Source organism: Mordavella massiliensis (assembly GCF_016902415.1).
Lineage (GTDB): Bacteria > Bacillota > Clostridia > Lachnospirales > Lachnospiraceae > Merdimonas > Merdimonas faecigallinarum.
This window is the reverse complement of record NZ_JACJLV010000010.1, coordinates 1-57,671: the sequence shown is the minus strand read 5'-3', so window position 1 is coordinate 57,671 and position 57,671 is coordinate 1. Positions and strand designations below refer to the sequence as shown.

Genomic DNA, 57,671 nt, shown 5'->3' with positions numbered 1-57,671 from the left:
GGCAAATGGATTAGGTGTTTTATACAGTGGCTTTTTTACAGTGGCGGCAAACATTTCGCACAAGATCAGAACGGCCATCTGTGTTCCCAAAGGGAAAAAAGTGGCTATGACGCTGGTTCTGGGATATCCAAGTGTAAAATATCTACGTTCAACACCTCATAAAGAATTAGAAGTCAGATATATGTAGATTTGACTTTTTTACACAAAAAATGGATTATAATTATAACGTCAAGACCAATCCAGAATATTTCAGATTTCATATAGTGTGCAGCTGAAATTTGACAGGCAGATATTCTTTTGTTAGAATAAATATAGAAAAAAGGCACTACCGATAAGCGGTTAGTCCAAATTCATATTTAAGTTACGAAAAGTAACCGCATTCCTTTGGACGAGGGCGGTTACTTTTTCGTATGATTTATATATGCAATCAGAATCGTTACCACGATACTCAGTATCATTAGTACGAGGGAAAGCATTTCAAAATCACTCATAAGCTTACCCTCCTTTCCCAGATTTCTCCTTATGGAGATTTCTATGTAATCAGAGGGTCCAGTCCCCCTGCCGAAGGACTAACCGCCTACCGTTTTTCTGATAGTGCCTAATTTATTCTATCAAAACAACCAGCTTCTGACAAGAAACATTCTTCACATAGACTTTTCCATAATAGAGAAAAATAAGGATCATTGCTTTTGAAAAAGCAGTGATCCTTTTCTTCATATGATTATAACCTATATTTTTGCATGAAAAAATCGGAGTGACAGGATTTGAACCTGCGACCTCTACGTCCCGAACGTAGCGCTCTACCAAGCTGAGCCACACTCCGATAAATGACCAGATACCTCTTTTGCTCTGCTTTCAAGGTATCCGGTGCCCCTGCCAAGGAACTACGGATAGAGGACTCGAACCTCTACTAACAGAGTCAGAGTCTGCTGTGCTGCCATTACACCAATCCGCAATGTTTCCAGCGAACATGTTTTATTATACCAATTTTTTAACAAAAATCAACCCCTTTTTTTCATTTTTTTTATTTTTTTCCTCAACCCGGAAAATCCTTTGCAAAAACGCCTGTCCAGCCCCCTCTTCCTGTGGTACACTGACAGGTAGGAGGACGACTCATATGAAACATTATTACCGTATCGGAGAAATATCCCGCCTGTACGGCGTTGGCCCTGATTCCCTGCGCTACTACGAGGAACTTGGCATTTTGAAACCTCACCGGGGTGAAAATAATTACCGGATGTACCACATCCATGACCTGTGGCGGCTGAATGTGATCCGCGACCTGCGGGAGCTTGGATTTTCCATGGCGCAGATCCAGGATTATCTGCAGAACCGGACCCTTTCCTCTACCGAAGAACTTCTGACCCGGGAACTTTCCGTGATCCAGGAACGTGTCAATAAGCTGGAGGAACTGAAGGCAAATATCGAAGACCGCCTCCAGGTCCTGGAAGAGATCCAAAACCAGCCTCTTGGCGTGATCGAACAAAAAGAACTGAAGGCCCGCCGCTGTTACACCATCCCTTCCGGTTATCAGATCGACGAGGAAATGGATATGCTGATCAAACAGCTGATCAATAAGAATCCGGATAAGCTGTACATCATCGGCAATAACCGGATCGGCTCCGTGATCCCGCTTAACAAGGCCAGAAACGGAGCATATCATGATTACTCTCAGGTATTTATCATCGACAAAAGCGGGGATGAGACCATTCCTGCCGGTACTTATCTGACCGTCAGCTATAATGGAAGTTCTGATAACAACCAGATCTACATCCCCGCCATGTTTGATTATGCCAAAGCTCACGGTCTCACTCCCGCCGGTCCTGTCCTGGAACTGTTGCTGGCGGATATCCACCAGACAGAACAGGAAACGGAGCGCCGCACAGAACTGCAGATCCTCTGTCGTTAGGCTTCCAGACAGATCTCCCCGTCAAATACGACTTTGGCGGGGCCTGTCATGTAGACCTTGTCTGCCGCCCGGTCCCAGAAGATCTCCAGGTCGCCGCCCAGCAGCCTGACGGTTACCTGGTCTTCTGTATATCCGTTCAGGATGCTTGCCACGGCCACAGCGCAGGCGCCCGTGCCGCAGGCCAGGGTTTCCCCGGAGCCCCGCTCCCATACCCGCATTTCCACTGTATTTTGGTCCAGCACCTTCACAAATTCTGTGTTGACCCGGTTGGGGAATCTCTCGTGATTTTCAAAGGAAGGTCCGATCTTTTCCAGATCCAGCCCTGCCACATCGTCCATAAAGATGACTGCGTGTGGATTACCCATGGAAACACAAGTCATATGGTATACTTTTCCCTCTACTTCCAGAGGCTCGTCCACCACCCGGGTGCCGGAAGCGGCTACCGGGATCCTGGAAGGCTCCAGGATCGGTGTCCCCATGTCTACCTTTACCAGACTGACTTTCCCATGTTCTACTGTCAGATCCAGATATTTGATGCCTCCCAGTGTTTCCACCGAGATGGAGGTCTGATCTGTCAGGCCATAATCATAGACATATTTTGCTACGCAGCGGATGCCATTCCCGCACATTTCGCCTCTGGAACCGTCTGCGTTATACATCCGCATCTCAAAGTCCGCCTTATCTGACGGACAGATCAGGATCAATCCGTCAGAACCGATCCCAAAATGCCGGTCGCTGACAATCCTTGCTGTTTTTTCCGGATCAGGAAGATCTTGTCTGGTACAGTCCACGTACACATAATCATTTCCTAATCCCTGCATCTTTGTAAACTTCATTATAATCCTCCTTGATTTTCATTGAAACCTGCGCTTTACTCTGCTAAAATAATCCTTAAACCGGCCCCGGATCAGGGGCACAGGAAAGGAGCACCGCTTATGAGTTATTCCATCCCTATCGAAACCAGCGCCAGACATATCCATCTGTGCCGGGAAGATTTTGAAGCTTTGTTTGGAGAAGGGAAAGAACTAACCTTCAAAGCCAGTTTAAGCCAGCCCGGACAGTATGTGGCCGAAGAACGCCTCACTGTTACAGGCCCCAGGGGAACCTTTGAAAATGTGGCGATCCTTGGTCCGTTCCGTTCCGAAACGCAACTGGAGATCTCCATGACCGACACCCGGAAACTGGGGGTTCCTGCAGTGATCCGCCAGTCCGGCGATACCGCGGATACTCCCGGCTGTACGCTGACCGGCCCGCTTGGCTCCATTGACATCGACCACGGAGTCATTGTGGCAAAACGGCACATCCATATGACGCCTTTCCAGGCCCTGCAGATGCGGGTAAAAGATAAGGATGAGGTCTTTGTCATCATGGAAAGTTTTGAGCGCTCACTGATCTTTGCCGATGTTGTGGTGCGTGTAGACCCTAATTTTGCGCTGGCTATGCACGTAGACACCGATGAGGCCAACGCTTTTGCCAATTCCGACCATCCCACCGGCGTGATCTTAAAACTGTTCGGCGGAAGGACTTACAATCTGCAGAAATGGGCCGAAGAGCTCCAGAGCGGCATCCGCCGCATCTAGGCGGACTCTGGCGCTTCTTCGTTCTCTTATAATTTCGCAGTCAGCGTCTTTGCAGTCACGCCATGGATCATCCCCAGCTTTCCCGACAGGGAGCTGGTGGCGTCCTGGGGCGCGTCGATCACAACGCTGATGATAGAAATCCCCCGGTCCCGGTAAGGAATCCCCATGCGGCCGACCACGTATTCCCGGTATTCATGGAGCAGTTCATTGACTTTTCCCGCCGCCTCTTCATCTTTTAAAATAATACTCACTACGGATACTTTGTTTTCCATCTTTCTCTCACCTCGTCTGTCTCCAGTCCTGCTTCGCCGCGGCAAAGCACCTATCAGCATTGTATCACACTTTTCCTTTTGTGTATCTGTCTAATTTTCCGGATCCGGGATCTGCCTTCCGGTCACATCCAGATGATAGGCCTCCCGCCGAACCATCTCTGAGAGTGGCGCCCACAGGCATCCGGCCTCTTTTCCCGCCCAGATCAGCGGCTGCAGTGCGTCCGCCATATATCTGGTTCCTGCATGAGCCCGGATGATCGCCCCATTTTCAAATCCCCCTTCTTTTTTTACGGTCTCTAAAATGTGCGCTTTTCCGTAATCTTTCCAGTCCAGGGTATCCACATTCCAGGAAACAGTCTCATACCCCAGCGCTTTTGCGGTCCGTATCACCTCGTCGTCATAGTTGTCATAAGGGGCGCGGAAAAAATGCATCCGGACTCCGGCGGCTGTTTCAACCGCTTCTCCCGCCTCCAGGATCTCTTTTTTCTTCTCTTCTTCGGACAGCCCTGTCATGCTGCGGTGGGTCTGGGAATGATTGCCGATATCATGCCCGGCCTCCGCCATTTCTTTAAGCAGATCCGGGTGACTCTGTGCCCATTCCCCGGTCACAAAAAAAGAGGCCTTCACCTCTTCCTCGTCCAAAATATCCAGGATCTCCTCCAGATCCGCGCTCTCCCAGGCCACGTCAAAGGTCAGGGCAATTTTCGGCTCTTTTGTCTCCACAGAAGAAATAGGAAGCTCCCGTCCATTTACATTGGAGGAAACTTCCGCATGCTCTGCCAGATACCGGGCGCACCCGGCGGTAGCCATACACAGGATCAAGCCTGCCGCAATATTTCTGACTTTCATTCCATCCGCTCCTGATCCGTACCGCCATTTACTGGTAATATATGCTTCTTTGATGATCGGATATTCCCTCTTTGGAGATTTGATGCTATAATGGCTTTATGAAAAATGAAAAAATAAGGAAAATAGCCAACAACTGCATATATACCCTGCTTCTTCTGTTGGCGGCAACAGCGCTGGCCTTCCTGATCTTTTTTGCCAGCAGCCGCAATTCTGCGAACATCGCGCTAATCTATATCCTGGCGCTCCTGTTGATCTCGCAGCATACCGCCAGTTACGGTTACGGCATTTTTTCCGCTCTTTTCAGCGTGGTATGTATCAACTGCTTTTTTACATATCCCTATTTTGCCGTAAACTTTACACTGAATGGATATCCTATTACGTTTATCTTTATGCTGACGATCGCGCTTCTTGCAAGTGCCGCGATCATCCGGCTGAAAAAGCAGGAGCAGATGATCGCCGAGCGGGAACGGCAGATCAACGAGGCAGAAAAAGAACGGATCCGCGCCAACCTTTTACGGGCGGTTTCCCACGATCTTCGCACCCCGCTTACCAGCATCATCGGAGCTTCCGCCTCTTATATGGAAAACCCGGAAGCATTTTCCAGACAGGAATGTCTGGATATGGTATCAACGATCAATGAAGATTCCCACTGGCTTCTGAACATGGTGGAAAATCTCCTTTCTGTGACCCGCATCCAGAATGACGGCGGAAAGGTGGCCAAGGAGCCAGAGGTCATGGTAGAAGAGGTCGTATCCGAGGCCATTTCCCGGTTAAAGAAGCGGATACCGGACGCAAAGCTTACCGTAGAGGTTCCGCCTCAGGTGCTGATGGTTCCCATGGATCCTCTGCTGATCGAGCAGGTGCTGATCAATCTTCTGGAAAATGCGGTGGTGCACTCTGAAAGCACGGAGCCGATCCGGCTGTTGATCACGGAAGAGACCGATACCGTCACCTTCCACGTGATCGATCACGGAAAGGGCATCGACGTCCAGATCCTGCCCGAGATCCTAAGCGGACATTATGACCGGCCTGCGTCCACGGAAGCCCACCGGGGCATGGGCATCGGTCTTTCGATCTGCAATACGATCGTACAGGCCCACGGCGGCACGATCGAGGCCAGGAACCACGAAGCCGGCGCAGAATTTTATTTTACACTTCCCAAGGAGGATAAAGCATTATGATAGGACCCAGCTGTTCGATCCTGATCATCGAAGATGAAAAGAACATTTTAGATTTTATGACAAAGGCGTTGAAAGCCAATAATTACAAGGTTTATACCGCCACATCCGGGCAGTCCGGCCTGGCGCTCATCACTTCCCAGTGTCCGGATCTGGTGCTGCTGGATCTGGGACTGCCGGACATCGACGGAAATGAGATCATCTCTTCTGTCCGCCAGTGGACCAGCTGCCCCATCATCGTCGTTTCCGCCCGCAGCAATGAGCGGGACAAGGTTACGGCTCTGGACCTGGGCGCAGACGATTACCTTACCAAGCCTTTTGGCACGCCGGAACTTCTGGCCAGGATCCGGGCGTCTCTCAGGCACAGCAACCGCATGGAATCCAGTTCTCCTCTGTACATCCATCCCTATCAGTGCGGCGGCCTTCTCATTGATTTTGACAGGCGCATTATCACACTGGATGGAGAAGCGGTCCACCTGACTCCTGTGGAATATAAGATCGTTGCCTTCCTGGCGCGCAATTCCGGAAAAGTTATGACCTATTCCGCCATCATGTCCAACATCTGGGGACCATATGCAGACAGCAACAACCGGATCCTCCGGGTCAATATGGCGAATATCCGGCGCAAGCTGGAAAAAAATCCCGCCCAGCCGGAGTATATTTACACCGAAGTGGGCGTGGGATACCGTATGCGGGAAGATGAATTCGAAGCAAATTAACGGAACGCGCAAATGGGGACGGGGGATTTTCAAAAATCCCCCGTCCCCATTTGCGTGTAAAAAATTAATCGTTCTTATTCAGCCATTCTTTCATCAGCTCTACATAACGGTCATTGTCCTCTACAAAGCACATATGTCTGCAGGTACGGAACAGTTCCCACTCAGCGTTCGGGATCCGGTCATACATATATTTTGCAATGTACGGTGTACACAGATCGTTTCCGCCGTTGATCACCAGAGTCGGCTCCTTGATATCTTTTAACTGCTCGGTTACGTCGTAATCTTTCAGGGTTCCTTCCGGTGTGTACTCATTGGGTCCCCAGCCTACAACGTAAGCTTCTCCGCCTTTTTTCACCGGACGGCGCAGGCACTCCGGAGAGTCCTCTGTCACTGCTCCTGCCGCATGACGGAGCATGTATTCTGTCTCAGCGGCCATGTAAGCCGGATCGCTGTAATCTCCGCTTGCAGTAGCTTTCTCGATCGCGTCCTGCATCTCCTGCGGAAGTTCTTTGATCATACGGTGCTGTTCAATGCCCCACATCCAGGATGCCGGAAGTGTACTGGAAAGGATCAGGCTCTTAAGTCCCTCCGGCTTATAGTTGCATACATAGTCCAGAAGCAGCATACCGCCCCAGGACTGTCCCAGAAGATGGATCTCATCCAGCCTCAGATGTTCTCTGATGGCTTTCAGTTCTTCGATCCAGGTCTCAGCCTTCCACAGGTCCGGACGGTTGTCCACATAGGACTCGCCGCATCCGATCTGATCGTACATTACCAGTTCACGGCCGTCCTCTTCTGCCAGGCGGTCCAGCACTTCAAAATAATTGTGGGTAGATCCCGGTCCTCCGTGAAGCAGGACCAGCGGTTTTTTATTTCCTGTCTTCTTTCCTACAATCCGGTAGTACGTTTTGTACTCCTTAAATGGCATATAGCCTTCTCTGATTTCCATAATGAAAACCTCCTTTTTTCATCATTTATTCTTCAATCATCATTTTAATGATCTCTTCATTTGTTTCCCTCATACCATCTTTCCCCAGTCTTCCGATGTTATGAATGGTTGCCTCTACGCCGCGGGTAACAATGCCGTCTCCTGCATAGAACTGCTGTCCCCGGATGTACATGTTGTATCCCAGGATCCCGGCGTCCACAGACTCGGCGATCTTGGCTGCGCAGGATGCCTTGGCCCCGTCGCAGACCATGCCGGACACAATGGCCAGCGCATTTACAACAGTGTGGATCACTTCTTCATATCCGCCGCCGCACAGGTAGGCAATACCGGCTCCTGCCGCAGCTCCGGCGCTGACTGCCCCGCAGTATGCGGACAATCTTCCGATACCGGTCTTCTGATGGATCGCCACCAGGTTAGAAAGCGCAAGCGCACGGTAGGTCTTGTCCTCTCCGGAATTGAATTCTTTGGCATATTCCAGAACAGGAAGAGAACAGGTCATGCCCTGGTTGCCGCTTCCCGCGTTGATGATAACCGGCAGTTCGCAGCCGTTCATGCGGGCATCGGATCCTGCAGCCGCGCGCGCCTTTGCGCGTACCTTTACATCAGCGTCTCCATAAGTTTCCAGAAGGACTCTTCCGATATTCGCGCCGTAATCTCCCCGCAGCCCTTCGTCTGCGATCGCTGTATTATATTCAATCTGACGGCCGATCACTTCCCGGATATCATCAATCTCTACCGTATTGATAAAGTCCCAGATATCCTCCACATCCAGAAGACTTCTGTCTGTCAGTCCTTCCTCGTTCTCCCCTTCCACCGGGATGTCCAGAAGTACTTTGTGATCTTTTTCAATATGTACGATATTGGTGTGATAATTGGCGATCCTTACCATTGCATAAGAATCCCCTTTTGTCACTGTAACAATGATCTCAAATGTAATGCCGTGATCCACGTGCTCTACCGTGATCTTTCTGGTCTTCAGAAATTCCTTCATCTCTTCGATCTGTTCTTCTGTAACTTCTGCGATCACTTCCAGCTCTTTCTCGGCTTTTCCTGCAATGATCCCTGCCGTCGCCGCCGCCGGGATCCCCTTCAGGTGATTGGTATTTGGCACGATCACGCTTTTTACATTCTTGATGATACTTCCGCTGGCCTCTACCTTTACCTCATCCGGAATCTCGCCCAGCACTTCTCTGGCTTTTGCCGCCGCATAAGCAAGGGCGATCGGCTCCGTACACCCCATTGCCGGAACCAGTTCTTCCTTTAATATCTGGACATATGCCTGATATTTTTCATCCTCTCGTTTCACAACTGTTCTCCTTTCATTTTCCCCTGGTATTCTTACTTACCATTATATACATAAAGAGACAGGATTCCTACCCTTTTTCCCCATTCTGCCATTAATTTTCTGCCTGCGGGCCGCCTTTTTCGTACACCCGGTCCAGGGTAAATCCGCGGCCGCTGACCTCGTTGATCTGGCTTACGGTGATAAACGCCTTGGGATCAATGGACTGCACCAGTTCCCGCACTGCAAAAAGCTTCCGGTTCTGGAGCACGCACATCACGCCTTTTTGTTCTTTCGCGTCATACCCGGTCTCGATATAGAACATGGTCACTCCCGCGTCCACATCCTTTAAGACTTTCTCCTTGATCTCCTCATATTTCTCAGAGATGATAAATACCTGGATCTGCGCCTTTCCAAACAGCATGATCTTGTTCATGAACACAGTTTCCAGCACCAGCGTAATGATACCGTACAGCACCTGCTCCGAAGTAGAATCAAAGATCTGGCTTCCCAGCACCAGGAAATCTACCACATACAAGAGAACGGCCACCGGAATGTGGAACCATTTATTAAAGATCAAAGCAAAAATGTCGGTTCCGCCTGTGGAAGCCCCCACTCTTACGATCATCCCGATCCCGGCTCCCAGGATCACGCCGCCGTACAGAGCGGACAGCATGATATTATCGGTCAGTTTTGTGATCCCCGGGATCATCTGGATCGCCTGCAGAAATGCCGGATACAGGAAGGTGCTTGCGATGGTCGTCACAGCAAACTTCTTTCCCAACACTATGGTTCCCCAGATAAACAGCGCCGCGTTCACGGTCAGCACCAGCATGGACAACGGCAGCGGGATGATCCTGCTAAGAAGGAGTCCGATACCTGTGGCTCCGCCCATGATGATTCCCTGTGGCACAATAAACGCGGCTACCGCAAAGGCGATCAGGGCATTTCCGCCCACAACGCCGATCACGGTCCCTGCAAGTTTCCTTTTCTTCGTCCCCATATCTATAACCTCTCTTTCCTTCTTAGGAGATTCCCTTCATGGTAAGCTGGATCCGCTTCTTCTTCAGATCCACGCTCAGCACCTTCACATCCACCACATCGCCCACATGCACCACTTCCAGCGGATGTCTGATAAATTTCTTCTCGCTGATCTCGGAAATGTGGACCAGACCGTCCTGGTGCACGCCGATATCCACAAACACGCCAAAATCAATGACGTTCCGGACCGTGCCTTTTAACACCATGCCTTCTTTCAGATCCTTCATATCCAGCACGTCCGTGCGCAGAATGGGACGGGGCATCTCATCTCTTGGATCCCTTCCCGGTTTTTCCAGTTCCTTTACGATGTCCTTTAAGGTGATCTCGCCGATCTTCAGTTCTTCTGACAGTCTTCCATAATCCCGGATCGTAAGGGAAAGGCCGGTCAGATTGCCATTTCTAATGTCCTGCGGACCGTATCCCTGCTTTTTCAGAAGCTTTCTGGCGGCCTCATAGGATTCCGGATGCACACTTGTAGCGTCCAGCGGCTCGTCTCCGTCCGTGATCCTTAAGAATCCGGCGCACTGTTCAAATGCTTTGGGGCCAAGTTTGGGCACCTTCAGCAGCTGTTTTCTGTCTGTAAATTTACCGTTTTCCTCTCTCCAGGCAACGATGTTCTTCGCGATCGTCCCGGATATACCGGAAATGTATGAAAGCAGCGGAGCCGAAGCGGTATTTAAATCCACGCCCACCCGGTTGACGCAGGATTCCACCACGCCGGAGAGGGCTTCGCTTAATTTCTTCTGGTTCATATCATGCTGGTACTGTCCCACGCCGATTGCCTTGGGATCGATCTTCACCAGTTCCGCCAGCGGATCCTGCAGCCGCCTTGCGATCGAAGCAGCGCTTCTTTGTCCCACATCAAACTTGGGAAATTCTTCGCTGGCAAGCTTGCTGGCCGAATACACAGACGCCCCGGCCTCGCTTACGATCACGTACTGCACCTTCTGCGGGATCTCTTTTAACAGTTCTACAATAAACTGCTCCGATTCCCGGGAGGCCGTCCCGTTTCCAAGAGAGATCAGTGTCACATGATATTTTTCAATGATCTTTTTCAGGAGATCTTTGGATGCCTGGATCTTTTTCGGCGTCGTCGGAGCCGTTGGATAGATAACGGTTGTGCCGATCACTTTCCCGGTGGGACTTACCACCGCAAGCTTACATCCGGTCCGGAAGGCCGGATCCCATCCAAGAACCGTCTGCCCCACAATGGGCGGCTGCATCAAAAGCTGCTCCAGATTCTTCTTGAATACCTGGATCGCGCCGTCTTCCGCTTTTTCCGTCAGTTCATTCCGGATCTCCCGCTCAATAGCCGGGGCGATCAGTCTCTTATAGCTGTCCTGAACCGCTTCCTGCAAAAAAGGCGTGGTGTAGGGATTCTCCTCGCGCACCAGCTGTTTTTGCAGATAGCGCAGGATCTCTTCCTCCGGAGCTTCCACTTTTACATTCAGGAACTTTTCCTTTTCGCCCCGGTTCAAAGCCAGTATCCGGTGTCCCGCCAGTTTCCCTGCGGGCTCTTCAAATTCATAATACATCTCATAGACAGACTCTGCCTCCGGATCCTTTGCCGTGGAAACGATCTTTCCCTTTTTCATCGTGGCTTTCCGGATCCAGCTCCTAAAATCCGCCTCATCGGAAATATTTTCTGCGATAATATCCCTTGCGCCTGCCAGAGCATCTTCCGGCGTCTCCACTCCTTTTTCCGGATCCACATACTCTGCCGCCAGCTCTTCTAAGGGGCGGTCCGCTTTCTGCAGCGTGATCAGGGCAGCCAGAGGCTCCAGGCCTTTCTCCTTTGCAATGGAAGCCCTGGTCCTTCTCTTGGGCCGGTAGGGCCGGTACAGGTCTTCTACCACAACCAGGGTCTCTGCCGCCAGGATCTGCGCCTTTAACTCATCTGTCAGCTTTCCCTGCTCCTCAATGCTTCCCAGCACCTGTTCCTTTTTCTCCTCCAGCCCTCTTAAATAGGTAAGCCGTTCAAACAGGGTCCGAAGCTGCTCATCATCCAGGGTTCCGGTCGCCTCTTTGCGGTATCTTGCGATAAAGGGGATGGTATTTCCTTCATCGATCAGGCTGACTGCCGCATCCACCTGCCATTTCTTTACGCCAAGCTCTTCTGTAATCTTCTGATTTATATCCATTTTTTGTTATCCTTTCTATAATACACCGAGATTAATTATAGCGAATATTCCCCTTTTTCGCAACCTTCCGCCACATACCGAGTTCACTCTGTTTTCTTGAAAAAACAAGGCTTCCATGGTATACTGGACACAGCTTTAAAATATCGTTAAAAGGGGTTTTTTATATGGAGATCAATGCACAGGAGCTTTCCAGGCAGCAGCAAAAATCACGGGAGACAAAGGCCCGGATCTTCAATGCCGCCAAACAGATCCTGCAGGAACAGGGGTATGAAGCTCTGTCCATCAAAAATATCTGCGAGGCAGCGGGCGTATCCAATGGAAGCTTTTATCATCATTTTAAGACCAAAGACGATCTGCTGTCCTATTATATTGAAGAGCAGCCAAGCATTAATCCGGATTATCTGGATCTGCCCGGAAATGCCGAAGAGGCCAAGACAGCGATCATCCGCGTGTACTTAAATTATGTCCATTACTGCCGGGAACTGGGGGTTGCCTTTATGTCCAACTATTACACCCCCAAGAACCAGTCCCTGAACCCGCTGACCCGGACCGAGCGTCCCTACCCGATCGTTACCGTACACGATTATCTGAAACGGGCCATGGATGCCGGCGTGATCACCTTGCCGCTTCCCCTGGAAGATGTGACCAGCGACATCCGGATCATCGTCATCGGAAATGTCTTCGACTGGTGTCTGAAAAACGGGGAGGCTGATTTTGAACGAAACATGGAACGATCCTTAAAAGTCTACCTGGACGGATTGTTTTAACGCCCCGGGGGAAAGGAGCTTTTCATGTATCATTTTATCGTCAATCCGGCCGCCAGGTCCGGACTTGGAAAAGAAACCTGGCGGGAATTAAGACCGCTTCTGGATCAGAAGGAACTGCCCTATCAGGTGCATTTTACCAGATACCAGACGCATGCCACAAAGATTGCAAAGGAGATCACTTCGGACGGAGCACGCCATACTCTGATCGTCCTTGGAGGCGACGGCACGGTAAATGAAGTGCTGAACGGGATCTGCCATCTGTCGCAGACAGAACTGGGCTATCTCCCGCTTGGCTCCGGCAACGATCTGGCCAGCGGCCTGGGACTCCCCGCAGATCCAAAAGAAGCGCTGGAAAAGATCCTGACCGCGCCGGTCCGGCCGGTGGACATTGGATGCATCCGCTATAACGGACAGTCCCGCCGCTTCATCGTAAGCGCCGGACTTGGCTTTGACGCGGCCGTCTGCCATCAGGTCATGGTCTCAAAACTGAAAGCCATCTTCAATCTTTTGCACCTGGGAAAGCTGACCTATGCAGGCGTGGCGCTCCAGCTGCTTTTTTTCCTGCGTCCCGGAAAGATGACGATCCTTCTGGACGGCAGAAAAAAGCTTGCTCTGTCAAAGGTCTATTTTGCAGCCGCCATGAACCTGCCCTTTGAGGGAGGCGGATTTCGCTTCTGCCCAAAGGCAGACTGCGAAGACGGGACCTTGAATATCATAGCAGTGGCCGGACTTCCCAAACTGGTCCTCCTGCTGCTTTTACCCACCGCGTTCTTCGGTCTTCACACCCATTTCCCGGGCATCTACACGCTGACCTGCAAAAGCGCGGAATTCATCAGCCAGGAAGAACTTCCGGTCCACACCGACGGAGAACCCGTTCTTCGACAAAAACGGATCAAAGTCTGCCTGGAAAAAGAAAAACTTCTCATGAAATTTATTAACAAATAGTGAACTCGGTTGTTGATTCTTTTTTTTCATGTTATAATCCTTGAGGAATCCGGAAATACTGAATACTTAAAACATTTGCAAAGGGAGTAAGCAAGATGAATATCTGGAAAAAAACCGGAAAACTATTGAAAAAATACAGCCATGCATGGGTCTTTCTGTATGTGCTGATCTATATGCCCTGGTTTACCTGGCTGGAACACCGGACGGGTGTACGATATACCATGGTACACTCTCCTCTGGATCCTTATATCCCGTTTGTTGAATACTTTGTGGTGCCGTATCTTTTATGGTTCTTTTTTATTTCCGCCACCGGACTTTACTTTTTCTTCACAGAAAAGCAGAGTTTTTACCGGCTGGCAGCATTTACCATCACCGGCATGACTCTGTTCCTTATCATCTGTACCTTCTTCCCGAACGGTCAGAACTTACGCCCTGCGTCTTTTGACCATCAGAACCTCTTTACACAGCTGGTACAGATCATATATGCCACAGATACGCCCACCAACGTATTGCCAAGCCTGCATGTGTATAATTCACTGGGTGCGGCGATCGCCATCGCCCACAGCAGCAGACTGAAAAAACACCGGGCCGTCCGCACAGGCGCCTACATCCTGACCGCACTGATCATTTTATCTACGGTGTTCTTAAAACAGCACTCCGCCACGGACGTGTTCGCTGCTTTTGCCATCGCGCTCCTGGTTTATCCTCTGGTCTATGTGCTGCAGGAAAAGAAGGTTCCAAAGCTGATGAAGCAGCCGGTATAAATGGAATAAAAAAACACCTATTTACAGGAAGGAGAAACTACTATGTACGCAGAATTTACTGACAATCTGGTAACCGGAAATGAGATGATCGATTCCCAACACAAAGAGCTGATCGATCGGATGAACAAACTGCTGGAAAGCTGCGAGCAGAGCAATGACAAAGCGGTCGCAGTCAAGACACTGGACTATCTGGCGGATTATACAGATTTCCATTTTTCAGCAGAAGAGCAGCTGCAAAGAGAGATCGAATATCCCGGATTTGCCAAACACCGTGAACAACATGAGGCATTCCGCCAGACCATCAAAGAATTAGACGAGATGCTGGAGGAAGAGGAAGGTCCGTCCAACGCCTTTGTACAGAAGGTCCAGGAAAATATCGTAGACTGGTTCTACACCCATATTCAGGGGTTTGACCGTTCCGTTGCCGAGTATAAGAATATGCGCGAAAGCAACGAACGCCTGTAGAATACGCATAACAAAAGAAGGGCTTTGCAGTCTGTGACTGCAGAGCCCTTCTTTTGTTATACGTTTTCCTGACCGCCGATCCCTTTCTCGATTCCTGCATGTCTGACATAAACCTCAAATGCAGACGGGATGGAATATTTTTTCCCGATCTCTTCCGGCAGAGCGAATAGAAATCCTTTCTCATTCGTTTTTTCCAGTTCATCCACCAGGACCTCATATCCGGTCATATGCCACTCAATATGGCTGAAGATATGTTTTGCGTTTTCCAGAGGCCGTACCCGGACCGGCGCAAGGCCGATCTCTTTGCAGTACGCTGTCACTTCATCCATTGTCAGATGTCCCTCTACATTGGGAAATTCATAGAGCCCGGCAAGCAGCCCTCTTCCAGGACGCTTGCGGACAGCCAGTTCTTTATGATCTTTAAAGAGCAGTACGGTACGGTTCTCGATCCTTCTTGCCTTCGCTTTACTCTTCACCGGGATTTCCCCGGTCAGTCCCTGCTTCCTGGCCTCACAAATGGAAGCAAGCGGACATTCCTCACAGCGGGGACTTCCGTTTGGCACACAGACGATGGCGCCAAGTTCGATCAGCCCTTGATCAAAGTCGCTGGCCGCGTCTTTGGGGATCACTTCCTGGAGCGCATCTTCTACCTTACGCTTCACCGATTGCTTCATGATATCCGCGTGGCTTCCGGTAAGACGCATGACCACCCGCAGCACATTGCCGTCCACTGCAGGCCTTGGAAGGCCGTAGGCAAAGGCGCTGATGGCGCCCGCCGTGTAGCTTCCGATGCCTTTTAACGAGCAGATCTCCTCATACGTCTCCGGAAATTTTCCTCCGAAATCCACCATGATCTGTCTGGCCGCCTTCTGCATGTTCCGCACCCGGTTATAATATCCCAGGCCCTCCCACAGCTTCAAAAGCACGTCTTCTTCTGCATCGGCCAGATCCCGGACCGTGGGAAGTTTCTTTAAAAACCGCTCGTAGTAGGGCTTTACCGCTTCCACCCGGGTCTGCTGCAGCATGATCTCTGACACCCACACCCGGTAGGCGTCCGGATCTTTTCTCCAGGGGAGATCCCGCTTATGCTCCCTGTACCAGCCAACCAGCGGATCTGCCATCTCGTAGAGCGCCGGATTTTCCAGCGCTACCGGCACCGGATCCGCGATATGAACCTCCTCCGGAGAGACCAGGCAATCGTAAGCCAGCACCTGTACGCCGCCATCTGCCGCTTCCTTTAAGGCTCTGGCAAATTCCGGATGGGTATCGGTATTCGGGGTAAAAAAGCGGACCCCTTTCATCTGGATCACAAAGAAGACGTAAGCCTGATATCCGTTTTTGACCGCCTCTTTTAATTCTTCCATATGCTTCACCGCCCGGTCACTTGGCGCATCCGGAAACCGCACCCGGCCGTCTTCTTCCAGGGTCACGCCTTTGACTTCCATCAGGATCTTCTGCCCGTCCGCCTCCACATACAGGTCAAACCGGGAATTTCCATAGGTATATTCCGGCCGGATCCTGGCAAGATCGCAGAAGAGATTGCCCGCTTCCAGCCATTCTTTTACCAGAACATTGGGAGCCTGGGAATCCATGTTGATCATCCGCTCTCCCTTTTCTACTGCGATCAGATCCCACTTCGTCTTCCGATCCGGGTTCCCGGAGCGCTCCAGATACACCTTCGCACCCGGCACCAGAAGCTCCCTGCAGCGCCCGGTATTCTTTACATGCACCGTTTCTTCCCTGCCGCCAATCTCCACCTTTGCAATAAACCGGTTGGGCCGGGAATGAAAAATTCCCGGCTCGATATGTTCATACTTCATCTATTAGTCTCCCTTAGCTGTGTCCTTTACAAACTTCTCAATCTCCCGGTTGATCCGGTTTCTGAGGGTCAGAAGATACATGTCTGACTTCGGATATTTCCGGAAGGTCAGAGGTTCCGTCAGATCCTCCTCAATCAGTTCCATCACATGCTCCTTAGAGGTCAGGCTCTCCAGAAGCTTACATGCCCGAAGGTCTGTCAGTGCTTCATAATGTACCATCATACGGATCGACTCTTCCGGATGACGGTCCTTTCCCGGATAGACCAGGAAAGGATCCCCGGCCGGGAATGCATTGCCTGCGTCTGTCACCTCATAGGGATTGATATGTTCAATGGAAAACTGGGTGTTGTAAAAATTATAGCCCCAGTGCAGGATCCCGATGATATCGTATTTATACAGCTGTATGCCATAAATCCTGTTTCTTGCAGAAGGCATGGACATGAAGCGGTTGCTTACTTCATAGAACTGTCCGGTACAGTAATAGGTCCACATATCTGTCAGGCCGTGCTCCAGAAATTCTTCGATCTCATTGTTGCCCGGGATCGGTTTGTCCACCAGACCATGCTTATAGAATTCATAGCTGGAAAGCGCGTCAAAGGTATGGAAACCGGAAAGCAGATCTCCCAAGGATTCTTTGGCCGCCCGGTAACTTTCCAGATGCTCTTCTCTTGGCTCATCGGAGATATGGAAATACGTATGTTCCGCAATGCCCCATTCTTTCAGCTTTCCGATCAGCTGTGGAAGAAAGGCGTGCAGGAAATTGGTGTACTCGCCCACAGCCGGTGTGTGCCAGCCGAAGATCTTTTCTTCTTTTCCATCCACCTTTGCCACCACCTTGGGCGCATATTTCGCACCCCACTGGGAGAACAGATGGGACATTTCAAAATATTCGATGCCGTATTTCCGGCACAGGTCGATCCAGCGCTTCACCTTGTCAAATCCGAAGCTATACTGTCCGTCCTTTACCTCCACTTCTACCAGCTGGGTGGTGGTCCGCTCCAGACCGATCGCTGTGTCAAGAGGAGAGGTAAATAACGGCACCAGCATCATATTGCAGCCCCGATCCACATATTCCGCAAAGAAATTTTCCAGGATCTGCCAATGCTCCTCAGAAAATACCGGCACATGATAATAATCCGCCAGGCAGTCGGCATGCATCCACTCTGTATGCATGATCTCCTGCTTCGGAAGCGCGGTCCCGATCACATGAAGTTTTACAATACAGGAGCAGACCGGCTCCTCTTCTTTCAGAAGACGGATCTCAATCTCATAATCCCCTGCCGGGATCTGATCTGTGACCTTCACATCGATCCACAGGCTTCTCCACTGGCGGGAGCACACGATCACTTTCCGGTCTTCCGGAAGATCCCGAAGAAGATCCGGATAGAGTCCGGAGGTGGTCTTTAAGTAATTATCATCCACGATCCCGTTGGTGGCCCGTCCTACCGGCACCTGTTCCACAGTCCGCACCCGCACGGCGTCTGCGATCTCTGACACCACCTGCACCTGAAGTCGCTCCCGCATAAAGAAGTCGCCGGTGTAGGCTGCCTGATAAGACACCGTCTCTCCCCACAGGGCGCTTAACTTCATGCACTCCGGGCGGTAGACCGGCGTCTCGTCCTGAAATACCTTGTCCAGGGAACTTAATAATTTCATCTCGTAGTTGATTTCTGTCTGTGTTTTCACCATAAAGCCGTCTCCTTCATAGATCTCTATCCTACATCATACTGGAAGAAAAGAAAAACGCAACCCCTAAATTTATCCTTTCACTCCGCCCATGGTCATACCTTCCTTAAATTTGCTCTGCATGAAAATGTAGAACAGGAAAGGCGGCAGGAAGTTGATCACCGCACAGGCCATGGTCAGTCCCACATCGGTATTATACTGGGTCTTCATCAGGCTTAAGGCCAGCGGCAGCGTCTTCATCTCTTCCTTGGAGCAGGCAACCAGAGGCCACAGGAAATTGTTCCATGCGCCCACAAAGGTAAAGATTGCCAGCGCAAGCAGAGAAGAGCGCACCACCGGCAGCACCACCCGGATAAAAGTCTTAAAATTGCCGCATCCGTCAATCTTTGCCGCATCGATCAGATCCGAGGGCACGTCCAGAATAGCCTGCCGCATAATGAACACGCCAAACGCCGTGGGCAGCGGCAGGATCAGCGCCCGGTACATATTCAGCCACCCCAGTCCTCTCGCGATCAGGAACAACGGCACAATGATCACTTCCGAAGGCACGATCAGAGTCAGCACCAGGAAAATAAACCATTTATTATTCCCCTTAAAGTCCATCTTGGCGAAGGCAAAACCTGCCAGAGAACATACCGCCAGAGTCAGGATCACGCCTGCCACGGCCACAAATACACTATTGAAAATATAACGCTCAAAATTATCTACCTGGAATACCTTCACATACTGCTCCAGTGTCAGCTTGTCCAGGGAAAAATCAAAGTCAAACGCATTGATCGTAGATTTAAAGGACATCATGAACATATAAATGAACGGGAAAATGCTCATAATGATGATCGCGATCAGTACGATATCCGAAACACCTGCTTTTACAAATCTTTTTGCCAACTGCATTTTCACCCCTCCTTATAATTCTGACGCATCTCTTCTGAGCAGCCGCTGCTGCATCAGACCGATGATGAGCACAACTACAAACAACACGTTGGAAACCGCCATGGCATATCCGGCAGAAGCGCTGGTCCGGAAGCACAGCGTATATGCGTACATCACCAGATCGGTGGTGGCATTGTTGGGACCGCCTCCGGTCAGGTTGAAGATCAGCTCAAAATTCCTGAGTGACGTGGTCACGCAGAGGAACAGAGTCAATATGATCGTCGGTTTCAGCATCGGAAGCGTAATGGAAAAGAAGCACCGGATCTTTCCCGCTCCGTCCACCCTGGCCGCCTCATAACAGGTAGTGGGAATAGACATCAGCCCCGACAGATAAATGACAGAATAATACCCCATCCATTTCCAGATCGCCACCATCGCCACCGTGATCAGCGCCGTTTTAGAATCTCCCAGCAGCATGGAAGGCTCGATACCAAACAGACCGAAGAACCACTCCACCGGCGGGATCTTGCCGTTCAGAAGCTGTCTCCAGACCACGCCGACCACCGCATTGGAACAGAGGAAGGGAATGAAGATCACGCAGTTTGCGATCTTTCCCAGCAGCCGTTTCCTGGTCGCCAGCAGAAATACCGACATCAGGATACCGGACACCATCTGCAGCGGCACGATATAGACCAGCAGTTTCAAAGTATTTCCAAGGGCTTTTAAAAACTTTGCGTCCCCCAGAATCCTGGTATAGTTATCAATGCCCCGGAATACCGGCGGCGTAATGATATTATATTTGGTAAACGCCAGCGTGAGCGAGATCAGCACCGATCCGATCACGAACAACACCAGGATCAGTGTGATCGGCGTAATATACAGATATGGCTCGATTTTTTTGATTCCTGTTTTTTTCTTCATCTTCTCAATTCCTTATACTACAGAGAAAAGAAAAGCCCACCAACCGTGGGCCTTTCTTTTTTATCTTACTTTTTTCGTTCAATTATTCTTTATCTGCCCAGTATTCATCCAGCAGCTGGTTGGAATACTCCTCTGCCTCTGCAAGTCCTTCTTCTACCGTCAGTTCTCCGGTCATAATTCCCTGAAGATCTGCAGCAAGCTGTGTCAGGATCTCATCTCCGCAAGGTCCAACCTGGATGCCGTGCCATTTATCTGTATCCTCTGTATAGATGCGCTCCATCTTCGGATCGCCGACATAAGGCTCGCTGTTAGTCAGCGCAGCGCCCGGGCATTTTGCGTGGTACTGCTCCATAAACTCAGCGCCGGTCACATACTTGATAAATTCCATAGCCAGATCCGGATCGTCAGCGTCAGACATCAGTGTCAGGCTGTCGGTTGCTCCGAATGTGCCATAATCAACATTTTTCAGAGATGTCACATAATCCCAGTTCAGATCCGGATAAGACTCTGCATAAGTAGTCTCGTCTGTCTGTGCGGAACGGTTTACGCCAAAGGCAGCCTTTCCTTCTCCGAAAATAGTGGAGAATGCGTCAGACCAGGAGTAGGACATGAAGTCAGGATTCATGTACTGGGTCAGGTCTTTCATCCAGGTCATCGCTTCTGTTCCTGCTTCGTCCGCAAATCTTACACTCTTCATATCGTCATTGTAAATGTTGCTTCCATTCTGCCACAGTACGCTGTAGTAGTATGCGTTCAGGATCTGTGTAGGTCCGATATCTGTGGTGTTCATACCAACCGCATATCCGTACTGGTCGATCTCGCCGTCGCCATCGGTATCCTGAGTTGCCTTCTCACAGATTCTTACGAAATCATCCCAGGTTTCCGGCGGCTGCTCGCCCAGTTCATTTAAGATATCCACATTGTAATACAGCACGAAAGGAACGCCTGTTACCAGCGGCCAGCCATACTGTCCGTCCATCATATATCCGTTCTGCAGATATTTGTACTCTGCCTCGTCTTCCTCGGTAATGTAGTCGGTCATATCTACGATCGCACCGGACTCAATATAAGGAAGGATCATCTCATTGTACATATATCCTACATCCGGGCCCTCGCCGGAGCTCATTGCTGTAGAATAGGTTTCCTGATATTTATCCCACGGGATTACTGTAATGTCGACGGTACAGTCATGCTCTTTTTCCCAGTCGCCAAGCAGGTCTCCCCAGTTTTTCTCCGTATCATCATCCAGTGGAGCCAGCCACACTTCCAGTGTCTTGCCGCCTTCTTCGGATGGTTCTTCTTCTCCATTGTTGCCGCATCCTGCCGCCAGACCGGTCACCATAGCTGTAACCAGCAGGGCGCTCAGCCATTTCTTCTTCATAATATTTTCCTCCTGTCTTTTTTCGGGTATGCTGTTCTTCTTAAAAATCCGACTCGGCCTATCCGTACTCGACATAAGTTTAACATTATTGCAATGTGGCAACAAATCAATAATTCTAATATATTTTTATATTTATTGTCTTTTTCTATAAGTGGCAGTTCCGGCTATACTCCCTTGCCGCATCCATAAAAACGTCCACCTGCTCCGGCCTGGTGGTCTCCGGGATATCACAGCCGGTGGTCAGCGTATATCCTTTTTCCGCCTTTTCACCCATTCCGATACAGCGCGCAACCGCCTCCCTGATCTCGTCCGCAGTTCCGTTCAGCATCACCTCTACCGGGTCTACGTTACCGGCGATTGGTACAAATCTTCCCAGATCCTTAGCAGCCTCCTCAAGATCCACAATATTATCCAGGCTGATCTCATTTAACTCGTACTTTGCCAGATACTTCCAGATGCTGTTGGTCTTGCCGCACATGTGGAGAGAAACCTTTTTCCCGGTTTTATAAAATGCATAATCGGTCAGCTCTTTGGTGTATGGGAACACAAACTCTTCGTAGATCTTCGGCCCAACCAGCATCGGATTGGCCACCGGATCCGCCATGGCAATGCCAAGCCCGTATTCCGCAGCCATATCGATGCAGCTTTTCTGACTGTCCGTTATAAGCCGCAGGGTTTTTTGCACCTCCAGGGGACATTTCCTAAGATCTCTCAATAGAAGTTCAACGCCCCGCAAATTTGCCGCAAGCGTAAAAGGACCGCCGATACTCGCCTCCACCGGCACGATCTCTCCCGCGGCTTCCATCAGAAGCTCCGCCGCCCGGGCAAAATCCCGGATTCTGGGATTGCTTTTTGCGTCCACCGGTTCCATCCCTTCCAGCATCCCGTAATCCGACAGCTTTGGCCGGCCCGCGTAGGGCACGCCATTTTCCGGGTAAACATATTCTGCTCCCAGCGCCTCGGCAATCCCCCGGGTATTGGGACCGATCACGATCCGGTCCTGTCCGAACCTTTCAAACACCCGGAGTTCCGCCTCTGCCATCTTAACCGGATCGTGCCAGAAATCCCAGACGCCGATCCCGGTAAACAGACATTTAAACTCACTCATAAAAGGGACCGCCGGATACCGGTCAAAGTCCCTTCCTTCCTCTAGCGCTTTCTTTCGTTCCACCGGCGTCATCTGATCCGCCGGATGTGGATGTGCTCTCATATTATCCCTCTTTCTTATGCGTGATCAAATTACGGATGGTATCCGGTTCTTCCTCCAGAGCCTCCGCAATCTCCTGAACAGACAGACCCTTTTCCAGTTTCTTTGCAATCTGCTCCTGCAAAAGTTCCATCCGCCCATCTTCTTTTGCTTCTTCCCGCACCTGCCGCATGTGCTTCTCTGCATCATACTCATATAAACTCACTTTTTTCACCTCTGCCCGGTTCCTCTCCAAAAAATCTGCAAGGATCCCTTCCTGGATACACTCTGTGATCGCACGTTCCACCGCTTCCGCAAGAGCCATGTCCTTTGCATACCGGCGCACTTTTGCCACATATTCCGCATATTCTCCCAGTGACTTACACGCTTTTAATAATTCCGGGTTATTTCCTGCATTAATATTCAGCATGACCGCTTCCAGTTCCAGCGCCGGGTGCTCTTCCCTGATAAAATACGCGTCAGACAGCCGCAGCACTTCCTGCTCCGGCCGCTTCTTTTCCCCGTTATAAAAGATCACAAACCGGGGCGCCGGAATGGAAATCATCTTCTCCGAATACAGGTCGTGGTCTTTGGTCATAACCGAATACAAATCGGATACTCAAGTGTGTTAATTTCCAGAAGTTCAGGATCCTTATATTCAGTTCCATTTACCGCATTATACAACTGCAGCGCCTCTTTGGGATCGCTGTACAGCATCGTAAAAACACTGGATTTAAAAATCCTGTTTGCTGACGGCAATTCCGTGGTATACGTGTTACCCATAAAAATCTCCTCCTTTTTTGTTGTGCAGGAGATTTCCCTTACCTTTTTCAGAAATCTCTCTGCTGTTTACCTGGAATAAAAGCATTGAAATTTCTTGAAAAAAGAATATCAGACACGGATCAACTGCAAAAGAACTGTCAGAAATATAATGCTTTGGGCACATTATAGCATGGGAAAAGAAGGGAGTCCACTCCGAAGTAATTCGGAATGGACCTCCTGGTCTGTTTATACTCTGCGTACAGTAAACTGAAATTCTCTGTTTTTTCCGCTGTCCAGCACATACTTTTCATGAGCCCATGCGCCCCAGCTGTTGTCGCCGCCCACCCCGGTCTGTGCCTCCAGGAGGCGCAGCACAGTCGCATAGGACTGCGGAAGTTCATAATGATGCTTTGCATTTTCCAGCTCATGGCAGGTGTAGGGAAGCACGGAAAATTCAAATAGCTCCGGACTTTCGATGCAGATTCCATTTCCTTTTTCGTCTCTTATTTCCATCCAGCGGGTATCCGCATGATTGCCACATTCCTGCGGCCGTACATAGTCAGCCATACCGTCCTGCGGCAATACCTTCCAGACTCCCAGACGTCCGCCCCGTTTTCTGTCGCTGTACGTCTCTTCCGGCCCCAGCCCATACCAGGTAACATACCGGAAATCTTCCGGCAGTTTCCAGGACATCCCAAAACAGGGAAGTTCCGGAAGATCTTTGGCCCCCTCATAGCGCTCTGTCACAGACATCGTACCATCTGCGTCCACCTCATAACGCAGCTGCAGGAGCGCTCCCTGTCCCAGCTGGTATACCGTTTCCACTACAGCATTTTCCCCTTTTGCGGTACAGTCCACACGTTCCACTTTCGGATAAAGCGACGCGCCCTTCCACATCACACACCGCTCCGGCATCTTATTTCCTCTGTCATTATCTGTAGGCGCACGCCAGAATTCCGGATGCAGCGTATCCGCCAGGTTGTAGACCAGTTCTTTTCCGTTCAGATGATAGGAAATGAGTTTCCCCGTCATCTTCTGAAACATGATCAAGAAACCATTGCCCTTTACGGAAAAACTGCTGTCTCCGTCAATGATCCGGATCCTGCTTTCCGGTTTCTGCTGCCCTTCCCCGGCAGGCATTCCCGGTTTCTCCGGCTCATCCACTCTTTCCACGCTCTGGCCAAAGCAAAGCTCTGTCCCCGCCTTTCCATAGGCCGTGTCTTCCGCCAGCACCATAGAAGCGGTCCGCACATACTCTCCGGGTTCCTCCGGAAGTACCATATCACAGGGAACTCTGGTCACCTGGCCGGGCGCCCCCTGGAACCGGCAGCTGCCTTTCGCAAAGACCTCTCCCTCTTTTTCCAGCTGCCACACAAGGCGGAATCTGCTGCCATCCTCAAACAACTGCAGATTCTCCACCCGGATTTCTTCTGCCTCCGGATACAACCGGAAAGGCTGATAAAGATATTTAACTTCCTGCATTTTAGGAGACGGCGTCCTGTCCCCGCATATTATCCCGTTCGTGCAGAAATTTTCATTGCAGGGGCGGTCGCCAAAATCCCCGCCATAAGCCAGGTACTCCCGGCCTGTGCCATCTTTTTTATAAAGGGACTGATCGATATAGTCCCAGATAAATCCGCCGCAGTACTGAGGATACCGGTCCAAAAGCTCTGTGTATTCATCCAGATTCCCACAGGAATTTCCCATGGCATGGGAATATTCACACAAAAGATACGGCTTTTTCGGATCATTTTTCAAATACTCTTCCGCCTGCACCGGCGTAGCATACATCCGGCTTTCAAAATCCGTCGTACCCTCCCAGCGCCTGTCGTGACACACATTTTCATAGTGGACCGGGCGGCTTTGATCCCGATTCCGGAAATACATACTCATGTCATACAGATTCTGGCCGCTCCAGGATTCATTTCCCACGCTCCAGGAGAAAATACAGGGATGATTTTTGTCCCGTTCCAGCATCGCTTCCGCCCGGCTCATGACCGCTTCATGCCACTTAGGGAAATCTCCCGGCAGAGTGTGGTCGTATTTTCCCAGATGCCAGGTCCCGTGCGTTTCCAGATTCGTCTCGTCCATCACATAGATCCCGAACCGGTCGCACAGTTCGTACCAGTAGCTCTGATTGGGATAATGACTGGTACGGACAGCATTGATATTGTTCTGTTTTAAGAAACGGATGTCCCACTCCATTTCCTCTTTTCCAATGGCCCGGCCCTTTCTTGCAGAAAACTCGTGCCGGTTTACTCCGTTGATCCGAAGCCTTTTCCCGTTAAAATATAGAACCGCATCCCGGATCTCCACCTGCCGGAAGCCCACGTTCTGGGCCGCCGATTCCAGGATCCGTCCCTCTTCATCCCGGACAGCGATCACCAAACGGTAAAGCCACGGAATCTCGGCGCTCCACGGTTTCACCTCCGGTACGTTCAGGGCAAACTGCGCGGTGGCCGTGGATTCCGTCATCGAAATCCGTCCCTCCCCGGACAGGATACATTTCTCCTCTGCCGGGGCTTCCATCCGGATCCGTCCGTCATAAAGCTCCCAGGAAACTTTTGCCTTTTCTGCCCCCGTCCCGTCGAGAGAAAGCTTCACGCAGGCTGTCCCCGTAGTATACCCCTTCGCCAGCCCCGCCCGGATATCCATATCCCGGATATGAAGATCCGGCAGCGCCCGGACCGTGACATCACGCATAATACCGCCCATTCTCCAGAAATCCTGATCCTCCAGCCAGCTTCCGCTGGAAAACCGATACACTTCCAGGGCAATCTTATTTTCCCCTTCCCGCACCTTCTCTGTAATATCAAAAACCGCCGGCGTATAGCTGTCTTCGCTATATCCCACATAACAACCGTTGATCCAGCAATGAAACGCCGTCTCCACACCTTCCAGGTGCAGCTGCAGCCGTTTCCCCCTCATATGTTCCGGCAGCCGGAAACTTCTCACATAACAACCGGTAGGATTCGATTCTCCCGGGATCTGATGAGGCGCAACAGCCTCCCGCCCGTCCCATGGATAGTCCGTATCCGTATACTGAGGATAGCCATATCCGGACAACTCCATGTGGGCCGGCACCTGGATCGTGTCCCACCCCAGGCAGGAAAATCCTGGCTGTTCAAAATCTTCCGGCACAGACTCCGGATTCGGCACATATAAAAAACTCCAAGTTCCAGAAAGACTCACAGAAAGCCTCATATCCATCCCCGCCAGAGCCTCCGCCTCCGTCTCGTACCAGAAGTGATCCGAAGCCCGGGCCAGCCGATTCTCCTGGAAAAACTCCGGGTCAGTTAAATGCTGCAAAACAATTTCTCTTTTCATCACGTACTCCTCATTCTGTTGTTTGTTATTATGTTAACATAGGACGTAGACCTTTTGCAAAGGTCTACGTCCCAATTTGCATTTCAGGGTGTACCAAATTGAATTTCAGGGTGTACCCGGTACCGGTTGCTTTCCTCTCCGCCTCATGCTACGCTATACTCAAAAGTATAAAGAAAGGACGGATTTACTATGGAAATCATTACTACAGACAAAATTGCTGCCTCCAACGGGCCTTATTCACAAGGGTATACACATAACGGATTCTTTTTTACTGCCGGCCAGATTGGTGTAGAACCTTCTGACGGGGAGCTTCACGTCCACACCATCGAAGCGCAGACAGACCGGGCCTGCCGTAATATCGGCATCATGCTGGAAGCTGCCGGTACTTCTTTTGACAAAGTTATCAAAGCCAACTGCTTTATTGCTGATATGGATGATTTTGATGCTTTTAACCAGGTATATGCAAAATACTTTATTTCAAGACCGGCCAGGACCTGCGTCGCTGTAAAAACACTACCCAAGCATGCGTTGTGTGAGATTGAAGTTATTGCTGCACTATAAAATATCTTAGGATATTAAAACATTTCAAAATGTGAACAAAGTGTGAATGGGGACGTAGACTTTTTGCAAAGGTCTACGTCCCCATCTGTTCATCAGATCATTTCCAGAAACGCTGTTATTCTTGTTGCGAGCTGCCCTGCATCCGAATCTGTCACATCGGTTTCTACCGCCATGTACGGAATCCCAAGTTCTTCTCTGCACAACCGCATCATTTTATCCCGCTCCACCGTATAAGGATGGCAGGTTTGCAGCGTGACATCCAGCACCCCGTCGACCTGGTATTCGTCTGTCAGTTGCCGGATCAGATCAAACCGCACAGTATTAGGGGACATGATCGCGCAGGCCGTCTGTTGATAGCAGTCGGCAAAGGCTTCCATGATGTCCTCATTTTCTGTATCAAAATGACGGATTGCGGATTTGATCACTTCACAGTTTTCAAAGGCAACTACCACGCCGCCGTTGGATTCTATGGTACTTGCGATTTTTTCATACACGCCGCTCATAGGGCAGCCCGTGACAAGAACCCTTCTGGCGCTTTTTCCAACAGGACTTTTTTGGGCAAGCAACTCCTCTTTTGTCTTCCTGTTTGCCGCGATACGCTCTCTGATATCCGGAACTGTCCGGTGTTCTTCCAGCGCCCTGAAAATCTCCGTGCCCCATGCGGCAGCGGGCTTTGCTTTCTGGATCGCCATAAGATCCAGAATACTTTGTCTTTCTTCATTAACGAGCTTTGCAGCTTCACGTATGTCGTCTTCTGTGATGCGGACGCCAAACCGTTTTCCCAGTTCTCTGATCAGATATTTTACCTCTGACTTGATCAGAGGTCTTACGTATTCCCGGTCTGCCCCCTGTCCTACCTGATAAAAATAAATCCGCTTCTGATCGGAAAGCAGTTCATACATTTTCTTCTTTCCATCGCAGGAGGTTTCCGCAAAAATCAAATCCACGTCAGCAAGCGCAGAGTCCTCGCACACATTACATACATTTTTTACGATGGGACAGACATTGCTTACAAGTATGTGAGACGCCGCGTCATCTACTCCCCCCACATAAGGAAGCCGCAGGCTGCAGATCCCCGCTGCCTCAAGAATCTCCTGCGGAACATGGGAGCAAAAAGAAACTGCTGTTTTTTTGCCGGCGGCATGACAGTTTGAGATCAACTCCTGAAGTGTCTTCTTATTCATGTGTCAATGCCTCCTTTTTGCTTTCCCGGATCATCTCGATAAACGCTTCGATCCTGGTACGGATCTGTGCTTCGTCACCGGGAGTAAAGTCCGTCTGGATATGCAGCAGCGGGATTCCCTTGGATTCACACAAACGTCTCAGATTTTCCGTTTCAATGGCAAATGGATTGCAGGAATGAAGAGTAATGCTGACATAGCCGTCTGCCTTCCACTCGTCAATAGTATCTGCCACCTGCTCCATCCGTCTCGTATTTGGCGAAACTACTGCGCAGGGTACCTCCAGATATTTTTCCGCGATACGTACGATCGGATCGCGGCTGGTGTCCTCATCTACAGTACGCCTGAGCGAAGAAATTCCACAGCAGCCTTCGTAACAGACTATAGACGCTCCCAGTTCTTCCATAACATTAATAGTCTTCTCATTGGTTGCCACATATCCGCCCCCGGATACGATCAGCCTTGGCCGGGTCGGATCCGGTTCCACCGGATATTTCCCTTCCTTCCAATTCTTTTCACATTCCTCAATGATCGAAGATATTTTTTCATATTTTGCTTCGTCATCAAACATAAACTGCAGGCCGTCCGTCACGTCGTTCATAACCACACCGGTAACCGCCGGCGGATCATACTTGCCCAACTCGTAAAGCCGGGCCTGCTGGGTCCTGAGCTTATTATTCCAGACAATGGACGCATTCAGCATGTCATCCGTAATAGTGATATGAAAATGTTCCTCCAGCCCTTCCTTAAATTTCCGGACCTCTGACACCCACATTTCCAGGGAACGGTCATAATCCGGAACATTGGGCAGGTGAATGACCTGCATCGGTTTATATTCCCCCAGAAGCTCATACATTTTCTTCTTTCCGTCACAGGTTGTCTCTCCTACAACAATATCCGAGAAATATGCAAATGGACAGCTGTCCTCCAGCACATGCCCGAAGCTTGCCTTAATCAGCGGGCAGAGATTTGCCGGAAGCCTGGTCTCAGCAGTTTTGATCGGCAAATGGCTGCGTCCGCAAAGAGCCACCTGTTTCAGCCCGGCGGCGTGAATGATCTCTGCCGGGGTATACTGACAGAACATCCCGCATACCTGTTTCCCCTGATCCTTTACCTCTTTCATTTTCAAAAATCCCGCGCGGCGGGCATCCGCAAATTCTTCAAAATTCTTTGGTAATTCGTTTGCCACAGTCTTCCTCCTTCAGTGATACAATTTCTTTTAAAAAATCCGTGTCATTTCATATAACTATACCACCAACGCCAAAGAAGGACTAATAAATAATTTCGATACCAGGACGCATTTATTTCCTTTTTCTATTTACATCCTTTCCCGCCAGCTCCCGAACAGTCTTAGCATCCACTTCCAGGATATCCGCAATCTCTTCCACAGACAGACCTTTCTTTCTCTTCTTATCAATCAATTCTTTCAACAGTTCTGCTCTGCCCTCGCTTCTGCCTTCGCTTCTGCCTTCACTTCTGCCCTCACTTCTACCTTCTTCCACGCCATCCGCATACCATTCCTTCAACGCCTGACACATATCAACCTTTTCCCCCTTCCTTACATCTGCCATCTTTTCCAACTCCTTCTCCATATGTAGGAACTCTCCCAGCGCCTGATATGTCTCCACATCTACACTGCTGAAATATTCCTGATTCTGATGAATATATTGCTGTAATTCCTCTTTTTTATTTCTATATTTTAACATGCCAAATACCTGTTGTAAATCTGTGCGAAAGTGCTCCACTCGCTCAATCTCCCCGGCATCCACCAGATTGATCCAATAATTGGGCACAAATTTGTGTAACACATCCTTCATCTCCCCATCTTGCATTTCCGGAAACATTCCATATAAATCCACTGCTCCATCCCATTTTTTCACATCATAATAAAAGACAAGCGTAATTACCGGATAGATTTTATCCCCGCGGCGAAATCTGGAAAGGAACTCCTCTCCAGTCATTATACTTCCCTTTTTCTGCCACCGCCATGTTTCCTGGATCTGGTCTGTATATGCGAGACTATCATAAAGCATATTTCTCACCGGCATTGCATAATGGATTTTATTCTGTGATTCACACGCCAGAACTACCAGCTTCATATCCTTCTTCCATCTTTTAATGATATCCCGATATCTCTGTACCCCTCGTGTTTTCCCACTTTTATCTGTGATCAAGATATCTGCTTCCCGATCCAGATTTTCCAGATCCTCTGGCTGAATGATCTGCTTTCCATGAAACATGAAACCATTAAACAGGTCGGCAAAACGCTCGTTGTCTGCCAGCCAACGATTAACCGCTACATTTGTTTTTCCCATAGGGCATTCCTCTTTTCAATTTAAATTCATCAAAACAAGGTATCTCTGGCTGAACTGCCATAAATGAAGTCTGGATATTAGAATTTTAAGAAGATAAAAATCCAGGATTTTGATGTGAACTCATCATACCACGGAGGCGCACAAAAAACAATACGATTTTGTCCTGAAAAAGGAGTAGGGAATCCCTACTCCTTTTCCAGATTCCACCGTTCCAGTACTTTGCCAATCCGCTTTGCGATCAGCCCCACCAATACGGCCGCCGCCACCGTGCCTTCCCGCACGCCTTCCAGGTGCCCAATAAATACAAACGACAGCACGCATGCCATAACGACGAGCGTCACATCGAACCCCACCTTCATGTAGCCGAATTTGATCTTCGGAAATGCTTTGCAGATAGCGAGTACCACGCCTTCGCCGGCCAGCACCACCACGCCGGCTTTCACCTCCAGGCTGACGCCCGTGGCTACCAGCAGGATTCCGATGAAGCAGACGATCCACTGCTGCCAGTAGGCGCTGCAGCTGATCCCCTGCACAGCCCACACGCCAAAATCCGTCAGATATCCAAAGAAAAACGCCACCGGCAGCTGCATCAGCTGGATCGGGTGATACTGCCGCCTCAGGATCAGAATCTGCAGCAGGATAAACACGCAGTGCATAAGTATGGTAGCTGTCCCTACCGTCAGCGGGGCAAACAGGCTCACCACGTAGGGTACACTGGAAATCGGAGAGGTGCCAAGTTCCGCCTTAATCGAAAACGCCACTCCAAAGGCCATGATAGAAAGGCCCAAAAAAAGAAGCAGATACCGCTTCAGAATGTAAACAGATATACGATTCAAAGTTCTCATCCCTTTCTTGCTCCTCTTTATTATAACAATCCCCGTTTCCCCTGTCAAAAAACGGACCGGAGTGGCAAAAATCAGGCCGGGGTGGCATCCCCGGCCTGTATCGCATCAGTTCTTTTTATTCTTCTTCCAGCCCTCGCGGCATCTTTCCCAGCCTCGCGCCTCTGCCGTACTTCCTGGCCGCGTAGATGAACGCCTCCACGTTGGCTTTTGGCGTGCCGATAGGCAGCTGGCATCCGGTGTTCAGGATGTACCCGGCCGGATTATCAGCACATTTTTCCAGACATTCCCTGCAGGAAGCGATCACGTCGTCGATGGTTCCCTCCTTCATCACGTCCACCGGCGGCACATTTCCGGCGATCCGCATCCGGTCTCCCACTGCTTTCTTCGCCACTTCCAGATCCTCGCAGTTATCAATACTAAAAGAAAACAGCCCTGCATCCGCCAGATCCTTCCAGATGGGACTGGTCTTTCCGCAGATATGCGCGCCGGGCCGGGATCCCATGATCTTCTCCGTCCCGTCGATCAGCTTTTTGATATAGGGCAGTGAAAATTCATCAAACTGCGGCTTACTGATCACATCCATACAGGTCACAGGGTCCGAGAAATTCGTGGCCACCGGCCCGAACTCGCGGGCAAATGCCTCGAACCATTTCAGGGAACATTCCACTGTCAGATCCAGAAGCTTATGCAGCATCTCCGGATTTTTCCGGGTATCTTTCAGAACCTTTTCCACAGGGCGCACAGCGATAGCCGTTGACATCGGGCCTGCCACGCTGGTGGTCATGCTCACATCCGGGAACCTCTCCTTCAGACGCTTCGCGCTTTCCAGGATGGGCGCAAGCACCGGATTCTTATAGGGATCTGTGACTTCCAGTTTGTCAAAATCCGCATAATCCTGTAACACATGCTCTGCCACATAGTCGATGCCATGCTCCGGCGCGGCAAGCTTCGACCCCAGCGCGCCGCCGATGGTCTTTAATCCCAGCCCCACATTGAAGCTGTCCAGTCCGAATTCTTCTTTTCTTCTCCGGATCACTTCGCTCTTCACTTCAAAATCTTTCGCAAACTGTGTGGTGGTGAATCCGAAAATGTCCGCCATGGCCGGATCCGGCGCCTGCAGGGTATAGGGGATGTGATCCACTTCCTCCCCTGCGTTATAAGCCTTCATCCGTTCCTCTGCCGTCATTTCCACCTTCTGCTCGTTCATCAGTCGTTTCAGTTCTTCATATTCCATACGCATTCTCCTTAAAACGTCGGAAATATCATGCTGTCTGTAAAGATCCTCTCGTAATTTTCCGTTTCTGCAAGTTCCATATATTCCATTTCTTCTGCCAGTTTTTCCATCTCCTGCTTCGCCTTTTTTGACATCAGCGCCATGTAGGCTCCTGTCTTGGAAGAGTTGCCCACATACACCAGCTTATCTTTTACCGCATCCGGAAGGATTCCTGTTCCAATCAGAGAATCCGCCGGAAGATGGGCGCCGAACTGGCCGGCGATCATCACCTTGTCAAGATCCTCCATGTCGATCTGCGCTTCCCTGAGAAGGGCTGTGAACCCGGACAGGATCGCGCCTTTCGCCAGCTGCACCTGACGCACGTCTCCCTGGGTCACCAGGATCTGCGGCTTCTCATGAAGGATGAATTCCCGTTTGGTCCCGTTCAGCTGAAGCATCGGAAACCGGTAATCCTCCGGGGAGAGCCTGTCCTTCTTGATAAAGGCTCCAGTCTTTTTTACCAGGCCGGTACGCAACAGTTCTTTCACCACTGCCAGAATCCCGCTTCCGCAAATGCCTGCCGGCTCCTGCCTGTCGTCTTCCCGGTTGCCGATCACCTGGATCTTCACACCCTCTTCTGTAATCTTCACATCCTCGATGGCGCCCTGCGCCGCCCGCATGCCGGCGCTGATGTTCATGCCCTCCAGGGCCGGTCCTGCCGCGCAGGAACAGCACAGGATCCGCCCGTTACTGGTCAGAACGATCTCGCCATTGGTACCGATATCGATAAACAGAACATGCCCTTTTTCTTTTTGCAATTCACACACATAGGTCCCTGCCACAATATCTGCCCCTATGTAGGCCGACACCTGAGGAAGGCAGTAAAGAACCGTATCTTTTCCTGCTTCGATGCCGATCCGGGATGCAGGGAGTTCCTGTGCCTTCGTAAACTCCGGCCGGTACGGGGACCTGCCGATGCTTCTTGCATCTACTCCCAGCAGCATGTGTGTCATGGTACAGTTCGCCGCCACATCGATTTCCCGGATCTCTTCTCTGGAAACGCCCGCCTCTTCACAGACCTCCCCGATCATGCCGTTCACGGACTGTACGATCGCTTCCTGAAGATCTTTCACTCCGGTCTCCGGGTGCTCGTATTCATAAGTGATCCGGGTCAGCACATCCAGCCCGTAATGCTTCTGAGCATTGATCATGGACGCGCTTGCCAGTTCCTGTCCTGTGGAAAGTTCCACCAGCGCTGTCACCACCGTTGTGGTGCCGATGTCGATCACGATCCCGTATCCTTCGTCAAAATGATCTTTTTCAAATGCAGGGATATATCCCTTTGTCAGCACTTCGTGCTTCCGTTCTTTTTTCAGAAGCTCCACTTCCATGGTCCCGTTCACATCGATCATGCAGGACAGGCGAATCCCGGCTTCTATCTCTTCCGGTTTCAGAAGCGCCCGCTCCGTTTCAGACATGGCGGGCAATTCCCCCTGGCAGATCCGCACTTTACATTTGCCACAGATTCCCTTGCCACTGCAGGGATTATCCACAAATGCCCCGCCCTCCAGCAGGGCGTCCAGGAGATTGGCGCCCTCCTGGCAGGAAATGCTCTTTCCCGTCTGTCTGATCCAAATCCTGGCCATTACTTTTCGTCCTCCTGCATACAGGCAAGGATCGCCTGAATATTTACAAGCGGAGATTTCATCCCAAGGCCGCAGGCCGGGGCGATAATATCAGATCCGCTCTTGATACAGCTCTTTGTCAGCATCTTCACCCGCTCCGGATCGCCAAACTCCAGAGCATAAGTGCTGACATTCCCCATCAGCACGCGGTCCGGAAGATGTTTTCTTGCCTCCTTCATCGGCACGATGGAATCAAAACTTAAGGCGCTGCTCTTTACCTCGTTAATCTCTTTATATACCGGACTCATCTGCCCGCAGATATGAACGATGGTCCCCAGCTTCTCCTTCTGGAGCCCGCCCAGCAGCCGGTTGATATAAGTGACCGCAAACTCTTCAAAATATTTTGGCCCCAGGATCTCGCCCGTCCCGCTGGGATCGGAGATGGCAATCACATCTGCGCCCGCCTCGATCTGCGCCCGCCCGAAAGCGATCAGCTGATCGGTGATAAATTCCATATACCGGTGGGCCTCTTCATTCTTTTTCCGCAGTTCTTTGTAGAAATTAACCGGCTCCATCACAGAACTCGCCGTGCTCACCGGCCCGGTCAGATTTCCCACGATGGGGACGTCCTTTGTCTCTTCCTTTAAAATGCGGATCGCGTCCGTCACCACTTTGGCCCTGCCCCTGGTTACGTCTACCGGCGTCAGCCTGTCCACCTCGCTGACAGAATCGATCACATATTCCACCACATGGGGCTCATAGATGTTGGTGCCCATATCCACTTTCGCGCCCATTTCCTCGGCTTCTACTGTCATGCAGAAGGGAACGCCGAAATTTTCAAAGCAGCCCTTCTCATAGACAGCCTTTGCAAGATCCGCCATCTTTCTTGCGTCCGTGTGAGCCTCCGGCAGATAGACCTGCACTTCCTCCATCAGATCTTTTGTCACCATATTCATCATGCCCCCCGGACAGATGCATGCCGGCCGGTCCGGATGTCCGCCTTCAAAAATGAGTTTCAGTCTCTCTTTTGGTGTCAACATTTCTTCTTTCTCCTATGCAATCTTCATCAGGCTCTTCGCCAGTTTTACTGCTTCCACCGCATTCTGGGAATAGCCGTCCGCACCGATCTTATCTGCGTATTTCTGGGAAATCGGTCCGCCGCCGATCATGACCTTGACCTGATCGCGGATCCCGGCCTCCTCCAGCAGATGGATCACCGTCTCCATACCGCCCATGGTGGTAGTCATCAAGGTGGACATACATACAATATCTGCATGCTCTTCTTTGGCTGTATCCACAAATTTCTGCAGTTCTACGTCTCTTCCCAGATCGATCATCTCAAAACCGGCGGTTTCCATCATAATCTTTACCAGATTCTTTCCGATATCGTGGGTGTCGCCCTCCACTACGCCAATGACGGCCTTCACCTTGTGGTCGTCCTTCGTTTCCGGCAGATAAGGCCGCAGAATATCCAGCCCCACATACATGGCGTCAGAGCAGAGCAGCACATCGGTTACGAAATATTCCTCCTGCTCATACATTTCACTGGCCCGGTTCATTCCGTCTACCAGTCCGTCCATGATCCCGTCGAAAGCAGGATAGCCTGCATCCAGATATTCCTGGGCCGCTTCCGCCACGTCATCTTCCTCCATCTCAAATACGCCGTCCGACAGCCGTTTTAACAATTCTTCTTTTGAGCTCATCGCAGTTCCTCCTCATCTTAAATTAATACCAGTTCTTTAAAGATACCATTTTCCAGTTCATATCCCACATTTTTGATGCACATCTGGCCCGCGAACTTTGCCTTGCCCGTCATCCGGATGCAGGCTTCGCCATAGCGGATCCCGGTCTCGGTCAGATGATCCTTCAGTTTCCCGTGTCCGGTTCCCAGAAGCGCAAATGTGGTTTTGGGACAGAGCAGGATCATCGTGTGTTCATCCGCAAGCCCTTCCACCTGTTTTAAAAATTCATAAGTGAAATCCTCCACCACCTGTTCAGCCATCTTTGGCCCCAGAATATTTACTCCGCCGGAAGAATCTGCGTAACTGATCAGATCCACTCCGTATTTTTTTGCTTCTTCCATAAATCTTAACACTTCATTTCCCAGTTTCCAGAATACCTCTTTCATCACTTCCGGCTGTTTTCTCATAGCTTTGAAAACATACCGGGCGTCGATCAGTACGTTCAGGATGGTAAATGGACCGGATACCTGCAGCACCACATGCTCGCCCTGCTCCCGGAGCATCCGGCAGGCCTGCAGGACTTCATGGATCCTTCCTTTGCTAAAATCAATGGGCTGCAGCTCCAGCAATTCTTCCGGCTTCGTACAGATATACTCCTTTGCCCGGGGACCCGTCTTGTCATTTCCGTAATTCACCAGGCCTCCCATGGCTTCCGCCTCTACTGTATGGCAAAAAGGCAGCTCACAGAAAGCCGCGCCGTCATGCTCTTTCAGAGCCCTGGACAGTTTCGCCATGGTGTCTGCATGGAGATAGGCGTCTGGAAAGGTAAGGCCAAGACCTTCCGTCACTTCGCCGTTTATCCCGGCTGAATTATCATAGGTACAGTTAAAATCTTTAATCTCTCCCAAGGTAAGCCCTCCTTTTTCTTTTATGTATTTCCAAACAATACTTTTTCCGCGTCTTTTGCCGCCCGGACTGCCGCCATCCAGGCGCTCTTTCTCGAGTGTACCACATCCTCCCCTTTTTAAACAAGCTTTCCCTCATCGTTTCCCTGTCATTCCCTTTTTTGGCAGCCGGACTTTCTGCTTCCCCAGAAACAGCGTCTCCAGTCCTGCCCGGTCAAGTCCAGTTCCAATAATGACCACTTTTCTTTCTCCGGTATCTCCCGGTAATGGATCCACTTTCTTAAGTTCCGTATGTCCCGGCGTCAGGTCAAAACGATATCTCTCTCCATCCGGCATCTCTGCCAGTCCTTTCACCCGAAGGACACGGCCATATTTCCCCGCCCTTAAGCTCTCCAGTTTCTTTTCCATCTCTTCCTTAGATATTTTCGGCAGATCTGTAAAAGAAATACTGGAAAATAGAATGCCTGAAGAAAAAACGTCCTCTTCCCGCTGTTCATCTACTGTCTTTCCGGATTGCTTCTGTTCCGAAAGTTCCAGTAAATGCAAAAGTTCCTGTCCGTCCAGCTGGCGAAAATCCCCGGCATAAATAAGAGCTTCCTGATTTTGTTCACGGATATCTGTAAGGATCTTCTCCTGCTTCTCTTTTTCCAGGCCCTCCAGCCAGCTCACAAACAGCATCTGTGCGTTCCGGATCTGATCCAGATAAAATGCTCCAAACCCTTCTACGCTTTCTTCGTAAGCTTCCCCGTCTACGATCACAATCCTTCTGGTAACTAAAAGTTCCACACCGTCTTTCTCTCTTGCATCCTCACAGGCCTTGATTACATCTGACAACTTTCCAATCCCCGACGGCTCAATAACGATGCGGTCCGGCTGATATGTCTCTGCAATTTCCCGGATACTCTGGCGAAAATCGATGGCCAGCGTACAACAGATACATCCTGCATACAGTTCCCTCACCGGCACCTTCTCCCGGATTAGATCTCCATCCAGTCCCACGTCTCCAAATTCATTTTCAATCACCGCCGTCTTCCCGGAGAGAAGAGGAAGATATTGGTTTAAAAAAGTGGTTTTCCCGGCTCCAAGGAAACCGGATATAATCTCAATGTCCATTCCGTCTCCTCTCTGTCCTTAGTCTTTTTCTGTCATTACTGTAATCACATCTTCGTCATAGCTCTCGGTCACATACTGTTTCGGCGGAACAAATAAAAAATTTTCTTCATCCCATTCTCCGTCTACCAGTTTTTTCAACAATGTATTTTTCCCTTTTACGAGATCATACGTCCAGTTTTTATCTCCTGCCTTTTTTTCTACTTTCTTTTCATATTCCGGAAAAGGAAGCTCATCCCATTTTATATAAGTTAATGACCTGTAATTATCTGTTAAGCTCTTTTCGATTTCAACAACCTTCTGTGCTTTCTTTTTATTACCGTTGAACCTTTTCAGATGAAAATAGTATCTCTGTTCCCACTGATCATCCAATCTTACCGCATCACACAGTTCTACGATCCCAGGTGTGTAATAATACGTACCAACATGATTTTTATAGTATTCTTCATACTTTACCCGGTCTCCCATAAAAAGAGAAATACAATCTTGAACACGAGGTATTACAAGGGGATATTGTTTGCTGCTCAATCCACTGACTGCACCCGAACACAACCCATAAGCTAATAAAATTGCATCAAACGGGGTTTCAGACGTCGTATTACTATACAGATCATTATCTTCGTCAATTGCATCAATTACAGATTGTATTGTTTTTTGCAGCCTTTGAGGCCTGTTATGTAATTTTTGCTTTAAAAGAGTAACATCTATCTGATTCTTGCACTGGTATGTGACACTCGCTATTTCGCGTTCGAATATTTTGCAGCCAATTAGTTTATAGCGCATATTTCCTGTCCTTTTTAATCCTTATAAGTCAAAAAACGGTGCGAAAAGTCCAGCGTAAACGCTGTCCTTTCCCCACCGAAAAAATCATCTTCATATATAGCAGGTCTCCTGACTCGATCTCATCTGCAGGCTCCGCCTTCCCTGTCCCCAGGTGGCGCTTTGGAACATGCATCCATCACACAGTAGAGCGGGCTGTTCCGGATTCTCACCGGATTCCCTTTTCAATGCCTTGGCATCACTATATATGTTACAGATTCATCTTATCACAGGGACTGGATGATATCCCAATTGATAATTTTCATAATCTTATAGCCATTTCCTATGACTATCTTTTAGTGTATATTTTCTATATTTTAGGCAAAAAACACTATTTTTGATAATCTATTGACAAAACCTCTTTTTTGCTGTATTTGTTAGATAAGGCAATATATATATGTAAATTTTTAGATAATAATGGATTTTGATGAAGGAAAGAAGGTGATTGTTTTGATCAACAGACTGAATATAAAACTCTGTTTCTTTCTGTTATCTGTTATGTTTTTGTTGGGTGGCTGCAATGAATCATCCGGTGCGGAAAAGGAACTGGAAGTGCTGATCGAGCCGCAGTTCCAGGATCAGGTCAAAGAAGCGGCAAAATATATGAAAGAACAGACTCCGCAGGTTTCCATCACGATACGGGAACTTCCTGCTGACGGGGAAGAACGGGAACTGGAGATTGAACGCCTGCGCACCCAGATCATGGCAGGGAAAGGACCAGATGTTTATCTGATCAACAGCGCCAGTGACGGGGCGACCCAGATGGAAGCCCCGCTTTTTTCCAATCCTTATAAGACAATGCAGAGCGGCGCGCTTGCTTCCCTGGACCGCTATATGGAGTCCGATTCCTACTGGGAGGAAGGAACTTACCGGGAGGAGTTCCTCCTGCCCGGAAAATATCAGGGACAGCAATATATCATACCCCTGTCCTGCAATTTTAACATCCTGGCTTCCGATCAGGAAGAAATCCCGGTTACAGAGACGGATACGTTGGAAGACTGGCTTGCAAAGGCAGAAGGTGCGGCGGATCCCGGATTTGAAGCGGCGATGTACGGACTGGAGAATATCAGCGGCAACTGGTTCCAGCCTGCGGCAGATTATGATGAAGGAAAGGTGCTGTTCGACAAGGAAGCATGGGAGACTTTTGGCATGAATTTCCTGCTGAAAAAGCTTCAATGGGTCGAAAGCGGATTAGAAAACACAGGGGAAGGATATCAGATCACGGATCTGAACTTTGCCACGACCGGGATGCCCCAGATGAGATCGGCCCGGATCATTCCGGATATCCAGGGGAACCGGATGGCGGCCATTCGCTGCTTTGGGGCAGTGGGGATGTCTTCAGATCATAAGGAAGAGGCCTACCGGTTTTTGATGCTGTTCTTAAATGATGAGATCAAATCCGCCCGCCAGGAGCAAGGCATTGGAACTTTTGTAGACGGGATACTGGGAACGGAACTGCCGGTGCAGGAAAGCGCTTTAGCGGCCAGATTCCCGTCTCTTGATACAGACAGCCTGGAAATGGTCAGAGACGTATTTCTTACCATTGACGGAGCGTATTTTCCGGTAGGTGTTGAAGCGGATCTCTACCAGGCGGTGATGGATGCATCCCGTCTGATCTATGGCCCGGCGACAGATTATGAAGCTGTGTGGAGAGAAAAATTATCTGCAGCGGCCGGAAAAGCCTGGGAAAATTACAATACCCAGGTTCTGGAATAGTGTGCCTGGCCGGAAAAGAGGGTGGTATTATGAAAAAGCGGAACAATGGATTTTTGCTGGCGTCTCCGGCTTTACTTGGCTTTCTGGTGTTTTATTTCGCACCGTTTCTGATCACCTGCTGGTATTCCGTTTCCTTTGGGATCGGAAAACGGGAGTTTGTAGGGCTGGTAAATTACCAGGAACTCTTTGAAAATGAAATGTTCCTGCTGGCAGTGAAGAATACCTGCCGCTATATGCTGGTTACAGTGCCGGTAACTTTAGGAGCGGCAGTCGGATTATCTGTTGTTCTGCGGCATGTGGCAAGAGGAGTGACATTTCTCCGGTTATCCTTCTTATATCCGATGATCATGCCCATAGCGTCCATTGTTCTGGCAGTACAGTTTTTCTGCGGGGACAGTGGTTTCCTGAACCGGATGTTGACGCTGACAGGAATGCAGGGGACAGACTGGCTCCATACTTCTGCTGCTTTCTGGATTCTGTGCATTCTGTATTTCTGGCGGTTTATCGGGTATTATGTGTTAATTTATTTTGCAAAACTGCAGATGATCCCTGGAGAATATTACGAGTATGCGGCCCTTTACGGAGCAGGGGAATGGCAGAAGTTCCGGTTCATCACCTGGCCGCTTTTGATCCCGGCAGTTCTTTTTACGCTGGTCCTTTCGGTAATGAATGCATTCCGCTGTTACAGAGAGGCATTCCTTCTGGGTGGAAATTATCCGGATGACAGCATTTATCTGCTACAGCATTTTATGAACAACAATATCCGGAATCTGAATTACCAGAAAATTTCTGCGGCCGCAGTAAGCATCCTGGCAATGCTTCTTCTGGTGAGCGCGGCTGGATATGCCGTGTACCGGCTTGTGAAAAGGAGGCGGGCATATGGATAGGAACAAAGGGAAAAAGAGTCTGCCGGCACTTTTCCTGCTGGCGCTGCTGTTTTTATTTCCGGTCCTCTATATGCTGTTTCGTTCGGTATATACTGCCGGAGACGGAATCTCTTTCTTAAGCTACTATGAAGTGCTGCTTGGAAGGCCGGAATACCTGGTCAGGTTTTTCAGAAGCCTTGGGATGTGTCTTTTGATCGCAGCAGGGCAGACTTTGATTTCCTGCCTTGCAGGTACGGCGTTTGCGAAATACCGGTTTATCGGAGACAGGTTCTGGTTTGCGGTTTTTGTTCTCTTTATGATTCTGCCGATCCAGGTGACTTTGCTGCCCAATTATATTCTGTTGGAAATGCTGGGATTTTTGAACAGCTGGAAGGCGCTGATCATTCCGGCAGTGTTCTCGCCATTTGGAACGGTATGGCTTACCTTTGTATTCCGGGCCGTGCCGGACGGCAGTCTGGATGCAGCGCGGATAGACGGGGCAAATCAGCTGCAGCTGATCCGGTATATCATCACGCCAGCTGCCAAGCCGGCAGTTGTTACGCTGTTTGTCCTCACCTTCACGGAAAGCTGGAATATGGTTGAGCAGCCCATGATCTTTCTGGAAAGAGAGCAGGACTATCCGCTGTCTGTATTTCTGGCGGCAGTCTCACAGGGAGATATCGGCATCCAGTCGGTCTGCGGTCTTTTGTGTCTGGTGCCGGTTACCTTCTTTTTCCTCTACTATAGAGAAGAACTGACAGACGGATTAAAGGATGTTTTATGGGGATGATAAAGATGACAAAGAAAAAGATTTGGAATGCCGGATGTGTGGTTCTGGTGCTGCTTCTGCTCTGTACGGTGATCTCGTTCCATGTAGAACGGCTGATGCGGATACCGGTAGAAGTGGTCAGAGGCAGCCAGAGTGAAGAAGAAAAGGCGATGCGGCTTGCCCGGATCCCTCTGTCCTGTTATGGAGAAGATCCCTCAACGGTTTTCTATGTGGAGGAACAGGAAGGGCTATTCGGAATGGAGCTGGTGGCTCATACAAAAGAAGTGTGGCCGATCGAAACGGCAGAGGATATGGCGCTGGTCCCGGAACAACTGGATGATGACGGCCTGCCGCTTCAGATCGTGCGGTGGTCCGTGTATCCCCTGGAGGACGGCGACCTGGTGGTCGTTCAGGAGGACGGGGAGAGCCGGATGCTCTCCGGAGTCAACGCGGAGCAGCTCCAGGAACTGAAGAAACAGCTGCCGGGAATGGCTGTGTGTCTCTTTGTTCTGCTGGCTTTCATGGCTCTGGGAACCTGGAATCTCTTCCACTTGCAGAGCCGGGCTTACAAAAGAGGCCTTGCAGGCGCCGTGATTATACTGGCCTGCCTGGGAATTTTGTGGGCAGGTCTCTGGACCCTTGAGATTCCCCGGGAATATCTGCCGCCGGAGTATATATTAGATGTAAAAGGTTATGTCAATTGGTAGGTGTCTATCAGTATTCAAAAAAGAAGCGGCAAAACCGCTTCTTTTTGTATGTCACTATATATTTACACCAAAACCCACTTTACTTCCCGGACTGCAGATTCTCTATCTCCTCCTATGCATCCTCCCGGTAATACGGCAGCAGGCACTGATACCCCAGTTCAAACAACTTCTTCTGCCTGTCGTATATCTCCCGGTATTCCTCCCTCGGATAGAAAGTTTTATCTGTCTTCACAAACTGATCGACCACGGAAAAATCTTTAAAAACGCCTACGCCCACGCCGGCGATCACCGCCGCTGCAATTGATGTGGCCGTTTCCACATGATCCAGCCGGTGAAGCGGCACGCCCAGCACATCGGAAAGGATCTGCGCCAGCACATCTCCTTTCGCCCCGCCGCCGGTCAGCACCAGTTCTTTTCCTTCCATGTGCTCCCTCTGGGCTTCCAGGATCACGGAAAGGTTCATGGCGATCCCTTCCAGCACTGCCCGCACATAGTCGCATTTCTTATGTTCCATCCGGATGCCCAGAAAACTGCCGGACGTATCCGGATTCCACCTGGGGCTTCGCTCTCCCAGAAGATAGGGAAGAAAGATCAGTCCTTTCGCTCCCGGAGGCGACTGCAGTACCAGCCGGTTCAATAATTCATACACCGATTCCCCGGTCTCTTCTGCCTGCCTGACTTCTTCCGCGCAGAGAGCCTCTTTGATATAGGAGTAGGAACTTCCCGCGGCCTGCATAGTGCCGCAGGGCATGTACTTGCCCGGCACCACATGGCCAAATCCAATCAGGGTCTTTTCCCGATCCAGATTCACTTCGCCGGACGTACCGGCAATCCATGCAGACGTACCAAAAGATAAAAACATCTGCCCGTCTTTGATGCTTCCTGCGCCAAGAGCCGAACAGGGTCCGTCCCCACCTCCGCAGACCACCTTTGTTTCACAGGTCAGGCCCAGGCTTTCGGCCGCTTCTTTTGTAAGGCTGCCGATCACGTCTGTAGAGGCATGAAGCTCCGGCATCTTTTCTCTGTCGATCCCGGCCGCTGCAAGGATCTCTTCTGACCACTTCAGATGCCGCAGGTCAAAGGCGTCTGTCCCGGATGCCTCGGAATAATCGGTCACAAACTCCCCAGTCAGCCGACAGATGATATAATCCTTTGCCAGCAGCATTTTGTAAGTTTTTGCATAAATCTCCGGCTTCTCTTCCCTTAACCACATCAGTTTTTCGATGCTGTAGCTGGGGCTTACCCGATGGCCGTTGATCTCATACATCCGGTCAAAACCGATCTTGCGGGTCAGTTCTTCTGCCTGCGCCTCCGCACGGTGATCCGCCCAGATCATGGCAGGATAAAGCACCGTTCCCTTCTCATCCACGGCAATGCAGGCCTGCATCTGCGAGGAAAAGGAAATGGCCAGCACCTCCTCCGGGTCGATCTGTTTTACGATCTCCCTGGTGGCTTTGCAGACCGCTCCCCACCAGTCTTCCGGATCCTGCTGGGCATAATTTTTATGAAAGAAATGCACATCATAGGGAACAGTATAGCTGTCGATCAGCTTTCCCTCTGTGGAAAACAAAGAAGCTTTGTTGCTGGATGTGCCAAGATCATGTGATATCAGATATTTTCCCATTTGCCAGATTCCTCCTGATTCCTGTTCTCATTGTACATTAATCGTATCACATTCCAGCAGATATGTAAATTTTGAAATATATTTTTCTTTCGTACGAAACTTATTCTATTGACATATATAAATAATTTTGATAGGATAACTACAGAACAGGCAGGAGGGATTGCTTATGAAGGAACGCCACAACGCTATTCTGGAATATATCACCACCCACGGGAAAACAGAAGTTTCCATTCTGGCGGAAAAACTCCATACTTCGGAGGTCACCATCCGCAAGGACCTGGATCTTCTGGAGGAAAAGGGCATGCTAAAGCGGGAACGGGGATACGCGGTTCCCAATGATCCCGGAAATATTTTTTACCGCATGGCCTTTCACCCGGATCTCAAGCAGCGGATCGCCAGAACCGCGGCGGACTGCGTCAGCGACGGCGAGACGGTAATGATCGAGACCGGCTCCACCTGTATCTTATTTGCGGAAGAACTGGCACGGACAAGAAAAAATGTGACCATCGTGACCAACTCTGTCTGCCTGGCCGAGTACGTCCGCAAATATACCAACGTCCAGCTAATCCTGCTGGGCGGTATCCTGCAGAGCCAGAGCCAGTCCCTGGTAGGACCTCTGACCAAAGCGGCTGCCGGCGCCTTTCATGTAGATAAACTGTTCACCGGCACAGACGGCTATTCCCGTAATTTCGGATTTACCGGAGACGACATGACCCGTTCCGATACCTTAAGCGCCATGGCCGCTTCCGCCGAACACATTTATGTGCTCACTGACTCCGGAAAATTTTCACGCCCCGGAGCCGTATCCTTTCTCCGTCTTGATCAGGTTTACGAAGTCATCACAGACGAAGGGATCTCTCCGGAGGAAACCGCTTTTCTGGAAAGCCAGGGCATCCGGATCACGATTGCCAGATAACACGAATACTTTTTATCATATCAGGAGGTTTCATTATGAAATACTTATTAGACACTGCCAACCTTGACGACATCCGCCGCTGCTGCGAGATTTTCCCCATTGCCGGAGTAACTTCCAATCCGTCCATCGTAAAACGGGAAGGAAATGTGGACTTCTTCGCGCACATGAGAGAGATCCGTTCCATCATCGGTATGGACAGCCCGCTTCACATCCAGGTGACCGCTCCGGACGCCGAAGGCATGGTCCGGGACGCGGACGCTATCATGGAAAAAGTAGATTCCAATGTCTTTGTAAAGGTTCCGGTTACCCTGGAAGGCCTGAAGGCCATGAAGGCCATGAAAGCAAAGGGCATCCCCATCACCGGTACTGTAGTATACAGCAAACAGCAGGGCTTCCTGGCTATGGAGGCAGGCGCAGACTATATCGCTCCCTATTTTAACCGCATGGAAAATCTAGGGATCGATCCGGATGATGTGATCGCGTCTCTGGCAGAAATGATCGCCCTTTACGGCTATCCGACCCAGATCCTGGCCGCCAGCTTTAAAAACGCAGGACAGGTCGACCGGGCATTCCTGGCCGGAGCACAGACTGCCACCATGGATCCCTCCATCCTCATATCCGCAATCTCCCAGCCTCATATTGACGGCGCTGTGGAACAGTTCATGAATGACTGGAAGGCAGTTCATGGAGAGACGCTGCTCTGCCAGTTATAAATGCGGATATTTCCTGCATATTTCCACTGTTATAGACATTTTCTATTGCTGACTTTGTACATTACAAAAAGCAATTTGTCATCTCCTTCTCGGAAGACTATACTTAATAACAGATATGAATAAGGAGGTAATCACAATGTCTATTACAGCAGAAACTGCGAAAGCACATGTAAATGATCCGGCCGTGTTATGCTGCCGCGCAGAGGCAGGCATCACCATCGAGGCCGCCAACCTGGAGGATCCGGCTATTTTCGATGAACTGGTAGATTCCGGACTCCTTACCCTGGACGGCTGCCTGACGATCGGACAGGTACTGGGCGCGAAGTTGACCAAAACCAGCGATTCTTTATCCCCATTAACCCCAGACAATGTTGAAGGATACAAAGATTCCGTACCTGAAGAGGAGCCGGAACCGGAAGCTGATCCTGCCGAATCCTCTCAGCCGGCAGCAGTCAGTGTCGCGGGCGCCGTGACACAGATCCAGCACGGAAAAGTCGTGATTTCCATCAAAGAAGGAAAAGACATCTATCTGGAACTTCCGATATAAACAGGACTGTTACCTTTTTATGACATATTTTCCCTTGCGTTGATGCGTTCAAAAGAAAAAAGAGGCGGGAATTATCCTGTCTCTTCTTTCTTTTTCCGCAAATATTCTTTTTATAAGATCTTGGACAAAAAGTCCTGAAGCCTTGGTTCCTTCGGATTTTCAAAAAACTCTTCCGGAGGCGCTTCTTCTTTGATCTGTCCGTCGTCCATAAAAATGACTCTGGACGCCACTTCTCTTGCAAATCCCATTTCGTGGGTCACCACCACCATGGTCATGCCGTCCCGGGCCAGTTCTTTCATCAGTTCCAGCACTTCGCCTACCATCTCCGGGTCCAGAGCGGAGGTCGGCTCATCAAACAGAATCACATCCGGATTCATGGCCAGGGAACGGATAATCGCAACCCTCTGCTTCTGTCCGCCGGACAGAGTAGACGGATAAACGTCTGCCTTATCGTCCAGGCCGATCCGCCGCAAAAGCTCCATGGCCTGCTCTTTCGTCTCCTTCATGATCTCTTCTTTCGTCGTATCAACCGGCACGAGTTCCAGCTTATCCGCGCCGCGGAATGCATTTTTCAGACGGATCATCCGGTTTTTCCGCTTCGCTTTCTTCAGGTCCTGACATTTCAGGTATGCAGGAGCCAGCATGATGTTCTGCAGCACCGTTTTATTCTGAAAGAGATTAAAATGCTGGAATACCATTCCCATATGGCGGCGGTGCACATTGATGTCCACCTTCATATCAGCAATGTCCACGCCGTTAAAGATGATGCTTCCGCCGGTCGGGTCTTCCATACAGTTCAGACACCGGAGAAAGGTACTCTTTCCGGAGCCGGAAGGTCCAAGCACAGCCACGATATCCCCTTTATTGATGGTGATATTGATATCTTTCAGCACATCTGTGCCGTCAAAGCTTTTCCTGAGGTTAATTACTTCGATCACTCTTCTTCAGGCTCCTTTCCAATAATTTGATCAACAGCGTGATGATCAGTACCAGCGCAATGTAGATCAGCGCCATCACCAGATACGGAACCATGAACTCATAGCTGTTGCTTCCGATGTAGTTAAACGCTACGTACAGATCCGCCGCTCCGACAAAGCTGACTACGGATGTCTCTTTGATCAGCGCGATAAATTCATTTCCCAGCGTAGGCAGGATATTTTTCACCGCCTGGGGGATCACGATCTTTTTCATAGTCGTGCCAAAGCCGAGTCCCACCGCACGGCCTGCCTCCATCTGTCCGGGATCCACAGACTGGATTCCGCTTCGCATGATCTCAGATATGTACGCTCCGCTGTTCAGTCCGAATACCAGCATCGCCACCTGGACTCCCGTGATCTGCCAGCCGATCAGAGGCAGCAGCACATAGTAGAATACCAGCAGCTGAACCACTGTCGGCGTTCCCCGAAACAGCGCCACATAGAAGCTGCAGATCCCGTTCAGGATCCGGGGCAGCCGCTTATACTTGGGGATTACCCGCACGGTCGCGATCAAGGTTCCGATCAGGATACCGATCAGCAGGCCGGTAACCGCGATCAGCAGCGTATTCTGCAGACCTTCCACGACTCTTACATAGCCGTTCTGGTCCAGAAATATCTCGATAAATCTCTCTACTTTCTGACTAAAATTGCCCATTACTTTCCCTTCTTAAAAGAAGGAAGGCGCTGTCAGACCAACTGCCGCCTTCCTTTTCATTTTCTTCTTACTGAAACGCTTCTTACTGCACTTCGTTGATGGCTTCTGTGATCGCTGCTGCCGGAGCCGCATCGATGATCACGTACTGGATCTTGCCCTGAAGCATATCCTGCACTGCCAGAGAACCATTCTTATATGGTACACATTTTGCCGGAAGTCCTTCAAAGCCCCAGTCTGCATCGCCTTCTACATAGAACTGTCCGGTAGTTCCCTGCTGTACGCCGACGGAATCGGAAGAGTCAAGCTCTGCAAGCTTTGCTGCCACCGCGTCCGCATCTGCACAGTCATCAAAAGAAGTATCTGTGCTTGGCACGATCAGACGCTGAGACGCCTGATAATAAGAATCCGTAAAGGTTACCAGTTCTTCTCTTTCATCATTGATGGTAAGACCGGCCATTGCGATATCACATTTATGCTGTCCGACAGACAGACATACCGCATCAAAATCCATGTTCTGGATCACCAGTTCCTGTCCAAGCTCTTCTGCAAAAAGGGCTGCCAGTTCCATATCGATCCCGTAATAATTATCGCCCTGTGTATATTCAAAGGGTTCAAAAGCCGCATTGGTAGCTACCACAAGCTGATCCTTGGAAGTATCCAGCTCTGCAGACTGCACTGCTTCCGGCTCGCCGTCGCCGAAATACTTGTCGCAGATCTCATCAAAGGTTCCGTCCTCCAGGACCTTTGCGATAAATGCGTTCGCCTGCTCCAGAAGTTCCGGCTGATCTTTGTCCACGCCGAATGCATATTCTTCATCCGTCAGATCAACATCGATCACCTTGGCTGTCGTTGCTCCGCTTTCTGCGCTATCCTTTCCTTCCTCTGAACTTCCGCCGCATCCGGCAAGTGTCCCACAGGCCAGAACCAGCGCCAGGCCTAATGCTAATTTCTTCTTCATAATTCCTGTCCCTCCATTTTCCTTTCAGATACATACGGATGCATAAACATGCAACCGTTCTCATAATTATAACACGTTCTTAGGAAAATGCAAGCATTATCCGATAATCAATTGTACCAGAGACACCAGAATGATCAGAGCACCCAGGACGATCCGGTAATATCCGAAGATCTTAAAGTCATTTTTCTTAATGTATCCCATCAGGAATTTGATGGCTACGATCGACAGGCCGAAAGAAACCAGGCATCCCAGAAGCAGCAGCCCGAATTCTCCCGCCGTAAAGGCAAATCCATACTTGGCAAGCTTCAGAAGACTTGCGCCAAACATCGCCGGGATGGCTAAGAAGAAAGTAAACTCTGCCGCCACCTCTCTGGATACGCCGATGATCAGGGCGCCTACGATGGTGGCTCCTGATCTGGAGGTTCCCGGGATCAGCGCCAGCATCTGGAAGAATCCGATCCAGAGCAGCATCTGCACAGACAGCTCCGAGATCTTGGTGACATTTGGTTTTCTTCCTGCATTCCGGTTCTCTACAATAATGAATAAGATACCATAGACGATCAGCATCACTGCCACCGGAAGGGGCTTATAAAACAGCCGGTCCAGCACGTCGTCAAAGAGGAGGCCCACTACGCCGGCCGGGACGGACGCGATCACTACCTTGATCCACATCTGCCAGGTCAGCATTTTCTGCCGCTGGGTTTTTGTCGGCGAAAACGGATTCAGCTTATGGAAATACAGCACAACCACCGCCATAATGGCGCCAAGCTGGATCACTACGTTGAACATCTCCATGAATTCTTCGCTCATACTGGGCGATAACAGATCCCCCACCAGGATCAGATGTCCGGTACTGCTGACCGGAAGCCACTCGGTAATTCCTTCTACAATTCCGAGAATGATTACTTTTAAAATATCTAACATTTCCCTTTTCCCTCCGTGATCTTACTTCTCATATACGATCAATTCTCTTCTGTCCGCCAGGAAACAGAACTTCTCCATGCCGATCCGGTCATAACTCTGCTCATAGGCACTTCTGGCGTGCTCTTCCATCTTTTCCACCACCTGCGGCTGTCCTGCCGGAGCAAACAATACCGTATCCTTTGCCGGCACGATGATGACAAGATCATCCTTCAGTTTGTCGACGCATACCTGCCAGATGTGCTTTAAGCAGACCGCGCTGGCCTCATTGTGCCCGTCTGCCAGGATCGCAAAAGCTCCGTACCAGGTATTTCCGATCACGAACTCCACATCCCGCACCAGATTTTCACAGGCCTTGTGATAAAGCTCCAGGATATCGCAGTCCGGCGGAAGCATGGAGTCCTTCAGCACTTCATAGGTGTCCTCCTGACGCTTTATTACAAATATAATCTTCAGGTCTCCCAGAAATGCCACGACCGGCGCGTCCTTTTCAGAGAAATGCTTTCCGTTCAGGGCCTGGGTGTCCGTAAGTTCTTTTTTCACCCACGGGTAGATATGTTCACAGATCTCCCCCCACTGATACCGGGGTTCTTCATACTTTTTCATGAAACCTCTCCTCATATGATAATTTCTTTCTTATTCTAGCAAAAATCTCTTTATAAAGCAATTTATTAATGCTATGATATTTTAAGATGTCCCGTTTTTTGCAGGGATATCTGGAAAAATGTCAGAAGATAAGAATCATGGGGGAATTTGGTATGAACACTAAGAGCAGGGCTTCGAATCCGATTACCGAAGGCGTGATCTGGAAACAGCTTTTGATTTTTTTCTTCCCGATCATGGTGGGAACGCTGTTCCAGCAGCTGTACAATACTGTGGACGCAGTCATTGTGGGCCGTTTTGTGGGGAAACAGGCTCTGGCAAGCGTAGGCGGATCCGCCGCCGTGCTTTCCAACTTTGTCATTGGCTTTTTTACCGGCCTGTCCGCCGGAGCCAGTGTGATCATCGCCCAGTTTTACGGCGCAAAAGATGAGAAAAACCTGAACAAAGGTCTGCATACAGCTTATGCATTTTCTATCATAGCCAGCATCTTCATCTCCATCATCGGCTGGTTTGCCACGCCCGGTCTTTTGCGGCTTTTAAAAACGCCGGAAGATACCATCGCAGATTCCACGCTGTACCTTCGGATCTACTTCCTGGGCATCATTTTTACCCTGATCTACAATATGGGATCTTACATCATGCGGGCTCTGGGAGATTCCAGGCGTCCGCTTTATTACCTGATCATCTGCTGTATTTTAAATATCATCCTGGACCTGGTTGCCGTTGTGGGCCTTGGCATGGGCATCGCAGGCGCGGCCATCGCCACGGTGATCTCCCAGGCCGTCAGCGCAGGCCTGGTCTCCCGGGCGCTGATGAAGTCCTACGATATGCTGCGCTTAAAGCTGCGCGCCATCCGGATCCATCCGGACCTTCTGCGATCCGAATTCCGCATCGGCCTGCCCGGCGGACTCCAGTCCTGCGCCTACAGCATCTCCAATATCATCATACAGACCGCCATCAACAACTTTGGAACAGATACGGCGGCGGCCTGGGCGGCTTTCGGAAAGGTGGACGCCATTTTCTGGACCATCACCGGATCTTTCGGGATCACCATCGCCACCTTTGCAGGCCAGAACTACGGTGCCAGAAAGTATGACCGGATCCAGAGAAGCGTGCGCGTCTGTCTGGGCATGTCTCTTGGCTTATGCGGCGGCCTTCTGATCTTCCTGTTCACCTGCTGCCGTCCGCTTTATTACGCATTTACCACCGATCCCAATGTGGTGGACATCGGGGTATACATGCTGCGCACCATCGCTCCCAGCTATGTGATCTACATCTTTGTCGAGATCTTCTCCGGCGCGCTCCGGGGCATCGGCGACGTACTGATCCCGGTATGCATTACCATGGGCGGCGTACTGATCATCCGGCTGTCCTGGATCTTATTTGTCACCCCCATGACCGGAGAGCTGTCGACTCTGCTGTACAGCTATCCTCTGGCCTGGGGCGCTACTTTGCTTTTGCTGGCGCCTTACTACTGGCAGAGGAAGAAGCGGCTTCTATCGGGGATACCCGCAAGCCAGAATTAAATGCAGTTCTACACAGAAGAAAAGCCGGCGCTTATCAAAAGCGCCGGCCTTTTTTCTCCTGGTTCCAAAAGGATCTTCCATCCTTAGAACTTCTCGTAATGTACCTTCTCCATCGGCAGCTTGTCAAGCTCGTAAGCGGCCGGTTTTGCAGCAGGCATACCAAGAGACAGGATAGCCTGGAGTTTGTAGTTCTCCGGGAATCCAAGTCTTGCGCGTACATACTCCTCTGCAGTTGTATCCGCGTCAGCTTTACGCAGTCTTCCCTGGATCCAGCAGCTTCCCAGTCCCAGATGGTCTGCCATCAGGTGCATGTTGGTCATAGCTACGGAGCAGTCTTCTACCCATACGTCCTGCTTGTCAGCGTCTCCGATCACAACGATGGCGCATTTTGCTTCTTTGAGCATCGCAACGCCGCCTTCCCGGCAACCGGACAGTTCATCCAGCATAGCTCTGTCTCTTACTACGATAAACTCCCAGGGACGGATCGCTTTTCCGGATTCTGCAAGAAGACCTGCCTGCAGCACTTTGGTAAGGCTCTCTTCCGGGATATCCTCTTCTGTGTATTTACGAATACTCCTGCGGTTTCTCATGATGTCTAATAATTCCATAATGATTCTTCCTTTCTATTGAATATAAATGATTTATACCAGGCAGGCGAAAGACGGATCTTTTGCCTGCTTGCCGGCTTTTCCACGTTCAGAAGGATTGCCGTCATATACAGTATAACAGCAATCCTTCTTTTTTGCATTATATATTATGGGGGGACTACAACTCTAAATATTCTTTCAGCACCTCATTTAAATCTGCCGCAATTCCATAGTCGGCAATGTTGTAAATCGGCGCATTCTCATCTGTGTTGATGGCAACCATCAGCTTGGTATCCTTGATGCCTTCCGTGTGCTGGATCGCGCCGGAAACTCCCAGTGAGATACAGATCTTCGGACGGATGGTAAATCCGGTCTGTCCGATCTGGTTCTGGAATGGGATCTGGCCTGTATCTGCCAGCGGTCTTGTTCCACCGATGGCAGCCCCGATCTTGTCCGCAAATGCTTTCAAAAGTGCAAAGCTTTCCGGCTCTTCGGCCCCTCTTCCTCCTACGACTACCACTTCAGCCGCAAGGATACTGTCTGTTTCTGCTTCTGCAGGAACTGCTCCGACACCCTCAATCTTGGAAGCCGGAAGTGCAATATCATCAAAATACGTCACTTCTGCAGATCCTTCTCCTTCATAAGGAGTATAAACGCCCGGTCTTACTGTCATCATCTGGGGATAATAACCTTCTTTGGTCACGATGGTAACGAATACATTCTCGCCAAAGGAAGGCTTGTTCTGTTTGATATAGTAAGTGCCGTCTTCTCTCTGTGCCACCAGAAGTTCTGTACAGTCTGCGGTAAGTCCACAGTTCAGCTTCACTGCCACTCTGGAGAAGATGGAGCGTCCCATAGGTGTTGCCGGTACCAGCACGCTGGAAGGATCGATCTTCTTCAGCATATCGGCGATCACCTGGCTTAACGCGTCATCCTGAAATGCACAGTCTCTGTCTGTCTTGACTGCATAAATTTCATCTGCGCCTGACTGCTTTAACTGATCTGTAAGAGCTTCGCACTTTTCTCCGGCAACGATCACCTGGATCGGCTCGCCTGTTGTTTCTTTGATGCTGTGTGCTGCGGAGATCAGTTCTGCTGTGACAGGCTCAATTTTTCCATTATAATTTTCTGCGTATACGCAAATTCCCTTAGCCATTACTCTTTTCCTTTCTCCGTCTCAATTAACTCTTTCAGTTTTTCAGCCAGTTCTTTCGGTGTACCTGTCAGGAACTCTGCCTTCCTGTCGCTTTCAGGCTCAAAGGAGTCTGTTACGATGGTCGGAGATCCTTTCAGACCGATTTCCTCCGGATCCATGCCCATCTCAGCATTGGTATAGGTAGCCAGCGGTTTGGACTTTGCCGCACGTTTGGTACGAAGGGTGGCAAGTCTTGGCTCATTGGCTCCGAAGTTTACGCTTACCAGCGCCGGCAGCGCCGCCTTGATGGTCAGATCCAGTCCCTGGAACTTCTTCAAAATTGTTACCTTGTCCGGCTCGCTCTCGTCATAAGAAACAGCCTGGATCTCTGTGACATGCGGAATATCGAGGTATTCTGCAACCATGGCTCCTACCTGGCCGGTAGCGCCGTCTGCTGACAGCGCTCCGCCCATGATCAGGTCAAATGTACCATATTTCTTAATTCCTTCTGCCAGAACCTTCGCAGTCGCGATGGTATCTGCACCGCCGAATACCCGGTCGGTGATCAGGCAGCTCTCGTCACATCCAAGTGCCATAGCGTCTCTTAATGATTTTTCCGCATCCGGAGGTCCCATGGTAAATACCACTACCTTGCCGCCTGTCTGTTCTTTCAGGACAAGCGCCGCCTCGATGGCGTTTAAGTCGGAAGGATTGATCATTCCTTCTGAGCTTGCGCGCACCAGGGCATGTGTTTCAGGATCTACAGACACATCGTTTGAAACCGGAACCTGTTTAATCAGAACTGCTATATTCATATCTATTCTTCTCTCCGTTCCCTTTTACTTATTTCATCAGACGCTTAAATGCCCAGTCCTCCAGAAGTGGAGTAGACTCTCCGCGCATGATCAGTTTCGCAAGGTCTCTGCTGGATGCAGGAGCTTCGATAACGCCGTTTCCGCCGTATCCTGTTGCCAGGTAGTATCCTTCTACCGGGGTCTCGCCCAGGATCGGAAGGAAGTCTTTTGGCTCTGCTCTGTAGGACAGCCAGGAGGAAACCAGTCCGCTGTCTACGATGCCCGGAACCTTTGCTTCCAGCTGGTCTAACAGGAAGTCGATGAAGTAGTCATCGGTTCCGCCTGTTGCCGGCAGCTTGTCCGGATCCCACTGGCCTGCATGCATCGGGTTGTTCAGATCCATGGACAGGTGGGACTTGCAGATAAAGATGTTGTCTCCTGCTCTCAGTGCGTAGAACTCAGGATATTTCAGTACCGGGAAGGTGTAGCTTAATTTCTTTCCCGGAGGACACAGGAAGAAGGCTTCTGCCTTGGTATGCCAGATCGGAACATCCAGTCCTACCATATCTCCTGTGAATTTGCTCCACGGTCCTGTACAGTCTACTACAACATCGAAGTCATAGGTAATGCCTTCGTCTGTTTTCAGGCCTGTAACCTTGTCGCCTTCTTTGATCACTTCTGTTACCTTCACGCCGGTCTTGATCGTGCCGCCGTTTTTCTGCATTTTCTTTGCATAGGTGTTGGAAATCATGGTTCCGTCAAAGTATCCGTCATCCTGTGTGTATCCTGCTCCCAGGATGTTCTCTGTGGAGATATCCGGAAGGATCTCTTTGATGCGGTCTTTGTCAGTGATGTACTCGCCGTTGTAGCCGGCTGCTTTTGCAAGCGCGATCCCGGTCTTGATGGTAGCCTCTACCTGCTCGTTGGTAGCAACAACTAAGGTACCGGTCTTGTCAAATCCTGCGCTTCCTTTTTCCTCTGCTTCCATCTTCAGATAGGACTCAAAGCCGTAAAGTCTTACGTCCCAGTATCTGTTTCTTAAGGAATCGTCAAACAGACATACGGTTCCTGCTGATTTTGCTGTGGAAGCTCCGCCGATGGTATCTTTCTCGAATACGATCACCTCTGCGTTATCATAAAGGCTTAAGTGATATCCGAGACATGCTCCTGAGATTCCTCCGCCGATAATACCAATCTTTTTCTTTTCCATACCATTACCTGCCTTTCTTTTTTTCTTTTTTATTTAACATGGTCATCCATGTTATCTACTTCTAAAATGGTCTGTAAAAGGAGCTGCGCTCCCTGTTCGATATCTGCATCTTCCGTAAATTCATACCTGGAGTGGCTGATGCCGTCCACGCTTGGCACAAAGATCATGCCGGTAGGAAATACGCTTGTCATAATGAGAGAATCGTGGAAGGCTCCGCTTGGGACTACCTTGTAATCCACGCCCATCTTCTGCACCTCTGTCTCAATCGCGGCTTTTACCCATTCAGACATGGGCGCCGGCTCATGATAGGAGATCTGGGTAAATGTGTACTCCTCGCCCATCTCCTTACATACCTGTTCCAGATATGCTTTCGCATTTTTCTCAATGCACTCGATCACCGCTGCGTCCTGATCGCGGATCTCCAGATTGAAGGTACAGCTTCCGGGAACAACATTCACGGAATTAGGCTGTACTTTGATGGTTCCCACGGTTGCTACCGTGTAATCGTTGCCATTTGCCTTTACGATCTCCGGCACCTGTGCGATAAATCTGGAAGCAGCCACCAGCGCGTCTTTCCGGTCCGCCATAATGGTACTTCCTGCATGGTTGGCCTCGCCTGTGATGGTGATCTCATACCGGCTGACACCTGCGATGGAAGAGACCACTCCGATGGGAGTCTTACTTTTATAAAGAGAAGCCCCCTGCTCTACATGAAGCTCGATAAAGCAATGTACGTCTTCTGGTCTGATCCTGGCCTTTGGTGCATCTGCCACGGTGATCCCGTAGGACTTGATGACCTCGCCTCTCTCATTTCCATAAAGATCCAGGTCTGTCTCCCGGATGTCCAGATCCTGTCCGCAGATCGCGCCGCTTCCTAAGAGTCCGCTTCCAAAGCGGAATCCTTCTTCATCGGTAAACACGATCACTTCCAGCGGATGGCGGAGTTTCTTTCCATTTTCCACCAGGGTTTCCACTGCCTCCAGGCCGGATACGCATCCTACTACTCCGTCATACTTTCCGCCGTCCGGAACGGTATCCAGATGGGATCCTGTCAGGATCGCCGGAAGGGACGGGTCCTCTCCTTCCAGTCTGGCGTGGATATTTCCGGCCTCGTCCACTCTTGGTTCAATCCCGAGTTTCCGGAAATAATTCATAAATGTTTCTCTTCCCTTTACGTCTTCCGGTGAATACGCCATACGAGTAAAGGTTCCGTCTTCTTTTCTGCCGCACTGATAGATTTCTTCCAGACGGGAGTGGATCCGTTCAATGTTTACTTTCATAGTCACCCTCCATTTTTTAAATTGTTTGAACATTTTGCACAATTCTAACGCTCTATTTCTGGATTTCTTCTCTATTTTGTATATTATTATAGAT

56 protein-coding genes, 2 tRNA genes and 1 riboswitch (1 of these 59 running past the window's edge) are annotated in these 57,671 nt (G+C 50.1%); of the genes, 18 read left to right on the top strand and 40 right to left on the bottom strand.

Annotation, left to right across the window (positions count from 1 at the left end; all coding sequences use genetic code 11):
• On the top strand, positions 1-187 hold the 3' end of the coding sequence (locus H6A13_RS04685; protein ID WP_204908459.1) for a nitroreductase family protein. It extends 587 nt beyond the left edge of the window; 187 of the gene's 774 nt are visible here — the last part of the coding sequence; the start codon falls outside the window, past its left edge; its stop codon occupies positions 185-187.
• A 562-nt stretch (positions 188-749) separates the two neighbouring features.
• Here the strand turns inward: H6A13_RS04685 and H6A13_RS04680 are convergent.
• A tRNA-Pro gene (locus tag H6A13_RS04680) sits at positions 750-823 on the bottom strand.
• Between the two features lie 61 nt (positions 824-884).
• A tRNA-Gln gene (locus tag H6A13_RS04675) sits at positions 885-955 on the bottom strand.
• A 162-nt stretch (positions 956-1,117) separates the two neighbouring features.
• On the opposite strand from H6A13_RS04675, the gene H6A13_RS04670 reads away from it, so the two are divergent.
• Positions 1,118-1,909, top strand: coding sequence for a MerR family transcriptional regulator (locus H6A13_RS04670; protein ID WP_204908458.1), 792 nt, complete (start codon positions 1,118-1,120; stop codon positions 1,907-1,909).
• On the opposite strand, the gene dapF is transcribed toward H6A13_RS04670, so the two are convergent.
• Positions 1,906-2,745 carry a diaminopimelate epimerase gene (gene dapF, locus H6A13_RS04665; protein WP_204908457.1) on the bottom strand — a complete coding sequence of 280 codons (840 nt, stop codon included), beginning with the start codon at positions 2,743-2,745 and terminating at the stop codon, positions 1,906-1,908. The two genes, H6A13_RS04670 and dapF, sit on opposite strands and share 4 nt — an antisense overlap.
• A gap of 99 nt (positions 2,746-2,844) precedes the next feature.
• Between dapF and pduL the strand changes: the two genes are divergently transcribed.
• Positions 2,845-3,489, top strand: a complete 645-nt coding sequence (gene pduL / locus H6A13_RS04660) for a phosphate propanoyltransferase (protein ID WP_204908456.1) — start codon at positions 2,845-2,847, stop codon at positions 3,487-3,489.
• A gap of 26 nt (positions 3,490-3,515) precedes the next feature.
• Here the strand turns inward: pduL and H6A13_RS04655 are convergent, their stop codons facing one another.
• The gene (locus H6A13_RS04655; protein ID WP_204908455.1) at positions 3,516-3,761 is read right to left on the bottom strand and encodes a TM1266 family iron-only hydrogenase system putative regulator; all 246 of its coding nucleotides are present in this window, start codon (positions 3,759-3,761) and stop codon (positions 3,516-3,518) included.
• A gap of 90 nt (positions 3,762-3,851) precedes the next feature.
• Positions 3,852-4,610 (bottom strand): polysaccharide deacetylase family protein, encoded by a 759-nt coding sequence (locus H6A13_RS04650; protein WP_204908454.1) that lies wholly within the window; start codon positions 4,608-4,610, stop codon positions 3,852-3,854.
• 98 nt (positions 4,611-4,708) lie between these two features.
• On the opposite strand from H6A13_RS04650, the gene H6A13_RS04645 reads away from it, so the two are divergent.
• On the top strand, positions 4,709-5,791 hold the full coding sequence (locus tag H6A13_RS04645) for a sensor histidine kinase (RefSeq protein ID WP_204908453.1): 1,083 nt from the start codon (positions 4,709-4,711) through the stop codon (positions 5,789-5,791).
• Positions 5,788-6,507 (top strand): response regulator, encoded by a 720-nt coding sequence (locus tag H6A13_RS04640; protein ID WP_204908452.1) that lies wholly within the window; start codon positions 5,788-5,790, stop codon positions 6,505-6,507. Before H6A13_RS04645 ends, H6A13_RS04640 begins: the two co-directional genes overlap by 4 nt.
• A gap of 64 nt (positions 6,508-6,571) precedes the next feature.
• On the opposite strand, the gene pepI is transcribed toward H6A13_RS04640, so the two are convergent.
• From pepI to H6A13_RS04620, 4 genes are all read right to left on the bottom strand, one after another.
• Entirely contained in the window at positions 6,572-7,456 is an 885-nt protein-coding gene (gene pepI, locus H6A13_RS04635) for a proline iminopeptidase (protein WP_204908451.1), read from the bottom strand.
• 25 nt (positions 7,457-7,481) lie between these two features.
• Positions 7,482-8,762, bottom strand: coding sequence for an L-serine ammonia-lyase, iron-sulfur-dependent, subunit alpha (locus H6A13_RS04630; protein WP_204908450.1), 1,281 nt, complete (start codon positions 8,760-8,762; stop codon positions 7,482-7,484).
• Positions 8,763-8,853: 91 nt separating this feature from the next.
• Entirely contained in the window at positions 8,854-9,741 is an 888-nt protein-coding gene (locus H6A13_RS04625; protein WP_204908449.1) for a YitT family protein, read from the bottom strand.
• Positions 9,742-9,763: 22 nt separating this feature from the next.
• Positions 9,764-11,920: a Tex family protein gene (locus H6A13_RS04620; RefSeq protein ID WP_204908448.1), complete on the bottom strand. Its 2,157-nt coding sequence runs from the start codon at positions 11,918-11,920 to the stop codon at positions 9,764-9,766.
• A gap of 164 nt (positions 11,921-12,084) precedes the next feature.
• Between H6A13_RS04620 and H6A13_RS04615 the strand changes: the two genes are divergently transcribed.
• From H6A13_RS04615 to H6A13_RS04600, 4 genes are all read left to right on the top strand, one after another.
• Complete coding sequence (locus tag H6A13_RS04615; RefSeq protein ID WP_204908447.1) at positions 12,085-12,687, top strand: TetR/AcrR family transcriptional regulator; 603 nt, start codon at positions 12,085-12,087, stop codon at positions 12,685-12,687.
• 24 nt (positions 12,688-12,711) lie between these two features.
• Complete coding sequence (locus tag H6A13_RS04610; RefSeq protein WP_204908446.1) at positions 12,712-13,632, top strand: diacylglycerol/lipid kinase family protein; 921 nt, start codon at positions 12,712-12,714, stop codon at positions 13,630-13,632.
• A 95-nt stretch (positions 13,633-13,727) separates the two neighbouring features.
• Positions 13,728-14,396 (top strand): phosphatase PAP2 family protein, encoded by a 669-nt coding sequence (locus tag H6A13_RS04605; protein WP_204908445.1) that lies wholly within the window; start codon positions 13,728-13,730, stop codon positions 14,394-14,396.
• A gap of 42 nt (positions 14,397-14,438) precedes the next feature.
• The gene (locus tag H6A13_RS04600; protein ID WP_204908444.1) at positions 14,439-14,861 is read left to right on the top strand and encodes a bacteriohemerythrin; all 423 of its coding nucleotides are present in this window, start codon (positions 14,439-14,441) and stop codon (positions 14,859-14,861) included.
• A 56-nt stretch (positions 14,862-14,917) separates the two neighbouring features.
• Here the strand turns inward: H6A13_RS04600 and mutY are convergent, their stop codons facing one another.
• The 9 genes from mutY to lacZ all read right to left on the bottom strand — a co-directional run bounded on the left by mutY (position 14,918) and on the right by lacZ (position 26,817).
• Positions 14,918-16,681 (bottom strand): A/G-specific adenine glycosylase, encoded by a 1,764-nt coding sequence (gene mutY, locus H6A13_RS04595; RefSeq protein ID WP_204908443.1) that lies wholly within the window; start codon positions 16,679-16,681, stop codon positions 14,918-14,920.
• Positions 16,682-16,684: 3 nt separating this feature from the next.
• On the bottom strand, positions 16,685-18,370 hold the full coding sequence (locus H6A13_RS04590; protein ID WP_207751839.1) for a DUF4091 domain-containing protein: 1,686 nt from the start codon (positions 18,368-18,370) through the stop codon (positions 16,685-16,687).
• 69 nt (positions 18,371-18,439) lie between these two features.
• Positions 18,440-19,261 carry a carbohydrate ABC transporter permease gene (locus H6A13_RS04585; protein WP_204908442.1) on the bottom strand — a complete coding sequence of 274 codons (822 nt, stop codon included), beginning with the start codon at positions 19,259-19,261 and terminating at the stop codon, positions 18,440-18,442.
• 12 nt (positions 19,262-19,273) lie between these two features.
• Positions 19,274-20,161, bottom strand: coding sequence for a carbohydrate ABC transporter permease (locus tag H6A13_RS04580; protein WP_204908441.1), 888 nt, complete (start codon positions 20,159-20,161; stop codon positions 19,274-19,276).
• Between the two features lie 82 nt (positions 20,162-20,243).
• Positions 20,244-21,542 (bottom strand): ABC transporter substrate-binding protein, encoded by a 1,299-nt coding sequence (locus tag H6A13_RS04575; protein ID WP_204908440.1) that lies wholly within the window; start codon positions 21,540-21,542, stop codon positions 20,244-20,246.
• Between the two features lie 145 nt (positions 21,543-21,687).
• Complete coding sequence (locus H6A13_RS04570) at positions 21,688-22,752, bottom strand: uroporphyrinogen decarboxylase family protein (RefSeq protein ID WP_204908439.1); 1,065 nt, start codon at positions 22,750-22,752, stop codon at positions 21,688-21,690.
• A 1-nt stretch (position 22,753) separates the two neighbouring features.
• A complete protein-coding gene (locus H6A13_RS04565; RefSeq protein WP_338043009.1) occupies positions 22,754-23,338 on the bottom strand; it encodes a hypothetical protein in 585 nt (194 codons plus the stop codon).
• Positions 23,323-23,511, bottom strand: a complete 189-nt coding sequence (locus H6A13_RS13480) for a hypothetical protein (RefSeq protein ID WP_338043008.1) — start codon at positions 23,509-23,511, stop codon at positions 23,323-23,325. Before H6A13_RS13480 ends, H6A13_RS04565 begins: the two co-directional genes overlap by 16 nt.
• 225 nt (positions 23,512-23,736) lie before the next feature.
• Positions 23,737-26,817 carry a beta-galactosidase, LacZ type gene (gene lacZ, locus H6A13_RS04560; RefSeq protein WP_204908438.1) on the bottom strand — a complete coding sequence of 1,027 codons (3,081 nt, stop codon included), beginning with the start codon at positions 26,815-26,817 and terminating at the stop codon, positions 23,737-23,739.
• 189 nt (positions 26,818-27,006) lie between these two features.
• Between lacZ and H6A13_RS04555 the strand changes: the two genes are divergently transcribed.
• Complete coding sequence (locus tag H6A13_RS04555; RefSeq protein ID WP_204908437.1) at positions 27,007-27,378, top strand: Rid family detoxifying hydrolase; 372 nt, start codon at positions 27,007-27,009, stop codon at positions 27,376-27,378.
• Between the two features lie 92 nt (positions 27,379-27,470).
• Here the strand turns inward: H6A13_RS04555 and H6A13_RS04550 are convergent, their stop codons facing one another.
• The 11 genes from H6A13_RS04550 to H6A13_RS04500 all read right to left on the bottom strand — a co-directional run bounded on the left by H6A13_RS04550 (position 27,471) and on the right by H6A13_RS04500 (position 39,037).
• The gene (locus H6A13_RS04550; protein WP_204908436.1) at positions 27,471-28,562 is read right to left on the bottom strand and encodes a 2-hydroxyacyl-CoA dehydratase family protein; all 1,092 of its coding nucleotides are present in this window, start codon (positions 28,560-28,562) and stop codon (positions 27,471-27,473) included.
• Positions 28,555-29,748, bottom strand: a complete 1,194-nt coding sequence (locus tag H6A13_RS04545; RefSeq protein WP_204908435.1) for a double-cubane-cluster-containing anaerobic reductase — start codon at positions 29,746-29,748, stop codon at positions 28,555-28,557. The genes H6A13_RS04550 and H6A13_RS04545 overlap by 8 nt, the downstream gene beginning before the upstream one ends.
• 112 nt (positions 29,749-29,860) lie before the next feature.
• Positions 29,861-30,874, bottom strand: coding sequence for an RpnC/YadD family protein (locus H6A13_RS04540; protein WP_204908434.1), 1,014 nt, complete (start codon positions 30,872-30,874; stop codon positions 29,861-29,863).
• A gap of 185 nt (positions 30,875-31,059) precedes the next feature.
• Complete coding sequence (locus tag H6A13_RS04535; protein ID WP_204908433.1) at positions 31,060-31,719, bottom strand: YczE/YyaS/YitT family protein; 660 nt, start codon at positions 31,717-31,719, stop codon at positions 31,060-31,062.
• Between the two features lie 115 nt (positions 31,720-31,834).
• Positions 31,835-32,953, bottom strand: coding sequence for a uroporphyrinogen decarboxylase family protein (locus H6A13_RS04530; RefSeq protein WP_204908432.1), 1,119 nt, complete (start codon positions 32,951-32,953; stop codon positions 31,835-31,837).
• An 11-nt stretch (positions 32,954-32,964) separates the two neighbouring features.
• Positions 32,965-34,578 carry an ASKHA domain-containing protein gene (locus H6A13_RS04525; RefSeq protein WP_204908431.1) on the bottom strand — a complete coding sequence of 538 codons (1,614 nt, stop codon included), beginning with the start codon at positions 34,576-34,578 and terminating at the stop codon, positions 32,965-32,967.
• Entirely contained in the window at positions 34,578-35,597 is a 1,020-nt protein-coding gene (locus H6A13_RS04520; protein ID WP_204908430.1) for a methylcobamide:CoM methyltransferase MtbA, read from the bottom strand. Before H6A13_RS04520 ends, H6A13_RS04525 begins: the two co-directional genes overlap by 1 nt.
• 12 nt (positions 35,598-35,609) lie before the next feature.
• On the bottom strand, positions 35,610-36,260 hold the full coding sequence (locus H6A13_RS04515; RefSeq protein ID WP_204908429.1) for a corrinoid protein: 651 nt from the start codon (positions 36,258-36,260) through the stop codon (positions 35,610-35,612).
• Between the two features lie 17 nt (positions 36,261-36,277).
• Entirely contained in the window at positions 36,278-37,147 is an 870-nt protein-coding gene (locus H6A13_RS04510; protein ID WP_204908428.1) for a uroporphyrinogen decarboxylase family protein, read from the bottom strand.
• A gap of 132 nt (positions 37,148-37,279) precedes the next feature.
• Positions 37,280-38,257 (bottom strand): CobW family GTP-binding protein, encoded by a 978-nt coding sequence (locus H6A13_RS04505; RefSeq protein ID WP_204908427.1) that lies wholly within the window; start codon positions 38,255-38,257, stop codon positions 37,280-37,282.
• 18 nt (positions 38,258-38,275) lie between these two features.
• Entirely contained in the window at positions 38,276-39,037 is a 762-nt protein-coding gene (locus H6A13_RS04500; RefSeq protein ID WP_204908426.1) for a DUF1638 domain-containing protein, read from the bottom strand.
• An 81-nt stretch (positions 39,038-39,118) separates the two neighbouring features.
• A riboswitch (cobalamin riboswitch) is annotated at positions 39,119-39,295 on the bottom strand.
• Positions 39,296-39,523: 228 nt separating this feature from the next.
• On the opposite strand from H6A13_RS04500, the gene H6A13_RS04495 reads away from it, so the two are divergent.
• The 4 genes from H6A13_RS04495 to H6A13_RS04480 are packed head-to-tail and all read left to right on the top strand — an operon-like array spanning position 39,524 to position 43,131.
• Positions 39,524-40,789, top strand: a complete 1,266-nt coding sequence (locus tag H6A13_RS04495; protein WP_204908425.1) for a type 2 periplasmic-binding domain-containing protein — start codon at positions 39,524-39,526, stop codon at positions 40,787-40,789.
• Between the two features lie 29 nt (positions 40,790-40,818).
• Complete coding sequence (locus tag H6A13_RS04490) at positions 40,819-41,676, top strand: carbohydrate ABC transporter permease (RefSeq protein WP_204908424.1); 858 nt, start codon at positions 40,819-40,821, stop codon at positions 41,674-41,676.
• Complete coding sequence (locus H6A13_RS04485; protein WP_204908423.1) at positions 41,669-42,445, top strand: carbohydrate ABC transporter permease; 777 nt, start codon at positions 41,669-41,671, stop codon at positions 42,443-42,445. The genes H6A13_RS04490 and H6A13_RS04485 overlap by 8 nt, the downstream gene beginning before the upstream one ends.
• Positions 42,446-42,450: 5 nt before the next feature.
• Positions 42,451-43,131 carry a hypothetical protein gene (locus tag H6A13_RS04480; RefSeq protein ID WP_204908422.1) on the top strand — a complete coding sequence of 227 codons (681 nt, stop codon included), beginning with the start codon at positions 42,451-42,453 and terminating at the stop codon, positions 43,129-43,131.
• 112 nt (positions 43,132-43,243) lie between these two features.
• Here H6A13_RS04480 and xylB read toward each other — a convergent pair whose 3' ends face one another.
• Positions 43,244-44,755: a xylulokinase gene (gene xylB, locus H6A13_RS04475; RefSeq protein WP_204908421.1), complete on the bottom strand. Its 1,512-nt coding sequence runs from the start codon at positions 44,753-44,755 to the stop codon at positions 43,244-43,246.
• Between the two features lie 166 nt (positions 44,756-44,921).
• On the opposite strand from xylB, the gene H6A13_RS04470 reads away from it, so the two are divergent.
• The 3 genes from H6A13_RS04470 (at position 44,922) to H6A13_RS04460 (ending at position 46,931) form a co-directional block, all read left to right on the top strand.
• Positions 44,922-45,671 carry a DeoR/GlpR family DNA-binding transcription regulator gene (locus H6A13_RS04470; protein ID WP_204908420.1) on the top strand — a complete coding sequence of 250 codons (750 nt, stop codon included), beginning with the start codon at positions 44,922-44,924 and terminating at the stop codon, positions 45,669-45,671.
• Between the two features lie 35 nt (positions 45,672-45,706).
• Positions 45,707-46,384, top strand: a complete 678-nt coding sequence (locus tag H6A13_RS04465) for a fructose-6-phosphate aldolase (protein ID WP_204908419.1) — start codon at positions 45,707-45,709, stop codon at positions 46,382-46,384.
• A 136-nt stretch (positions 46,385-46,520) separates the two neighbouring features.
• On the top strand, positions 46,521-46,931 hold the full coding sequence (locus tag H6A13_RS04460) for a sugar transporter (protein WP_204908418.1): 411 nt from the start codon (positions 46,521-46,523) through the stop codon (positions 46,929-46,931).
• A 110-nt stretch (positions 46,932-47,041) separates the two neighbouring features.
• On the opposite strand, the gene H6A13_RS04455 is transcribed toward H6A13_RS04460, so the two are convergent.
• The 5 genes from H6A13_RS04455 to H6A13_RS04435 form a co-directional block, all read right to left on the bottom strand.
• On the bottom strand, positions 47,042-47,869 hold the full coding sequence (locus H6A13_RS04455; protein WP_204908417.1) for an ATP-binding cassette domain-containing protein: 828 nt from the start codon (positions 47,867-47,869) through the stop codon (positions 47,042-47,044).
• On the bottom strand, positions 47,853-48,563 hold the full coding sequence (locus H6A13_RS04450) for an amino acid ABC transporter permease (protein ID WP_204908416.1): 711 nt from the start codon (positions 48,561-48,563) through the stop codon (positions 47,853-47,855). Before H6A13_RS04450 ends, H6A13_RS04455 begins: the two co-directional genes overlap by 17 nt.
• A gap of 82 nt (positions 48,564-48,645) precedes the next feature.
• Positions 48,646-49,521 carry a transporter substrate-binding domain-containing protein gene (locus H6A13_RS04445; protein WP_204908415.1) on the bottom strand — a complete coding sequence of 292 codons (876 nt, stop codon included), beginning with the start codon at positions 49,519-49,521 and terminating at the stop codon, positions 48,646-48,648.
• A gap of 96 nt (positions 49,522-49,617) precedes the next feature.
• The gene (locus H6A13_RS04440) at positions 49,618-50,445 is read right to left on the bottom strand and encodes an undecaprenyl-diphosphate phosphatase (RefSeq protein WP_204908414.1); all 828 of its coding nucleotides are present in this window, start codon (positions 50,443-50,445) and stop codon (positions 49,618-49,620) included.
• A 21-nt stretch (positions 50,446-50,466) separates the two neighbouring features.
• A complete protein-coding gene (locus H6A13_RS04435; RefSeq protein ID WP_204908413.1) occupies positions 50,467-51,048 on the bottom strand; it encodes a DUF1444 domain-containing protein in 582 nt (193 codons plus the stop codon).
• Between the two features lie 152 nt (positions 51,049-51,200).
• On the opposite strand from H6A13_RS04435, the gene H6A13_RS04430 reads away from it, so the two are divergent.
• Positions 51,201-52,571, top strand: a complete 1,371-nt coding sequence (locus H6A13_RS04430; protein WP_204908412.1) for an MATE family efflux transporter — start codon at positions 51,201-51,203, stop codon at positions 52,569-52,571.
• Positions 52,572-52,654: 83 nt separating this feature from the next.
• On the opposite strand, the gene H6A13_RS04425 is transcribed toward H6A13_RS04430, so the two are convergent.
• The 5 genes from H6A13_RS04425 to H6A13_RS04405 form a co-directional block, all read right to left on the bottom strand.
• The gene (locus H6A13_RS04425) at positions 52,655-53,179 is read right to left on the bottom strand and encodes a nitroreductase family protein (RefSeq protein WP_204908411.1); all 525 of its coding nucleotides are present in this window, start codon (positions 53,177-53,179) and stop codon (positions 52,655-52,657) included.
• A gap of 157 nt (positions 53,180-53,336) precedes the next feature.
• Positions 53,337-54,314 (bottom strand): electron transfer flavoprotein subunit alpha/FixB family protein, encoded by a 978-nt coding sequence (locus H6A13_RS04420; protein ID WP_204908410.1) that lies wholly within the window; start codon positions 54,312-54,314, stop codon positions 53,337-53,339.
• On the bottom strand, positions 54,314-55,108 hold the full coding sequence (locus tag H6A13_RS04415; protein ID WP_204908409.1) for an electron transfer flavoprotein subunit beta/FixA family protein: 795 nt from the start codon (positions 55,106-55,108) through the stop codon (positions 54,314-54,316). Before H6A13_RS04415 ends, H6A13_RS04420 begins: the two co-directional genes overlap by 1 nt.
• A 28-nt stretch (positions 55,109-55,136) precedes the next feature.
• Positions 55,137-56,297, bottom strand: a complete 1,161-nt coding sequence (locus tag H6A13_RS04410) for an NAD(P)/FAD-dependent oxidoreductase (protein ID WP_204908408.1) — start codon at positions 56,295-56,297, stop codon at positions 55,137-55,139.
• Between the two features lie 29 nt (positions 56,298-56,326).
• Positions 56,327-57,577 (bottom strand): Zn-dependent hydrolase, encoded by a 1,251-nt coding sequence (locus H6A13_RS04405; protein ID WP_204908407.1) that lies wholly within the window; start codon positions 57,575-57,577, stop codon positions 56,327-56,329.
• Positions 57,578-57,671 lie beyond the last annotated feature (94 nt).

Bases quoted from the DNA above. Each gene is read 5' to 3' on its own strand.
- H6A13_RS04445 (WP_204908415.1), bottom strand. From the start codon at position 49,521: ATGAAGAAGAAATTAGCATTAGGCCTGGCGCTGGTTCTGGCCTGTGGG.
- H6A13_RS04405 (WP_204908407.1), bottom strand. From the start codon at position 57,577: ATGAAAGTAAACATTGAACGGATCCACTCCCGTCTGGAAGAAATCTAT.
- H6A13_RS04490 (WP_204908424.1), top strand. From the start codon at position 40,819: ATGAAAAAGCGGAACAATGGATTTTTGCTGGCGTCTCCGGCTTTACTT.
- H6A13_RS04450 (WP_204908416.1), bottom strand. From the start codon at position 48,563: ATGGGCAATTTTAGTCAGAAAGTAGAGAGATTTATCGAGATATTTCTG.
- H6A13_RS04535 (WP_204908433.1), bottom strand. From the start codon at position 31,719: ATGAGAACTTTGAATCGTATATCTGTTTACATTCTGAAGCGGTATCTG.
- H6A13_RS04530 (WP_204908432.1), bottom strand. From the start codon at position 32,953: ATGGAATATGAAGAACTGAAACGACTGATGAACGAGCAGAAGGTGGAA.
- dapF (WP_204908457.1), bottom strand. From the start codon at position 2,745: ATGAAGTTTACAAAGATGCAGGGATTAGGAAATGATTATGTGTACGTG.
- pepI (WP_204908451.1), bottom strand. From the start codon at position 7,456: ATGGAAATCAGAGAAGGCTATATGCCATTTAAGGAGTACAAAACGTAC.
- H6A13_RS04620 (WP_204908448.1), bottom strand. From the start codon at position 11,920: ATGGATATAAATCAGAAGATTACAGAAGAGCTTGGCGTAAAGAAATGG.
- H6A13_RS04640 (WP_204908452.1), top strand. From the start codon at position 5,788: ATGATAGGACCCAGCTGTTCGATCCTGATCATCGAAGATGAAAAGAAC.
- H6A13_RS04435 (WP_204908413.1), bottom strand. From the start codon at position 51,048: ATGAAAAAGTATGAAGAACCCCGGTATCAGTGGGGGGAGATCTGTGAA.
- H6A13_RS04580 (WP_204908441.1), bottom strand. From the start codon at position 20,161: ATGAAGAAAAAAACAGGAATCAAAAAAATCGAGCCATATCTGTATATT.
- H6A13_RS04575 (WP_204908440.1), bottom strand. From the start codon at position 21,542: ATGAAGAAGAAATGGCTGAGCGCCCTGCTGGTTACAGCTATGGTGACC.
- H6A13_RS04480 (WP_204908422.1), top strand. From the start codon at position 42,451: ATGACAAAGAAAAAGATTTGGAATGCCGGATGTGTGGTTCTGGTGCTG.
- H6A13_RS04550 (WP_204908436.1), bottom strand. From the start codon at position 28,562: ATGAATAAGAAGACACTTCAGGAGTTGATCTCAAACTGTCATGCCGCC.
- H6A13_RS04585 (WP_204908442.1), bottom strand. From the start codon at position 19,261: ATGCAGTTGGCAAAAAGATTTGTAAAAGCAGGTGTTTCGGATATCGTA.
- H6A13_RS04485 (WP_204908423.1), top strand. From the start codon at position 41,669: ATGGATAGGAACAAAGGGAAAAAGAGTCTGCCGGCACTTTTCCTGCTG.
- H6A13_RS04415 (WP_204908409.1), bottom strand. From the start codon at position 55,108: ATGAATATAGCAGTTCTGATTAAACAGGTTCCGGTTTCAAACGATGTG.
- H6A13_RS04500 (WP_204908426.1), bottom strand. From the start codon at position 39,037: ATGCGCTATAAACTAATTGGCTGCAAAATATTCGAACGCGAAATAGCG.
- pduL (WP_204908456.1), top strand. From the start codon at position 2,845: ATGAGTTATTCCATCCCTATCGAAACCAGCGCCAGACATATCCATCTG.
- H6A13_RS04505 (WP_204908427.1), bottom strand. From the start codon at position 38,257: ATGGACATTGAGATTATATCCGGTTTCCTTGGAGCCGGGAAAACCACT.
- H6A13_RS04460 (WP_204908418.1), top strand. From the start codon at position 46,521: ATGTCTATTACAGCAGAAACTGCGAAAGCACATGTAAATGATCCGGCC.
- H6A13_RS04410 (WP_204908408.1), bottom strand. From the start codon at position 56,297: ATGGAAAAGAAAAAGATTGGTATTATCGGCGGAGGAATCTCAGGAGCA.
- H6A13_RS04520 (WP_204908430.1), bottom strand. From the start codon at position 35,597: ATGTTGACACCAAAAGAGAGACTGAAACTCATTTTTGAAGGCGGACAT.
- xylB (WP_204908421.1), bottom strand. From the start codon at position 44,755: ATGGGAAAATATCTGATATCACATGATCTTGGCACATCCAGCAACAAA.
- H6A13_RS04600 (WP_204908444.1), top strand. From the start codon at position 14,439: ATGTACGCAGAATTTACTGACAATCTGGTAACCGGAAATGAGATGATC.
- H6A13_RS04570 (WP_204908439.1), bottom strand. From the start codon at position 22,752: ATGAGAGCACATCCACATCCGGCGGATCAGATGACGCCGGTGGAACGA.
- H6A13_RS04440 (WP_204908414.1), bottom strand. From the start codon at position 50,445: ATGTTAGATATTTTAAAAGTAATCATTCTCGGAATTGTAGAAGGAATT.
- H6A13_RS04555 (WP_204908437.1), top strand. From the start codon at position 27,007: ATGGAAATCATTACTACAGACAAAATTGCTGCCTCCAACGGGCCTTAT.
- H6A13_RS04605 (WP_204908445.1), top strand. From the start codon at position 13,728: ATGAATATCTGGAAAAAAACCGGAAAACTATTGAAAAAATACAGCCAT.
- H6A13_RS04625 (WP_204908449.1), bottom strand. From the start codon at position 9,741: ATGGGGACGAAGAAAAGGAAACTTGCAGGGACCGTGATCGGCGTTGTG.
- H6A13_RS04650 (WP_204908454.1), bottom strand. From the start codon at position 4,610: ATGAAAGTCAGAAATATTGCGGCAGGCTTGATCCTGTGTATGGCTACC.
- H6A13_RS04425 (WP_204908411.1), bottom strand. From the start codon at position 53,179: ATGGAATTATTAGACATCATGAGAAACCGCAGGAGTATTCGTAAATAC.
- H6A13_RS04590 (WP_207751839.1), bottom strand. From the start codon at position 18,370: ATGGTGAAAACACAGACAGAAATCAACTACGAGATGAAATTATTAAGT.
- H6A13_RS04610 (WP_204908446.1), top strand. From the start codon at position 12,712: ATGTATCATTTTATCGTCAATCCGGCCGCCAGGTCCGGACTTGGAAAA.
- H6A13_RS04670 (WP_204908458.1), top strand. From the start codon at position 1,118: ATGAAACATTATTACCGTATCGGAGAAATATCCCGCCTGTACGGCGTT.
- H6A13_RS04615 (WP_204908447.1), top strand. From the start codon at position 12,085: ATGGAGATCAATGCACAGGAGCTTTCCAGGCAGCAGCAAAAATCACGG.
- H6A13_RS04420 (WP_204908410.1), bottom strand. From the start codon at position 54,314: ATGGCTAAGGGAATTTGCGTATACGCAGAAAATTATAATGGAAAAATT.
- H6A13_RS04430 (WP_204908412.1), top strand. From the start codon at position 51,201: ATGAACACTAAGAGCAGGGCTTCGAATCCGATTACCGAAGGCGTGATC.
- H6A13_RS04540 (WP_204908434.1), bottom strand. From the start codon at position 30,874: ATGGGAAAAACAAATGTAGCGGTTAATCGTTGGCTGGCAGACAACGAG.
- H6A13_RS04465 (WP_204908419.1), top strand. From the start codon at position 45,707: ATGAAATACTTATTAGACACTGCCAACCTTGACGACATCCGCCGCTGC.
- H6A13_RS04645 (WP_204908453.1), top strand. From the start codon at position 4,709: ATGAAAAATGAAAAAATAAGGAAAATAGCCAACAACTGCATATATACC.
- H6A13_RS13480 (WP_338043008.1), bottom strand. From the start codon at position 23,511: ATGGGTAACACGTATACCACGGAATTGCCGTCAGCAAACAGGATTTTT.
- H6A13_RS04515 (WP_204908429.1), bottom strand. From the start codon at position 36,260: ATGAGCTCAAAAGAAGAATTGTTAAAACGGCTGTCGGACGGCGTATTT.
- H6A13_RS04470 (WP_204908420.1), top strand. From the start codon at position 44,922: ATGAAGGAACGCCACAACGCTATTCTGGAATATATCACCACCCACGGG.
- H6A13_RS04655 (WP_204908455.1), bottom strand. From the start codon at position 3,761: ATGGAAAACAAAGTATCCGTAGTGAGTATTATTTTAAAAGATGAAGAG.
- mutY (WP_204908443.1), bottom strand. From the start codon at position 16,681: ATGAAGTATGAACATATCGAGCCGGGAATTTTTCATTCCCGGCCCAAC.
- lacZ (WP_204908438.1), bottom strand. From the start codon at position 26,817: ATGAAAAGAGAAATTGTTTTGCAGCATTTAACTGACCCGGAGTTTTTC.
- H6A13_RS04525 (WP_204908431.1), bottom strand. From the start codon at position 34,578: ATGGCCAGGATTTGGATCAGACAGACGGGAAAGAGCATTTCCTGCCAG.